This window comes from Mesorhizobium kowhaii, from assembly GCF_003253745.1.
Classification (GTDB): domain Bacteria; phylum Pseudomonadota; class Alphaproteobacteria; order Rhizobiales; family Rhizobiaceae; genus Mesorhizobium; species Mesorhizobium kowhaii.
The window spans coordinates 1-45,428 of the sequence record NZ_MZXV01000011.1 but is presented as its reverse complement, the minus strand read 5'-3'; the positions used below and the strand labels follow the sequence as shown (position 1 = coordinate 45,428).

The window sequence follows — 45,428 nt, the reverse complement described above, 5'->3', positions numbered from 1 at the left end:
AATTGAGCCTGGAAGCCAGCGCTTCGGCGAGGTCGAGCTCGCGGTCGGTTTGGCGCTCGTTGCAAATCAGGCCGCCGAGCCGCACGCCGCCCGAATGGGCATATTTCAGGATGCCCTTGGCGATGTTGTTGGCGGCATAGAGCGCCATCATCTCGCCTGACATGACAATGTAGATTTCCTGGGCCTTGCCCTCGCGGATCGGCATCGCGAAACCGCCGCACACCACGTCCCCGAGCACGTCGTAGGAGACATAGTCGACATCGTCATAGGCGCCGTTCTCCTCGAGGAAGTTGATCGAGGTGATGACGCCGCGGCCGGCGCAGCCGACACCCGGCTCGGGGCCGCCGGATTCCACGCACTTGATCCCTCTGTAACCTACCTTGAGCACGTCCTGGAGTTCGAGGTCTTCCACCGAACCTTCCTGTGCCGCGAGGTGCAGGACCGTATCCTGCGCTTTCGAGTTCAGGATCAGGCGGGTGGAGTCGGCTTTGGGATCACAGCCGACGATGAGGATCCTCTGCCCGAGGTCGACAAGGGCGGCGAGCGTATTTTGGGAGGTGGTGGACTTGCCGATGCCGCCCTTGCCGTAAAAGGCGATCTGACGCAAACCTGACATTATAGATTTCCTTCCTTTTTCCATCGGTCGCGGCTGCCCGCGACGTGAATGTCGATGGGCAGCTGTTGCCGCCTCACACTGAAGGGTCTCAAGACTCGTGCCAACTTTCCCGATGGATAGCCACGGGAATTTTTCCTTTTCTCTTCAGCTAGTTAGCTTTGGCTCTAGAATTGCTCGCTGCCAGATAGATTATTGTTGGAATAAGCCGTGTAGCCGACCTGACAATGCCCGACACAAAGCGTCAGCTTCGAGCCACAAGAAGTTGGGCCTTCGAGTTAGAGCCGATTTTTGGCTGCCTAAGGCTTGCGGGCATAGCGACCGGCTTGCGTCGTTTCCGCCGCGGGACATCAGACGTCCGTGCTCGGAGCTGCTTTGCGCATCGCTGGTTCGAGACGGACCGGCGAAGTCGGCATGGAACGGCCTGATGAGATGCCTCCCGACGACGACATCCTCGTCCGGCACGGAGAACCGGCACCGAAATTGCACGCCCCACTGTCACAACATGTCGGGCAGCGATGGCGCGCTTCTGGCTTTAATTCGGGTCATCGCAGCCAACCCATGTTGCAGCGCACGCAAAGCTGGCGAGGATATTCATGACCGAATCGGCGACGGGCCTTATGGAGACTGTTCTGCACGGCCCAGAAAAGCCGGATCGACTGTCTCCTGCCGCATGGGGTGCGGTCATTTCGCTTGCCTTGGGCACCTTCGGGCTGGTGGCGGCAGAGTATCTGCCAGCCAGCCTGCTGACGCCGCTCGCGCATAGTCTCGGTGTCTCGCCGGGTGAGGCTGGACAGACGATCACAGCGACGGCCATTGCTGCGGCGATTTCGGCGCCGACGATGGCCATTATCACAAAGCGCCTGAACCGCAGGACCGTCCTGTGGGCGATGATGCTGCTTCAGATCCTGTCCAACCTTCTGGTGGCAGTCTGGTCGTCAGCGCCGGTTTTCCTGGCAGCACGCGTTATGCTCGGCATTGCGCTCGGAGGCTTCTGGTCAATTTCGGCATCGCTGGCGATACGGCTCGTTCCAAATCACCTTCTGCCGCGCGCCATGTCAATCATCCACGCCGGCGTTCCGGCCGCTCTCGTATGCGCACCTTCAATCGGCGTCCATGTCGACCACAGCTGGGGATGGCAAGCTGCCTTCAAGCTCACCGCAGTGCTTAATGCTGTTACGCTGCTGGTGCTACTTTTAACGATGCCGACGCTGCCTCCCGTTGAAATGGCTGGATCCCGCAGTCTGCTGGATGTGGCCAAAAATCCGACCATCAAGGTCGCACTTTTGGTCGTACTGCTGGTCGCTTCTGGGCACTTCACCAGCTTCAGCTATATCCGGCCCTTCCTCGAGACGGATCACAAGTTCGATACCAAGGAGATCTCCCAACTGTTGCTCGTTTCTGGCATAAGCGGCTTGTTCGGCAGTTTAGCCGGGGCATTCCTGGCCAAACACAGTCTCAAGGCAGTCGCGGCCCTGCCACCCCTGCTTATGGCGATAGCCGCTATCTCGTTGCTGATGTCTGGAGCATCGACCTTTGCCGCGGCGATTGCGGTTTCCCTATGGGGCTTTGCCTTCGGTGCGGTGCCGCTGGGGTTGCAGACTTGGATAGTGCTGCGTGCCGTTCCCGAGCAGGCCGAAAGCGCCGGTGTGCTAATGACCTCAACGTTCCAGGTAGCCATCGCAGCCGGCGCGATTTTCGGTGGACTACTGGTGGATCATGCCGACGTCACCAGTGTCTTTGTCTACACCGCGATAGCCACATTGCTCGCGGCCCTCACAGTGTTCCTATTCGGCCCGAAACGCGCAACCTAACCCTCCTGACGGGAGAGAAGCTAAGCGCCGGGTGGAGCCGCACCAGCCGCGCGACGCGGTCCTGCCCACGATTACTTGTCGGCTCAGGCCTTCGTCTCGCCTAATATAGGCCGCCTGCATCGCGGTACTGCCTCTTCCGCATCGGCTCTTGAACGGGCTTGGACCAGCTTGCCTGCCGGCCTTGACCATCCGCGACTGCAAGAAGCGATTAGCGGTCGCCCGGACGGAGTTGGTCAGGTTGCGCTGCCGGGCGACCGCGGATCGCGCTTGGCAGCTGACCAGGCGGGCGTATTGAAGCGTCGACTCGTTCTGGTCTCGATTTGAACACCCGCCACAAGAAAAGCCGGGCCGGCCACTAGGTCGACAGTTGCGCCGCCATCACCATCGTGCGCAACACTCGAGAGGGCGGCATTCCCGAGAGCACGCCCGTATGATTAATTCGGATCCGCGATGCGCGCGAGAGCCGGGGCGGGGGAAACGACGTCCCTTAGAGAAAGAGCGGACGCACAATGTGGATCATCCCGCCGGAACTAGCTTGCAGCGCGTCAGCTCGCCGTCAGCTCGTTCGAGTAGCTCTCTCCGAGAGCGACCTAAACAACGCAAAATCACATTGAAAGACTTCCGCCAAAAGAAGGGAACGAATGCCATGTACGGTCGGAACAGTGACCCATCCGCAAACTCCAGCCAAGCTAACGACTCGGTACGGTCAAAGGGCAGCGACGGCTTTGGCAAGCACTTGCGCACATGGCGCCGCCTGATCTCAATGCGAGTTCGTCTCCAGCGCCGGCACCCCCGTACTCGCTAGTTTCGCGGCCTCCTATCGTGGAGATCGACGGGTCGTCGCGTGTTTTGCATTGGCTTCAGACTGGACCGGCGCGGCAGGGTCGATCCGGGCTGGCCATGGGGATTGACGAAAACATGCCGCTGGTTCTCGGAGGTCATGCCACCTGTCATCTGGGCCATGCACTTACCCGCAAAAGCCCTGATGCACTACCGCTGAGTGACATCAGCCCCAATTCATAGGCAGCGCGTTCTCGCCTATATCGGAGATGAAAAAATGACGGGCATTGGCCGATCTGGAAAATCGCGCATTGGAGATGCTGGAGCCGGATCGAGCAGTTCGCGCTCGCAATCAGGTCTTGCCTCTGGGGAAGGCAGCCAAGGGTTCGGTTCCGTCCTGGAGCGGATGCGCTCTGAGCGAGGTAAAGGTTCACCCTCGACTGGCGCTGCGCGAGGTGCCCATGATGACCTTGGCGGCAAATCTTCAGGCCCTTCCGTTCCCCCACATCGAATCCCGGCGGCTGCGCCACGTGCAGCCGCCGGGGCACTTGCAGCCGGTTCGCGGAGGCGCAGTGTTTCCTCAACGTCGGATGGTGAAGCCCTGGCGCCGGTCGCCAGCCAACTGTCCACTTCGGGTGTGGCAGGCCCTATTTCCTCGTCAGGCGAAGAGATCAACGAGACAAAGCGACGAATGCGCTCGCTGATTGACGAAATCCAAGTTCTCGAAGAGAAGAGCCTGCATAGCGGAAAACCGATGGAGGGCTTCCGAGACGAGCTCGATCAGCTCGCTAATGCGGGCGCAGAACTTCTGGAATGCTACGCGAGACTGCCCAAGTATGTGGCGGGCAGCACTCTGTCCGACGATGATGTGCGTCACTACCGTGCCGACGTGATTCATCAGGCAGACAGTGCCAACGAGGTGGCCCAAACGATCTTCAAGAAGGAGGAAGAGAAGCGGAAGGTGGTGGAGGACATTCTCCACAACTTGGTCAAATCCAATGCCACCCTCGACTAGCTGAGCCGATCGGCTTCCAGTAGCGAAGTATCCCGTGGCCCGCCTGGAGTATTGGGACAAGAAAGTACAGCGCCACGAATTGATGCGGTCCGTCTGCGCCGCGACAGCCGACTTACCAAGCTCAACAGCCGAGATGCGGCGGGAAGAAGAGGCCGAGCTGCGGCTGCACTCGGGCTGGGTTGTCAATTCAAAGATAATGCAGCTGCAATCGCGGATCAATCTCGCGTAGGTCAACATGGCCCCGCAGGCGATCATGCTCGAAGCACCCATCAGGGAACTCCTCATCGGTGACAACGGGCAAACGCGTCTGCTGGGTAACTTCATCGGCGAGGTTTTTCCGGCATTCGTCTCGACGGCCGAAGCTGTACTGAGGAAGGAAGGGCGCCCGCTCGACGCGGAACACTGCGCCGTTCTGGAAGGAGTTGTGGAGCGGCACGCGGATTTCGCGTCGGCCTCGCACTCCGTGGTTGACAGGCTAAGGGATCACCAAGCAGGTGCTGGCCTCCCATTGGAACTGTTGACCCGGATCGTGGACGACGCCTGGATCGCTTCGGACGAGGTTAAGCACCTCCTCGCACTGCAGCCGAAGCCGCCAGCCCCTGAACTGCCGGCCGACGCTGCCGCTGCGATACCGACTGGAACTGCCGGCAAAGACTATGGTGGCCGAAAGCACTACAGCGCCCAGAAAAAAAGGAAAAGGCAAGAGCAAGCCGGGCGCTTGCGCCGGGAGTTCGGCCGCGCGGGCGGCCGGAACCGGAGGTCGCTGCGGCCGTCAGCGACCCTGCGCCGGCAGCCAAGGTGCTCGTGCGCACGGAGCTAGGTACAAAGAAGCTCGTGAGTGCACAGGAGGCGCAGAACAGTGCGTCATCGGGACCACCACGCTTGGCGGTCTTGCCAAACCCAACGACGGAAAAGGACACCGAGGCACTAATCGCACGGGCGACCGAACTTTCGAAGTTCGAGCTGCCTGCTCAGCAAAGTTTGATCTCCCGAGCGCTACGAGAAACCCGAGGACGCCGAATACACCGTCGGCCTCGTGGTCCAGCGCCTGCAAACGCAGGCTGCCGAGATGGAGGCCTGCCTCCCAGCGTTGGAGGCGTCTCTTCGCTCCATGGAGTACGCGGCAAAAATGGCCGACGTGCACGAACTAACAGCTCGGTTCAAGCGCATGTTGGGCGAGGTGCGGGGATTCGCTAAAGCTTGTGACAAACAAAAGCCCGCTATGACCATGGATTGCATGAAGAGGTACCGATTTCCCTCGCAAAACTACCTTGAGCAGTTGCGGTCGGCCCGGGAGTTGACGCCAGCGGATCCCCCGTGCGCGTTGAACCCAGAGCCGAGCAATCTGTTCGAGATTAGGCTGCAGCCCAAGGCGCTGAGCAACCGTACACTACCGAGTCCAATGTGGGTGCACATCCACACGACACGAAAGATATATGCGCAGCAGTTGGCAACGCTGGACAGCGCCGAGTTCGCCGCTTGCCACGTCAAGTCCAATGAACAGCACGGCCATAATCGGCAGTGGCAGACCTCCCGGGCTAAGAAGGGTTACGACAACGTCGCAATCCACTGCGGCAAGCTCACCCCGGCGTTCTGTAAGTCCTTGTTGAGCGACCGGGCCGATATGCGAAATGGGCCGGCCTAACATCGGCATTTTGTGGATTCCAACCAGCTTGGTAGACAGAGGCGCGATGTGCGACGAGCCCTGGCTGGGCGCAGTGGCCTGGATCGCAGGTATGGCTGGTTCTCGCGATGGCATCGAGCATGCTCCTCTACGGTTCTGAGCCCTGCCCGACACCCTGCTGACCCGACAGCACGCCTGCATCGCCTGAAAGTTTTTTCCAAATGCGCGATGTGTTGCGCTAGTGCTACTGCGTCATAAATTGCGAGCCTGACGCGGAGTGTCCATGGCCCTTGTGCAGCACGGACATCGTTGCAGGCGATTGGCCAGGGCCACAGTCAGGCGTCGCCTGATGGTCGGGATCGAGGTCGGGACGTGCCGCTCTGGTCGGATCGGAGGATCCGCGGGGTCGATAACCGCCGGGAAGACCAGGTGTTTGGCCGCCCTGGGCGCGAGTTGGAAGTTGAGGGGGGAATCGTCTCCCGCAAAGAGATCAGGAAGCCATAGGCGGCGATACAGAGGCTGGCGTGGTGGTGGAGATCAAAACCGGCGCCTCAGGGATCGCGCCCAGCTTCAGCCCTTTGGTGAGCCGGCATGCCGCTAAGCCGTGCCAGATCACCTTCAAGATGCCATCCCAAAAGCTCGGTTTCAGCGCCTACTAAACCTGCAGAGTCGGCGGGCGCAAGCCGTTCCGCCTCTGTGTGACCAGTGGCAAGCACACCCGCCCGGAATTGAGACCATCGGATCACCGGGGCGGTCCACCTGAGTCGGAGCGGACTGCGCCAAGATGGAAGCGCGTCGCTCGACAAGCGGCGCATCGCTAAGGTGACCTGGCGGGTGGCAGGACGCCCGAAAGGGGCCGCACGTATGCGGCCCCTCGGGGCCGTGCAAGAGCTCAGAATTAAGAATCCAGCGCAAGGCGAACTCTGGCCGCAACATTAGCCTCAGCAGTCACTCTCTTCTTCTTCCGCTCCTTGTCTTTTTAAGGTTTTCTCACTGAGGCCGACAAGGCGCCTATTGAGACGGCTCGACAATGTTCGAGTGTCGCCGAAGACCATCTTCACATCCTCGCGCGAGACGACATCACCGCCATCCCGTGCCAGGCTCCTTTGAGCCAAACGGCGGACCATTTCCTTGACATAGGCCGCGCTGCTGTTCTCCGAGCGCGGCGTCCGTCACCGCTCCGTTTTCGAAGACGAGCGCACGACCATAAAGCGCGATCAGCCGCTCGCGGCAACTGGCGTCGGGAAGCGGGATCTCAATTGCTTCGTCGACGCGGCCCGGGCGCGAGGCGAGCGCGTCCTCAATGTCCTCCGGCCGGTTAGTCGTCAGGAGGAAGAGGATATCTGAATTTGGTTCAAGACCATCTATCTCGTTTCAACAGACGGTTGAGCAGACGTTCGGCTTTCGGGCTATATACGTTTTCTCGCGACCGACCCACCAGGTCGACGTCCTTGAGCACGACGATGCTCGGCTGAAGGGTGCGGGCCAACACGATGTAGAACCCAATCGCCACTGTCTGCTCAGCCGTAACCAGAACGGTAGTGCGTCCGGGCAGGTTGGCAGAAACATGACGGATGACGTGCGTCTTGCCTGTGCCAGGGGGACCATAAAGCAGAATACCCTTTTGCGCGTGTTGGCCGAGGCGTTTCAACCCCTCTCGGTGTCGATCAAGGTCGAAGATGTTGGCATCAAGACGCGCCATATTTGCCTCCGAAAGCACTACGTCGTTCCGAGGTACGGCAGGAAGGCGATGAACCCGCATCGCTCCCGGCATCCCGGAGTTGTGTGCATCGTCTTCAAAAGAGAGAACCTTGTTGCGGTAGTATCGCGAGCTTTCGCCTGCCGCCTGGATTTTGCTAAGAACTTCACGCGAGAAGGCGCAGGCCCGCTCGCCACGCAAATAAGGCGATTTCCACTTGAACCGTTCGGCCGCCCCAGCGGTCAAAAAACTGCGACAGGAGGACCGCAACAGGCTCTTCGCCGATAAGGAATAACCACAGGCCATTGTGCAGTGACGCGTAGGGCACATCTTCGCCGACATCGATGTCCTGACAATGCAAGGGTGTCAGCGCAACGACGGTTCCACCCTCGCTAATGACCATGTCCGACAACTTCATGGCATCGAATTCGTTCCGCTGGTGGACGCCGACGAGCTTGGGAGATAAGGGCGCAATCTGCTCTTCAATGACCGTTTGAACGTCCGGCAGCAAATGGGCAGCAAACTTTCGGCGCGAGCTAGCGAGACCCGTCAGATCATCGGTTTTGAAATGCCGATTGTGCCTGCCAGGCATAGCGATCGATATGGGTCACAGCAAATCCTTCAGTTGAGTTGAGCGGAAGATCAATGCGCTCCGCATCAAGCATCGTTAGGGGCAGCCGAGGCTCTCCTCGAATTTGCAGACGTCCCACTGACAAAGACCATACAAGCAATTTGCGTGCCCGGTTGGCGCTCCGTTGCGTTCTGCCGCTTCCCGCCAACCAGCGGCGCTTCTTGGCGACCTTTCGGTCGGCCTTGCGACAATTCTGGTCCAGTTTCCGACACAGAAGGTTTCATAGACGCGCTCGGCGAGAGGAACGCCAAGCGTGTAAAGATCGTAGCCGAGCCGAATTCGACCTCATCGACTCTGGACAGTGGCGCTTGCCGAAGAGCGGCCGGCGATGATTGCTGCGACCGGCCTGCGTTCACGTTAGGCGCACGTAAAAGCACGCCGGGGCAGACACACTGTGCAATCGCTGTGCCGGCCGATGCGGGGTATTGCATGGGCTTGCGCTGTCTGGTCCGTCCTTTGCCAGCCGGTGCCGGAAGCGTGAATACCCGCTCTACACAGGACTTTTGTCCAGTGTGATGGCGTGACGGCTCTGGCGCGCACCCCCGGGTTGGCGAAGACGTGGTCCCGAAGCGGTAGCGCTGGTGCAGAAGCAGCTTCATTGGAAATGGCATGCCGCTTGCTCCTCATGCTTAGAGCCCCATCAAATCACGAAGAGAGCGACTACCGGACCATGGCTGACGCGCGAAGCTCCAAACGATCGACAAAGGCAACGGTGGCCCTCCTCGCTGAAGACCGGCACATCGTCCGGTTTGGAGATCCGTCCTCGGAAGCCGCTTTGCAGATGGAGTCCGATGCGGACACGCCAGATGATGCTCGCGCATTTGCCAGACATCGGTTTGCATCAGCATGTCGGTGGCCAAGAGGCTCCTCAAAGTTTCGCCAGAGCCCACGTCGGCCGGAAACAGGCAAGTCCAGCCAATACGCTGAACCAGTTCAGCCACGCCGGTCTGTGGCGTGGAGACTCACATTTGCGACTCATACGCTCATCCCGCTACTGGTCGCGTCCGGTTGCCAGAAGATTGACCCCGGTTATGAGGAGTGGGGGATCCATGCCGGCTCCGGCACCGTAGTCGCGGCAAGACGGATCGAGCCGCTCGAAGGTGCCCTCATCCCTCATATCGATGCCCTTCGGGTGAGAAAGATCTGGAGCCGGACCATTCCCATGGATCGGGAGCCGCGTCCCCTCATCCCTCACGTCGATGCCGTTCGGGTGAAGAACATCTGGAGCCGGGCCGTTCCCATACACCCGAATGGGGAAAGCATCGGGAGCGCCGTCGGCATCATGCCCGGCACAAGACCCGCGGCTCGGTATTGCGCCAGCCCCTGCAAGAATCCAGTGCCAGTTTCCTTTAAAGGAGAAAATTGATGACCGGTCAAAAGAAGGTTCCCTTCGTCACGTTTCTCACGCGTGTTCGCGATGATTCAGTCCAGGGCCCCAATCCATACCGCTGGGAAGAAAAAACATCCGACGACTACTTTGCCGGCAAGCGCGTCATCCTGTTCTCGCTGCCTGGCGCTTTCACCCCGACCTGCTCGACCTACCAACTGCCCAATTTCGAAGATCTCTACGAGGAATTTAAGAAGGAAGGAGTTGACGCGATCTACTGCCTCTCGGTCAACGATGCCTTTGTCATGAATGCATGGGGGAAGTCCCTGGGGCTGCAGAAAGTCGAGTTGATCCCGGATGGTTCAGGCGAGTTCACGCGCAAAATGGGCATGCTGGTTGCCAAGGACAATCTCGGCTTCGGTATGCGCTCCTGGCGCTACGCGGCTCTGGTTAATAATGGCGTGGTGGAGCAGTGGTTTGAGGAGGAAGGTTTCTCCGACAACTGCGAGACCGACCCCTATGGCGTCTCATCCCCGCAGAACGTCCTTCAAACATTGAAGGACGCAGCATGACCTGGTGCCGAAGATGTGCAGCTGCGTTTTAGACGACACTTGCACAAGGGCAAAGCTCTAAAGCGGCGCGTCCGGTGAGGTCATTCAAAGGTGACGCGCGAGCGTCGACCTGTGAGAGATCGAACTAGCCGCGGTCAAGAGCTTCTTAGACAGGAATACCATGAAATCGTCATTCAGCCTACTTCAGAAACAGTCTCTTGCATTATCGCCTCAACTCATCGAGTCGATTCGCATGCTGCAAATGAACATTCCCGAACTGCATCAGTTCGTGGAGCAGGAGCTCGAGAAAAATCCCCTTCTGGAGTATCCGAAGGGGTCCCGGGATCGGCCCAGGCAGGGGAAATCGAGCACCGCCTTCGAGGAGTTTGTCGCCTTACCCGAAACGTTGCACGACCATGTCGCTAGTCAGATTTCCTTCACCGCCTTCACACCGCACGAGCGGCTGTTTGCTAAGGTGCTTGCGGGTCATCTGGATGACACTGGTTATCTTCGGGCAAGTGCTTCGGAGCTGGCAGGGAACCTAAACATCCCTCTGGCCGATGTGGAACGGGTTATCGGTATCCTGCAGCACCTCGATCCGCCGGGAATTTTCGCACGATCTCTTGGCGAATGTCTTGAGATACAGCTGCGCCAGCGAGACCGGTTCGACCCGGCCATGGCGGCTTTGATTGCCAACCTTGACGTGCTTGCGCGACGCGATTTTCAGACTTTGAAGCTGCGTTGCGGCGTCGATGAGGAAGATCTTCTCGACATGCTGCAGGAAATCCGTGCGCTCGACCCCAAGCCCGGAAACGCATTCCACTCGGGCGCGCCGGAAGGCATCATACCGGACGTCTGGGTCACGCCCTCGCCCGGAGGTGGATGGCAGATCGAGCTTGATCCGAACACGCAGCCCAAGGTGCTGATCAATCAAACTTATGTCGCGGAGGTTTCATGCCAAGTCGCCAAAAAATCGAAAGACATGGCATTTCTCAACGAATGCTTGCAGAACGCGAACTGGTTAATCCGCAGCCTCGATCAGCGCGCCAACACGATCGTCAAGGTTTCGACCGAAATCGTGCGCCAGCAGCATGCCTTTCTGGAATATGGCGTCGCCCACCTACGGCCCCTCAATCTCAAGGCGGTCGCTGACGCGATTAACATTCACGAGTCGACTGTAAGCCGGGTAACGTCGAACAAGTACATGCATACCCCACGTGGGGTGTTCGAGCTCAAGTACTTTTTCACTGTCGCGATCGCCTCTTCCGAAGGCGGCGACGCGCACTCCGCCGAAGCTGTCCGCCATAGGATCAAAGCAATGGTCGCCGAAGAATCGTTTGATAATGTCCTTTCGGACGATGAAATCGCTGACCGGCTCAAGGAATACGGCATCGATCTCGCTCGCCGCACCGTCACAAAATATCGCGAGGCGATGAATATCCCCTCCTCCGTACAGCGGCGCCGGGAAAAACGCTTGTGGCGCAACGGTAATCAAGGCCTCAAGGCCTCGTGACGAAAAGCGGCGTTTAGACCGATGTGACGCGTTCTTCACATTCACCTTCCTCGGGACCGAAGCAATTTTCGAAATCACTGCATTCCCGACAATTGGGCGCAGTGCACAGCGAAAACCCTTCGGCCTCGCAGAGTTTGCGGTAAAAGTACTGCTTCCATTTCATGTTTTGGGTGTTGCCGGCCGCCAGCGTCGGAAAGTGCGTGGCAAGAAGGCGGTTGAGCTCGGCCCGGTCGAGAAGCCCAAGGTCCTGCCACAGATGGCCATCATGCATAGCGCGCCGGGCGAGGATCTTAGCGAAGCGGGCGCTCGCCGGGTCGTTCGGCCGGGCATGTGCCAGTAGTAGGCCGCGCAGAAGTTCTTCCTCTATCTCAGGATCGCTGACGTCTTCCAAGGCGAATGCTGCCATCGCGGTACCGGGGAAACTGCGGGGCAAGACCTCGCGCAGCTCGGCAAGGGAAAGGCCTGTTGACTCCGCCGCTGTCTTGCCAGCCTCGACCTCCTTGAGCGCACAGGAGAAGACGCAGGCAAGTACATGATCGTCGAACTCCTTGTCCGGCTGGATCGCAGGCCGTTGCCCGGGGCCGGCACACACATCGTTTTGAGCGGACATGGTCCCGTTCTCCTGGATTGTCTCGTCACAGCAGCTCTGCCGCAGCAACATGGGTCAGTCAGTCTTTCGGGCACACGTGTGCGCAGGCTCGACCCCAATGGCGTGGTCGGCGAAATCGACCGCCATGATCATGCGATTGAGCTCGCCTTCAAACGCATCGTGTTGCTCGTCGCAGGCGCGAGGATTTCACCCAGGACACGACGCCGTGAAGTTGCCTGACGGCGCGAGCAGGTCCTGAAGCGGCGGGTTAGCCGTGAAGGCTCACCCGTCGGCAGGCGAGATAGTGGGGAACCCCATCTGGGGCCGTCCAGGTTACGGAAGCGCCACTCATCGAAAGCACGCCAAGGTCCGTTCATGAGCGTGCCATTTGAATGCGTTTATGCCGAGTGGAACGAAAAAGAAGCTGCGGCACGAAGTTCGACCCCTTATGAATTCAAACCCACGCATGACCCAGCGCCTTGTTGATCGCGGGAATGATCTTGTCTCCCCAGAGTTCGATCTGGCGCAGCATTGTCTTTTGGTCGAAATCTCCCAACTGGGTCTGGATTGCGATCTGATCCGGTTTCAGAATGTCGATCTCTTCTAGCAAGCGATCAATCACGCGATTCACACTGCCGATCGGCAGATTGTTGCGCATTGCCTCGAAGGACAAATCCTGCTGGGTGGGCATTTCCCGCAGCAGGTAGCCATCGTGGCTTTGCTGGCGGCGCTGATGCAGCGCCTCGGACAGGCGGCGCTGGAAGCGGGCGTTGTCGAGATAGCTGTTGATCTCCTCCTCGTCGTCGCTCGCGTAGCAGCAACGTAACAGCGATATTCTGGCATCGGTGACATTCCTGTCCTCGGAAGCCGCCGCGTCCTTGATTGCTCCGCGCAACGTGCTCAAGCTCTCCAGGCCGTCGTGGAATGCGGTGACAAAGAAATTGTGACCCTCGCGGTAGGCCCGCTTCATGCGGGCCGGCCCGCCGGCCATCCAGATCGGCGGGGCCGGTCTTTGGACGGTGGGTACCGAAATCGCCGTCGGGGGTATCTTCTCATAATGGCCATCGTGCTCGAAGATGTTCTGGTTGAGACCCTTCAGAAGGACGTCGAGGTGTTCCGAAAAGATGGCCGGCGCCTCATCGATATTGACGGCGAAGCGCTCGAACTCGAACTGTTGGTATCCAGAGCCGACGCCGAGTTCCAGGCGACCGTTCGCAAGGATATCGGCGAAGCCGATCTCGGAGAGCAGGCGCTGCGGTTTGTAGAGCGGCAGCACACAGACGGCAGTGCCGAGGCGAATGGTGCTCGTCACGCCGGCGCAGTGGGCCACCATCATCAACGGCGACGGGATCAGGCTGTAGTTGTTGAAGTGGTGTTCTGCGAACCAGGCTGTGCCGAAGCCAGCCTGTTCTGAAACGACCGCCTGTTCGATGGAGTTTCGGATGACGATGTCGGGGGATTGATGATAGCCACGTTGGGCGGCCAGGATGAAGGTGGCGAATTCCACTGTGTTTCCTTGTTTGCTACTGGTTGGCGGATTTGGAAATGCGCTCGTCCGAGACACCGATTGCCTCGGATCGGGCGCCTGGCAGGGGCACAGTGTTACGATAAGCGGTTTTGCGATCCGCGGTTGCGGGCACGCCCAAGAGCTTGTCCCCATGCCGAGGGACGTTGCCCCGCCGACATCTTCGATTGGGGCCGCGCTGCGGGCGCGTCCCAAGCCAGGGTCTCCGCTTTCATGAACGGCACCCGGTCGCCTGGCGAATGTTCGATGTTCAAACAGCGGCCTCCGCAAAGCATTCGTCGAAGAGTTCGCTGGCGTTTCCTGCGTCACCGAACGCGGTCCAGCCGCCGTCCACATAGAGGATCGAGCCGTTGATGTATGAGGCGTCGGACGAAGCCAGGAAAAAAGCAGCATCTGCAACGTCTTCCGGCCGCCCATCCTACCCAAGGGGATTCGCCGTCCGATCGCTTTCGTGTCGATGCGGCGGGCCTTCGCCAACTCGCTAATGGCAGGCGTGCGGATGTAGCCAGGAACGACGGTGGCAGTGCGAATGCCGACGGGCCCCAGTTCGGCCGCCATGCAGCGGGTCAGCATGTCCATCCCCGGCTTCGAGGCGCCATAGGCAATCGCCTCACGCGCGCAAGTGAAGGCGCCGGTGAGATTGACATGCAGGACATGTTCGATCTCTGCAGGCATTTGTTCGATGCCCGCCACAAAAGTGTCGACAGAAGCACCGTTGACAAGGATATCAAGGCGCCCGAAACGCCCCCGCAGCTCCTCAAACAGCGCCACCACCTCGCTCTCGATTGCCACATCCACGGATTTCGCTATGTTCTTCCCGCCGAGCAATGCAGCCAGGAGTGTCGCTGCGGCGCTATCTTTATCGGCGATCATGACGGTGTCACCGTTCGCGGCAAACGGAGAGCAACAGCGGCGCCTACACCGTTCGCGCCACCCGTGACGAGCACGACTCGCGCGTCGGTGCGTACGGCCGGACCGGAAAGTTCTGTTCTGGGGGATCCTTCCACCTCAGGGCTGGCATCCCCGGGTTGGTTGAATGAGATCCAGCCGCCGTCGACCACCAGCACCGATCCAGTGACATAGCCTGCCTTCGCGCTGGCCAGAAAACGCACAGCCCGGGCGATCTCGTCGGGGCGAGCCATGCGCCCCATTGGCACGCGACGTGCCCACTCGCATGCAAGCGACTTCGTCAACGAGATCAGGCCCGCTTTCGAGGCTGTGTAGGCATTGCGCTTGAGATTGCTGGCCACGCCCGACATCGAAGCAAGGTTGACGATGGCACCTCCCGGCCTCATGCGCCTCGCCGCCTCGCGCGCCATGAGGAACGGCCCCATCAGGTTTACTGCCAGGCCGCGTCGGAAGGCGTCGACATCGGTGTCGACAGTGGCAGCCATAGTGGGTCCCACCCCGGCGTTGTTAATGAGGACGCCGATCTGCCCGAACTGTGCTTCGACCCGGCCATAGAGCGCAACGATAGCTCCCCTTGTGAGACATCGCACTCGAAGGCCAAGGTGCGGCTCGCCGAGATCGCGGGCCAGTTCAACCACGCCGCTCCCCGGAAGGTCGACCGCAACAATAGTGTCTCGATCTCCGGCAAGAACATCGACAAGGGCACGGCCGATCCCGCCCGCGGCGCCTGTTATGATGACGACCCGTCCTGCATGCTTCATGGGAACTTTCTCCGGGAGTCTCGGAAATCTCTGCCCCGACGTCGTGCGGCGGAATGGTGTGCCGCGGTAGAGCACCTGTGCTGGTGCCGGTCGCTTGCGTTCCCGGATAGACGTCGTCCGCTTCGACTGCAGTCCAACTCTCTTAGATAGCGAAGTGAAGAGGAACCTCTGAGGATAGACGCTTACCTCGATGAGCGGTTCTGCCGAGGTCCAGCAAATCGAGGCAGACCGACCTCCTCGGCGTGCTCGTGGCCGTCAGAGCAGATCGCTGTCGCGGTCGCGCTGTCGCGGGCAGGCAAACCCTGCCGGCCGCATCTTCACCGGGCAGGGTTGGTCTGGGGGATCGCTGTGGCGTTGCAAAGTTGTCATAGCCCGTCGTCCCCGCTGATGCGTCTCTCCCGTTCGGAAGCTGAGAAGGCATCGCCGCGAGAAGCAATGCGACGCTTCCCGAGCGCGTAGACCGGATCATCCGGGTGCGGTGCTCCAATCGGCTGTCGCGGGCCGAACCGTTCTGATTCAAGCACCGCCGCCGGGATCTGCTCCTCGAGCCAATCGTAGACGACGGTCCGTTCGGCAATCCTCCACTCCCCTTCCCTTCTTTGAAACAGATCGCAGTAGCGCCCGCTTAGCAGCATCTGGCGCATTTCTCCGTCTTTGTCCGGTCCGCGTTGCAACGCGGTGAAATAGCTCTCGACTGCGGCCTCTGCAGGGTTGATGAATTCGATAAGGATGTTCGTGATCTGATGGATGTTGCGCGGTCCGGTCTTGAAGACACCGAGCGCAAACCGGATGAAGCCCTCTGCCGAGCCGCAATAGGCCCCGTGATTGTCATGTGCATCGGGCCAGTAGGCACTACGCAGCGCTGCCTCATCGGCGCGGTCTATCCCGCGGCAGTACCGATAGAGGCAGTCGCGGATCGCCTCACGGTCGAGTAGTTCGGTAATTTTTGCTTGCTCCATAGGGTCTGTCGCAAATTCCATGGTTGTAAGGTGTTCCGGGACGCCGGTCCTCGGTTTGAGGATGGCGTCCGGAACGATTCGCGCAGCGGGTGGATCCTCGATTTCTAGCGCAAGTTCGGGGCAGGATCGCACCCCATCTGGCGCAAGCAGTTGCTCCCCATTCGCAACATCAATGTCACCGGGTAGAATGTAACCCGCCTCATCCAGCTTGAAGACTGCCGGCGCTCGGGCCGAGCATCGCGCGTGACCTTGGCATCTGGCTTTGTGAACGATAATTCGCAAGGCGACCTCCACGTCTGTGCCCCGCTCAGGCCGGGCTTGATCAAGCCCAGTCCAGGATCAGATTTTCGATCCCGAACACATGGCCGCCATGGGTGATGGGTGCTGTTTCCTCCTTGATCCGAAAGGGCGGTATGCGGGCCAGCCACTGCTCCAGGCCAATGACAATTTCGCGCCGGGCGAGATGTGAGCCAAGGCAACGGTGGGGACCATAGCCAAAGGCGGCGTGGCGGTTGCCCTCTCGCTTCAGATCGACCGTGTTGGGGGATTCGAATTCCGCCGGGTCACGATTTGCAATCATCGTGGCGCAGGAAACATAGTCCCCCTTGCGGATCGGCGCGCCTTCGAAATCGATATTTTGTCGTGCCACGCGGATCATCTGAACGCTCGGATAGGCGCGCAGCAATTCTTCGGCTGCGAGCACGATCCGGTCTGGTTCGTTCCGCAGCAATTCCTGATCTTCGAGGTTGCGCGCGAGATAGGCCAAGTCAAAGGCTATGGCTGTAGCGACCGTGTCGAGCCCCGCCACGAAGATAAGCACGCCAATGCCACGGACCTCCTGGTCTGTCAGCCCGCGACCCTCGACCTGTGCCTGCACGATGAAGCTCATGAAATCGTCGACAGGCTCTTTGCGGCGCAGCGCTGCCATTTCGTCAATGAACGCAACAATCGTCCGAGCGGCCGCCGGCCGTCTGACATCGTCGCCGTGGAGCAGATCTTTCGCCCAGCCGACAAATGTATCCAGACGGTGATCCGGCAGTCCGAGAAAGCGAAGGAAGATGTTGACCGCGAAAGGAAAGGCGAAATCCTTCATCACGTCGCAGCTTGTGCCCGACGAGGCGATGCTGTCGATGAGCGTTATCGCTCGCTCGCGGATAGTCGGTTCAAATTCCGTTACACGCTGCGGCGATAACAGCGGATTGAGCAGTGAGCGAAAGACTCCATGGTCCGGTGGATCGAGTTCGAGCGGGATCATCGGCCAGTCTTCGCCCAGTGCGGATGCGAAGATGCTGCGATGACTGGAAAAGATTTCGGTCTCCTGCAGCACCCGGCGCTGATCTGCGGCGCGAGTGATGACCCAAGTACCCTGCCCGGCCCGCGTGTTCCAAGGCGAATAAAAGATCGGCGGTCCGGCATGCACGCAAGCGACTGTTGCGTGCGGATCGCCATTGGCCGTCGGGGACATGCCTGGCGACGTAAAAAGACTGAAGTCTCCCACCATTTCCGGCGGGACATGATCTGGAACCGGGTTGGTCGCCATTTGGTTCTCCTGCGTTCAGGCGTTTACGCGCTCGACTGAGATCGTAAGGCTGTTCATCAGATGACCGCTGAGCTGCGTAACGTACTGCCGACATCGCCTCGGATAACATCGAGCAAGTTGCGTGCCGAATAGACGCACCGTTGGGGCTGCGCATATATCCGCAGTAGCGACCCGGTGGGGCTACGCTTGGTAGGGCTTTCGACATTCGTCCGTTCCAGACACGACAACGTCGCGCCCAGAAAGCTAACGAGGAGCCTAGTGGAAGCAGGCTAAGGTCGAACGAGGTCACCGGTCAGACGGGGTGTAGTCGGCGGTAGCGAAGCCGCTCGCGAGCGCGCCGCGCCCGGCGGTTCCCGGGCACAATCAGAACGGAGAACTAGAATGAAGATCCGCTCCAAGATGCGGATCACCTCGATCACCCCCTACCCGCCGACGCCGGAAGGAACGCCGACACAGGAAACGCTTAAGTTTCACGCCGTAGCGAAGGATGGCCGGTACCCGTCCGACGGCAGCGATGAAGCGGTCGACAGCAAAATCCGGAGTAGCGGCGCGGACGCCGAGCGAAAATTGAAATCAATATGCCTCGGTATTACCTCAAGCGGCGGTTGAATTGGGGATGCGCGGCAGGTTCTCGGTCAGTAGCCGCCATTCTTCGCGCTCGGGTTCGCCTTCCTTGCGCGTCCCGAAAAACTGGATGATCAACTTGCCGTCGGCGCCATAGGCTTCGAGTGACGTGACGTGGCCGTCCCTGGTCGGCTTGCGCACGGCCCAAACCTCGCGGATGTGGTGGGTCCTGAGATGCAGGTGGAAAGTGGCGTCGAGTACGTTGATCCAAGGCCCGATCTGCCTGAGCAACTTGATCGGTCCGGAATGGATCTGGATGCAGCCACGATTGCCGACAAAGCACATGATCGGCATCTCTGCATCGGCGACACGACGGAACATGCCGCCAATGGCAGCATTGTCAAGCAGCCAGGCGTAGTCCTGGCCGACCATGCGGACCGCGCGGCGGCGGCTGAGGTTCAGCTTCTTCAGCATGCCGAAGAACTGGTGTACGTCGGTCAGCTGGCTCCAGTGCTCCCGTAGGTCGTCGATTGTAGCGGCTTGGTCCGGAACCTTTGCCTCATTTTCGGCTGACCTCGTCTTAAGCGATACGATCGGCTCCTGGTTCGAGGATTGGAGCTCGTCTGTCAGTCTTTGATAGGCATAGAGGTTTGAGGACGGCCTCAGATGCACCTTGTGCACTGCCTCGCCTGCGGCGTCGAAAAATTGCAGGCTGCGGCGGATCTCCCCGCCTTCGCGTGTCTCGACGGCAAAGCCATGCACCCACACCTTCGGGAAGATGCGCAAATCAATGTCATTGCCGAGCACCATGGCGTGATGATTGCCGGTGAGCACGTTGTCGTAGGTACCTATCTTCTCATGCTCGGCACTGTCATTGCTGGTCAGCGCCATCACCTCGCCCACCGCCTCGAGACCGGTTAGCACATCATTGACGCGCGGCTCGATGCGCACCGTGCCAAAACCGCAATGTGCCGCGGAGAGCTCCGCTTCCGAAATGCCCAATTGGCCAGCGAGATCGCGGCCGCGGATTTTGGGGCTGTCTTCGCGTGCTCGCCGGATTATCTCCGGCGAAGGTTTCTCGCGCTGGTGCATGTCTTACCTCTCTTGCCCATACTGTCGGTTAGGAGCCTTGGTCCTCGCCAAAAGGGAGCCTCAAAACTCGTGCCAATTGCTAAAAGCATCTCGGAAACTGGCCTAGGTGCCAGTTCATCGGGAACTCGGGCACGACATCCCTGTGGCGGACCCGACAAATCCGACAATACGTGTCGACTGCCCGACGCCTTCGCGGCAATTCCGAACCGGAATCGCGGCCGTGTTGCGGTGTCGCACTGTTCGAGAACGGTTTTTCTCATTGGCACGGCTCATGCACGTTGATCCGCAAAATCGTCACGCACTGAGGAGAAAGCGAGCCATGATTACGCTCACCGACAAGGCCGTTGCCGCCGTCAAGACCGCCCTTTCCGCCGCTACTGACCCCGCTGAAGGCTTTCGCATCATGGTCGAGGCCGGCGGCTGCTCCGGCTTCAAATACTCAATTGGTCTGGAGAGCGTCCAGCGCGAGGGCGACGCGATCCTCGAGACAGATGGGATCAAGGTGTTCGTAGACGCCGGCTCCCAGCCGCATGTCGCCGGCATGACCGTCGACTTCGTCACCGGTTTCGAATCCTCCGGCTTTGTCTTCGACAATCCTAACGCGCGAGCGAAGTGCTCCTGCGGCAAGTCCTTCGGCTGATCGTCGAAGACGGAGAGAGGGCGCGAGAGGTGAGCTTGTCGCTGGCGACGGCGGCACCCTGTCTAGGTCAACTTGTGGCGAGCTGCACCGGCTCTGGATCGTCTCGGCTATCAACGCCGTGTGCAGGCTCGATGAGTCCTTGCGCTTAACGTCATTCCGCTCGATTGGAGACCACACCCATGTCAGTTGTCTATCTCGACAACAACGCCACGACACGGGTCGATCCCGGGGTCGTTCAAGCGATGTTGCCCTTCCTTACGGATCAATTCGGCAACCCTTCGTCGGCGCACGGTCTTGGCACCCTTGCCGGCGCTGCGTTGAGGAACGCGCGGCGGCAGTTGCAGGCACTGATCGGTGCGGAGTCCGATGACGAGATCACCTTCACCTCGGGTGGGACGGAAAGCGACAACGCGGCCATTCTTTCGGCACTCGAGGTGATCCCTGACCGGACAGAGATCGTGACTTCCGTCGTCGAACATCCGGCCGTGCTGACGCTTTGCGCGCATCTCGAGCGGACGCGCCGGGTCAAGGTGCACAGGATCCCGGTGGATCGCCATGGCCGGCTCGACATTGAGGCTTACCGGGCTACCCTCACCCCAAACGTGGCAATCGTCTCCATCATGTGGGCCAACAACGAGACTGGTACGATCTTCCCCGTCGCCAAGCTCGCCGAATTGGCCAAGGAAGTCGGCGCCCTCTTCCACACCGATGCCGTGCAGGCGGTCGGCAAGCTCCCGATGAACCTGAAATCGACCGCTATCGACATGCTGTCACTCTCCAGCCATAAATTTCATGGACCGAAAGGCGTCGGAGCACTTTTCGTCAAGCGCGGCGTGCCCTTCCACTCGCTGATCAAAGGGGGTCATCAAGAGAGAGACCGGCGTGCGGGCACCGAAAACACGCCCGGCATAGTCGGGCTCGGCAGGGCAGCCGAACTCGCCCTGAAATTCATGGATGCCGAGACCACACGGATAAAGTGGCTCCGGGACCGGCTCGAGAACGGGGTTCTTCAGCGTGTCCCAAACTCCTTTGTCAACGGCGATCCGTTGGAGCGCTTGCCGAACACCCTAAACATCGCCTTCGAACGTATCGAAGGTGATGGAATCCTGCATCTCCTCGACCGCATGGGCATCGCCTGTTCCTCCGGCCCCGCCTGCACCTCCGGCTACCCGGAGCCGAGCCACGTCCTGAGGGCGATGAATATCGCACATGGGGCGGTCCGCTTCTCTTTCTCGCGTGACAACGACCAAGACGACGTGGACCGAGTGCTCGAGGTCTTGCCTGCCATCGTGGATAAGCTGCGCGAGCCCCTCAGTTCTGCGCCGGAAGGGCGGAGTGCCGAAGACCGTCAATGCGGTCCAGGTCTCAGCGCCGGAAGCACCGGCGACCATTCATGAGCAGTCAGGTCTTTCTCAACGATACGACCCTGCGCGACGGCGAGCAGGCACCCGGCGTTGCTTTCACGGTGGCGGAAAAACTTGAGATCGCTGAGTCGCTTGCGGCAGCCGGCGTCCATGAGATCGAGATCGGCACGCCGGCAATGGGCGCCGACGAGATCGACGCAATTCGCGCCGTGGTCGCGCGGAGCCTCCCGGTGCGGCTCACGGCCTGGTGCCGGATGACCTCACCGGATCTCGATGCAGCGATCAAGAGCGGGGTCCGCGCCGTCAATCTGTCGTTGCCTGCATCGGACATCCAACTTGCCGCCAAGCTCGGCCTCGATCAAGCAGGAGCGCTCCAGCTTATCGAGTATATGGTCGGGCGCGCAGCCGCCAGCGGCTTCTCCGTCGCCGTGGGCTGCGAGGATGCTTCGCGAGCCGACCGGGATCATCTCGCCCGCGTTATCAAGACGGCGGCGCGCGCCGGCGCAAGCCGCGTGAGGTTGGCTGACACAGTCGGCGTTCTCGACCCCTTTTCGACCTTCGAGCTTGTCGCCCAGCTCGCCGCGGAGTCTCTCGTCGACCTCGAATTCCATGCGCACAACGATCTCGGCCTCGCTACGGCCAACACCCTGGCGGCGATCCGCGCCGGCGCGCGCCATGCTTCAGTCACCGTCCTTGGACTCGGCGAGCGCGCGGGCAATGCCGCGCTTGAAGAGGTGGCCGCCGCGTTAGCCGTCCTCCAGCACGCAGATACTGGCATCGACCTGACCGCATTGCCCGCCCTGGCAGCCAAGGTGGCGCAGGCGTCACGCCGACCGACAGCCGCCACCAAGCCGATCGTCGGGGCCGATGTTTTTGCCCATGAATCCGGCATTCACGTCGCAGGGCTGCTGAAGGACCCGCGAACCTATCAGGGGCTCGATCCGGCTCTCGTTGGCCGCTGCCGGCGTATCGTCATCGGGAAGCATTCCGGCGTCACCGCGATCGCCCATGTGCTGAGCGAAAGCGGCCGCGATCTCGACCCGGATCTGGCGGCCGCGATGCTTGTCTGCATCCGCCGCAAGGCGGCCAAGCTCAAATCGAGCATCACCGCCATGCAACTGGTCGATATCTATGACCGAATGTGCAGCGAGGCAGCAGGCGCGACTTTGGCATCGAGTGAGGTGGCCTGATGTCGCTTGTCGTCGCCATCATCTCGAATCGTACAGCAGCCACGCGGAGAAGGCGTTCCGCCGTCCCATTGGCTATGACGTCCAAAACCCTCTGGAGATCAAGGCGCATGATCCGGCCGCGTCTGGCCGGTCTCCTCATAGGTGCAAGCAACAAGACCTCGGTCCCACCCAGGTCGGAGCCCAGCCAGATCGAGAGCCAATGCGGCAATAATCGAGCCCATCTCGCATTGCACGGCGCTGCGCATGCGCCCGTTCGCCACGCCCGGGCTGGGCACCGGATGCCCAGCCTTGGCGACGAAGCGATTGTCTCGCTGGCTCAGCCCACCTGGTTCATCAAGCTGCGGGTTTCGCGGCTGCAGATCAGAGTTTTTCGTATCTGACCCCACGGTTTTCCGACAAGGGAGAATGCAATGACCTGTTCCGCTGACGGCCGTCCCATCGACGTCACCGATATCCTCGCGCGACTGAAAGGCCTGTCGGCCGCGGAGGAGTTCTTCTCTGTCCTTGGCGTCTCCTATGATCCGAAGGTACTCAATGTTTCACGGCTCCATATCATGAAGCGTGTGGGACAATACCTTGCTGAGGAAGATTTCTCCGGTCTGCCCGACCAGGTGATCGCCGCGCGCGTGCGCGCCATGCTGGAACGGGCTTACGGGGACTTCGCGGTTTCCTCGCCGCTCACGCACCGGGTCTTCAAGGTGCTCAAAGACCACGATCCGGACAAAGCTTGCACGACAGGCCGCGGCTACGTTCCGTTCGATTCCGTCCTGAAGCGGTTCGGCAGGGAATAAGGACGACATAGCTGCGACGCGACAATGTCAACAACCCGACAAATCCGGTCATCGCGACGGCGTCTTCAGAAATGACCAGCCGAATTTCAAAGGAATAGTGGCCGCAAAGCACTTGGCACGAATGATGCTGCCAAGAACTCGCACCGCCAGCCCGCATCCGGTTAACAGCGTAGAGAAACGCCAATGCACATCGTCGTCAGCATAAAGCAGGTGCCGGACTCGGCACAGATACGGGTCCATCCAGTGACGAACACCATCATGCGCCAGGGTGTGCCGACCATCATAAACCCCTACGACCTATTCGCCCTCGAAGAAGCACTCAGGCTACGCGACGCTTATGGTGGGGAGGTCACCGTGCTCACTATGGGCCCACCCATGGCAGAGGACTCCCTGCGCAAGGCGCTTGGCTACGGCGCCGATCGCGCGGTGCTTTTGACCGACCGCTATTTTGCCGGTTCCGACACACTGGCGACGTCATTTGCTCTCTCTCAGGCAATCGCGAAGATTGGCGAAACCTTCGGCACGCCGGACGTGGTCTTCACGGGCAAGCAGACGATCGACGGCGACACCGCGCAAGTCGGGCCCGGCATCGCCAAGCGTCTCGATCTCCACCAACTCACCTATGTCGCGAAAATCGCTACCATTGATCTTGCTGCGCGCGAGATCACGGTGGAGCGTCGTTGCGAGGGCGGGACGCAGACGCTGAAGAGCAAGCTGCCTTGCCTCATCACCATGCTGGAAGGCACCAACGAGATGCGTCGGGGCTCGATCGAAGACGCATTGAGCGCTGCGCGGAGGCAGATTGTGAAATGGAGTGCGGCCGAGGCGGGCATTGAGGACCTCACCAAGTGCGGCTTGCGTGGCTCGCCGACGGTCGTCAAACGCGTTTTCGCCCCTACCGCGCGGTCGGAAAAGGCGGCGCAAATTGACACGGCCGAAAAGACGCTGCGCGATCTCGCCGACGAACTGATTGTTGCAATTTTCACCCGCCAGCCGGCACTGGAACCGGAACTGGCCTTCGACGGCGCCTGACGGCAAGGAGCAGACCATATGTCGAACGCGACCCCAGACACCCCCCGCCCGCCCGCCGGCCGTGCCGGGATGAAGAAGGAGCTGCCCGAGCGTTTCAGGGCCTATCGGCACGTTTGGGTTTTCATCGAGCTCGAACGCGGCCAGGTCCACTCCGTATCCTTCGAATTGCTTGGTGAGGGCCGCAAGCTAGCAGACAAACTTGGCGTCCAGCTCGCGGGCGTTGTGCTCGGACCGCCGGAAGAAGCCACCCAGAACGCAGTCGCCCAAGCCTTCGCCTATGGCGCCGACCTTGTCTACTTCGTCGAGGCGCCGCTGCTCGCCGACTATCGGAATGAGCCTTTCACCAAGGCGATGACCGATCTGGTTGATACTTACAAACCCGAGATTCTGCTTCTCGGTGCGACCACGCTCGGCAGGGATCTCGCCGGGTCCGTCGCGACGACCTTGCTGACAGGGCTCACGGCCGACTGCACCGAACTCGATGTGGATGCCGACGGTTCGCTTGCCGCGACCCGTCCGACTTTTGGGGGTTCCTTGCTATGCACGATCTACACGCTCAACTACAGGCCGCAGATGGCGACGGTGCGACCGAGGGTCATGCCCATGCCGCAGCGGGCGGACAGAGCGATCGGGCGCGTCATCGTGCACAAGCTGTCGCTGGCCGAGGATGAAATCGTCACCAAAATCCTCGGCTTTCTGCCGGATAGCCAATCAGGCACAGCCAATCTCGCCTATGCCGATGTGGTGGTTGCGGGAGGGCTCGGCCTAGGCGGGGCGGAGAACCTGCAGCTTGTGAAGAGTCTCGCGCGAGCGATTGGCGCTGAATTTGGCTGTTCGCGGCCGCTGGTCCAAAAGGGCTGGATGCCGGCGGATCGGCAGATCGGCCAAACTGGCAAGACAATCCGGCCGAAGCTTTACATAGCGGCTGGTATTTCCGGCGCGATCCAGCACCGCGTTGGAGTTGAGGCAGCAGATCTCATCGTGGCCATCAACACCGACCCGAACGCTCCGATTTTCGATTTCGCTCACCTCGGGATCGTCACCGATGCGGTGCGCTTCCTCCCCGCGCTGACCGAGGCCTTCACCCGGCGGCTGTCACCGCACAGCCGCGACAAGCTTGCGAGCTAAGGGAGATGGAGATGATCAACGAAGAGTTCGACGCCATTGTCATCGGGGCCGGCATGTCCGGGAACGCAGCTGCTTACACCATGGCAAGCGACGGCTTGAAGGTACTCCAGTTGGAGCGAGGTGAATATCCGGGCTCCAAGAATGTCCAGGGCGCCATCATGTACGCGAACATGCTGGAGAAGATCATCCCGGATTTCCGCGATGATGCACCTCTGGAGCGGCATCTGGTCGAACAGCGGCTATGGGTGATGGACGAGTCCTCCCACACCGGGATTCACTATCGGTCGGAGGACTTCAACGAGGTGAAGCCCAATCGCTATACCATCATCCGCGCCCAGTTCGATAAGTGGTTTTCGCGCAGGGTGCGCGAGGCCGGCGCGACGGTTCTGTGCGAGACGACCGTGACGGAACTCGTGCGTGACGACAAGGGCAAGGTGATCGGGGTCGGGACGGATCGGGCTGGCGGAGCGATCTACGCGGACGTCGTTGTTCTTGCAGAAGGTGTCTGCGGGCTGCTTGGCACGCGAGGCGGCCTGCGCAAGATGCTGACGCCGGAAGCCGTGGCGCTGGCCGTCAAGGAAATGCATTTCTTGCCCGAAGAGGTCATTGAGCAGCGGTTCGGCGTCAAAGGGAGTGAAGGCTGCGTGATCGAGGCAGTCGGCACGATATCCCACGGAATGGCCGGGCTCGGGTTCCTCTACACCAACAAGGAATCGATCTCCCTGGGCATCGGCTGCCTGGTCTCGGATTTCACCGCGAAGATGGAGAGCCCTTACGCCCTCCTGGACGCGCTAAAAAACCATCCTTCGATCCGGCCGCTGATCGCCGGTTCGGAGGTGAAAGAATACGCGGCGCATCTCATTCCTGAAGGTGGCTACAAGGCAATTCCGCAGCTCTTTGGCGACGGTTGGGTCGTTGTTGGCGATGCTGCGCAATTGAACAACGCCATTCACCGCGAGGGTTCGAACCTCGCCATGACCTCCGGTCGCATTGCGGCTGAGGCTATCATCCAGGTCAAGAAACGCCACGATCCCATGACCAAACGGAACCTCGCCCTTTACAAGACCATGCTGGATGAATCCTTCGTGGTGAAGGACCTGCGGAAATACAAAGACATGCCAGCCTTACTCCATAATAACGCCGGTAATTTCTTCACGACCTACCCACGGTTAATGTCGGAAGCCGCGCAGAACTTCATGCGGGTCGACGGCACGCCAAAGATCGAGAAGGAAAAGGCGACCACGGCAGCCTTCATCAAAGCGCGATCGCGGTTGGGTCTGGTCAGCGACGCGATCCGCCTGGCATTGGCGTGGCGGTGAGGCACTGACGACATGACGAACCCAGTGACGAATTTGCGTGTCGAGGACAAGCTCTACCAGAACCGCTATCTGGTGGACTCCGGCCGTCCGCATATAAGGGTGCGACCGCACGAGCAACCAAGCGCGAATCTGCTGGCGCTGACCCGCGTCTGTCCAGCGAAATGCTATGAGTTGAACGACAAGGGTCAGGTTGAAATCACCGCTGATGGCTGCATGGAGTGCGGCACCTGCCGCATCTTGTGCGAGACCAGCGGCGAGATCGAATGGAACTATCCGCGCGGTGGCTTCGGTGTCCTCTTCAAGTTCGGATGATCGGCGTTTGCACCGTTTTATAGGGCACTTGTGTACTCTTGGCGTTACCGCAAGCGCCAACCGCTGCTGGCACCGTCCTCGCAAAGGGGGTGGGTGAACAGTGTGCTTCCAGAATTGCAGGAAAGGCGCTTGGGAGGAGCATTCTGGACCACAACTCCTGAGGTGTTTCCGTGGCTCACATACCGCTAGATCGGGTTAACGAAGTAGGACTTCGAGACACCCGCCGCGAACCGGGCAGCGATGCTGCTCTCCCACGCAGATGTCCGGCTCAGGGGAATCTACGAGATATCGAAGGCCTTGCGAATGCCTTACTGGGTCCAGGCCAAGGCCGCTCGCATCCTCGGCGCCACGCCGCGGCAGGTCGGATACGCTTTGCGCCGACATAGTATCGAGGTGAAGAAATTCCCGCGTTCTCACGACGTGAAGAACAAGACCACACCCCTGCGCCAGGTGCGCGGGACGCTGTCAGAGCCTGGGCCAAGCTGCTCGGGCCTCTGACGATCATCACCCTCTTGATCGCGGTCATGACGGAGCCCATTCGGGCGTCTTGACGAGAGTAAAGGGGAGGCACCGCCTCTCCTAACCGGAACCATGCCGACACAGTATGCGGCGACAACTTCACCACCGATGAGTTCGCCGCCGCCGAGATCGACATCTTCGTCGGAGACCGGTCGAGAACGTTGTGCCGAAGCGATCAGGGGTGAATTGATCGACAGGGGATTTCTGTCTCTCAATGATGTCCGGCCGCAGTCGCTTCCTCACGTTCTGCGGGTAGCCACTGTCGCAAGTCAGACAAACTATGTCGGAGCAACCCCATGATATCTGACGCGAAAGCCGATTGCCGGTCATAATGCCGCCTTTTGAGTTGGCATTGCGCTTGCGCTTAGAACTGCGACGTCAACCCGCAACGGAGCCGTTCAATGTCCGCACCCGTGATTTCGGTCGAGAGCCTGACCGACACGAGGCTCTCCGACCAGTCGCTGGCGAGCGCGAATTCGGGTGGCTGCGCATCTACCTCCTGCGGATCGTCGAGAAGACCGGACGATCTGGATCCGGCTGTCTGGGACAAGATCAAGGATCACCCGTGCTTTTCAGAAGAGGCGCATCACTATTTCGCGCGCATGCACGTCGCTGTCGCGCCTGCGTGCAACGTCCAGTGCAACTACTGCAATCGCAAATATGACTGCGCCAACGAAAGCCGGCCCGGGGTTGTCTCGGAAAAGCTGACGCCCGACCAGGCGGTACGCAAAGTGATCGCGGTCGCCAACGAAGTGCCGCAGCTTTCCGTGCTCGGCATCGCCGGACCGGGTGATGCCTGCTACGACTGGGAGAAGACGAAGGCGACGTTCGAACGCGTCGTGAGGGAAATCCCCGACGTCAAGCTTTGCGTCTCTACCAATGGGCTCGCGCTGCCGGACCATGTCGCCGAGCTTGCCGGCATGAATGTCGATCACGTGACGATCACCATCAACATGGTCGATCCGGAAGTCGGCACAAAGATCTATCCCTGGATCTTTTACAACCGTCGCCGCTACGTCGGCATCGAAGCCGCCAGGATTCTGCACGAGCGGCAGATGCTTGGCTTGGAGATGCTGAGCGCGCGCGGCATCCTCACCAAAATCAATTCGGTGATGATCCCTGGAGTAAACGACCAGCACCTCATAGAGGTGAACAAGTGGGTCAAGCAGCGCGGCGCGTTCCTGCACAACGTCATGCCCCTGATTTCGGACCCAGCTCACGGCACGTACTACGGACTGACCGGGCAGCGCGGCCCAAATGCAATAGAGATGAAGGCTCTTCAGGATCGTCTTCAAGGCGGCGCCAAGCTGATGCGCCACTGCCGGCAGTGCCGGGCAGATGCCGTCGGTCTGCTCGGCGAGGATCGTGGGCAGGAATTCACGCTCGACCAGATTCCCGGCGAGCTCACCTACGATGCCAGCAAGCGCGAAGCCTATCGGGCGCTGGTCGCGGAAGATCGCCGTGATCACCTGGCGGCCAGGAGCGAAGCCATCGGGATGGTCAAGACAGCGAGTTCCGGCAAGTCCCTCCTCGTCGCGGTGGCGACTAAGGGCGGCGGCCGCGTCAACGAACACTTCGGCCATGCCAAGGAGTTCCAGGTGTATGAAGCCTCGCCGATGGGGATCAGCTTCGTCGGGCACCGCAAGGTAGAGCAGTATTGCCTCGGCGGTTGGGGCGAGAACGCCACTCTCGAGGGCGTCATCGCTGCGCTGGAAGGCATAGACATCGTGCTTTGCGCCAAGATTGGAAACTGCCCCAAGGATCAGCTGGCGGACGCCGGTATCCGAGCAACCGACGCTTATGGCTATGACTATATCGAAACGGCAATCGGCGCGATTTACGCCGCCGAGTCCGGCGTCCCGGCACTCGCGGCGATCGCCTGAGCCGTCTCATTCCACTCAAACAGGAGTCAAAATGGCTTTCAAGATCATCGCATCCCAATGCACGCAATGTGGCGCCTGCGAATTCGAATGCCCATCCGGTGCGATCAAGTTCAAAGGCGAGAGCTACGTGGTCGAGCCGCAGAAGTGCACCGAATGCGAGGGAGCATTCGACACGCAGCAATGTGCCTCGGTATGCCCGGTGCCGAAGACCTGCGTTCCTGCCTGATCCCAATTAAGCAACCGGCATCGCGGCTGCCTTTGGGAGTGCCTGCGCGCCTCATCAACAACTGTAGCCTCAAGAAACAAGGAACCGCCATGCGGCTCGCACGCGAACAGGAGGTCGAAATCCGCAGGCCTCCCCAATTCAGGCCGGGAGAGCGGGTCCGTGCCACTCGTCACATAAAGAATGACGGCACCTATCCTGGCAGGGAGATCGGCGAAAATCTCGTGCGCAAGGGTGAAGAGGGTTATGTGCGCGACATCGGCACCTTTCTACAGCAGTTCTTTATCTACGCGGTCGAATGGATCGACCGTGGCACCGTCGTTGGCATGCGAGCGCGTGAATTGATGAGCCTCGACAAAGCCGACCTTCCCTGCAGGGCCGAAGAAAACGCGAAGCAAGGAACGGCCCGATGAAAGTAATGATCCGTAGGACCGATGCCGGATTGTCCGCGTATGTTCCCAAAAAAGATCTCGAAGAGGCGATTATCAAGTTCGAGAACCAAGACTTGTGGGGCGGGGTCGTAACGCTCAGGAACGGCTGGCGCCTCCTCCTACCCGATCTTCCCCCGAATACGCGTCTGCCGATCACCGTCGAGGCAAGGAAGCTTCCGGACGAGAACTGATGCTGCGCCTTAATCAGAGGCGTCGAGAGGAAACGAGCATGAACACGATCCCGACCTCGGGCCACCTCGTGGTCGTCCGCGACAGTTTTGCCCGAAAGCTGCTTGAGCTGGCCAGACGAGCGCTCGTCTGCGATCAGGTGATCCCGTATCTCGGTCCGGGTCTCCTCCGGCTCGGCTCCGCGGAGCCGCCCGTACCGTCGACCCCCGAAGCCGTTGCCGCGGCACTCAACACGCGGGCGCCAGCCCCCTCGAAGATCCGCACCAATATGTGGTCGGTCGCGCAGTTCATCGAACAGCGCCGGCATCGCCGCACACTTCAAGCTTGGATGACCGAGATATTCGCGGCGCCGGCGACGCCGACCACCCTCCACGCCTGGCTCGCAAAACTCCCGCTCTCCCTCATCGTCGACAGCTGGTACGAAGGCGCGATGCGCGCAGCGCTAGCAGAGGCCGGCCGAACCGACGTCGTCGAGATACAAGGCATCACGCGGGCGAACGAGTTTGCTAACGTTTGGACCCGCACTTACGACTTGGCCGGAAGGGAACTTGACGCCGGAGCAGCGACAAAGACGGTTCTCTATACGCCTCATGGCAGTGTAAGACCGGCCGCAAATTTCCTCATCGCCGATTCCGACTATGTCGAAGCCCTGACCGAAATCGACATCCAGACGCCAATCCCTGACGTGGTCAAGGAACGGCGCACCGACCGGGGCTTTTTCTTCGTCGGCTGCCGTTTCAACGATCAGATGCTGCGCACTTACGCCAGGCAGATCATGAAGCGCTCAGAAGGCCCACGCTACGCGATTATGGACGCGCAAACGCTGACGAGAAACGAAGCCCGTTTCCTTGGGGCAAGCGGGATCACGGTGATTGACATGCCAGAGAGCGAAGCCATGGCGCAACTCGCGGGGTCAGCGTCTTGAGACCATGGCCTGGATCAACTTGAGGACGCCTTTGATGTGAGTCGACCGGCTTGCTTCCGAAGGCGCAAAATTCAGTCGGGAACACACCGTGAGCAGAGATGCTGTTGGCACGACCTCTCTCAAATCGTCCGGGCATGTGAAAGCGGCGGGGTGGGGCCGAGGCTTGAGCACTCTGCTGCGCATTACGCGCATGAATTTGAGGCACCCTTGGCAGGTCGCGCTAGCTATCGGTTCGACGATCATAGCCGTGATCCTGCAGTTGCTAATTCCCCGGCTTCTCGGCTGGGCTGTCGACCAGACCCAGGTGGCAATCGGGAGTGGTGTCACGGCGACGGCTGCAGAACAAGCGCTATGGACTCCGGCTCTCCTGCTTCTCGCCGCGAGTACGCTACGCGGCCTCTTCACGATGGCGCAAAACTATTTTGCCGAAGCCGTCGGGCATCACGTCGCGTATGAACTGCGGCTGGCTTGTTACGACAAAGTCCAGCGCCTCAGCTTTTCCTTTCACGACCGGGTGCATTCAGGCGACCTGATCACTCTCGGCATCCTCGATCTCGACGGCGTGCGGATGTATTTTTCCACCGCCCTGGTTCGCTTGCTTCTGCTCACCATGTTGATCGGGATCGGCGCCTACATGATGATCTCAACCGACCCGGTGCTCGGTCTCATCGCGCTAAGCTTCGTGCCTTTCGTAGCCTGGCGATCGTCGGTCACGCAGCTTAAGCTACGCGTCATCTGGCTCGACCTCCAGGAGCGGCTTTCCCTCCTAGGCCGTGTGATGGAGGAAAATCTCGCGGGCATCCGCGTGGTCCGGGCCTTTTCGGCACAGGCTTACGAGATGGTAAAGTTCGACCGCGCCTCGAAAAACGCGCTCGAACTCGCCCACGAGCAGGTTGATGTCTACGTGCCCAATACGTCGGCAATGACCCTGGCCTTCTTTTTCGCCATGGGGTTGGTCCTCTGGATCGGTTGCAACAAGGTCATCGCCGGCCAGATCAGCGTTGGGACGCTCACGATGTTCCTGGCCTTCATGACGATCCTGCAAATGCCCGTCCGCCAGATCGGTCTGATGGTCAACGGCTTCGCCCGCGCCTACACTTGCGGTTCGCGCCTCTTCGGTCTGCTCGACCAGGACATTACGATCAGGGATGCTTCCACCGCCAGACCGCTTGAGATCGGTGAAGGCACTCTGCGCTTCGACAATGTCTCGTTTGCATATCCCGGCACCGGAAACCGCGCCATTCTGAAGAATATCACCTTTAGTGCCCGTAGGGGCGAGACGATCGCGATCGTGGGTCCGCCGGGTTCGGGAAAATCGACAATGGCTCACCTGATCCCCCGCTTTTACGATGTCACTGGGGGCACCATCATGCTTGACGGGCAGGACATCCGCGGGGTTACCCTCGCCACGCTTCGCCAGGCGGTCGCCGTCGTACAGCAGGATGCATTCCTGTTCACTACCACGATCGAGAACAACATCGCCTATGGCGACCCCTGGGCGAAGGAACAGCGGATCGAGCACGCTAGCGAATCCGCCCAGTTGCACAATTACATTCTCGGCCTCCCCGCGGGCTACAAGACGGTCGTCGGCGAACGTGGCGCCTCTCTGTCTGGGGGCCAGCGCCAGCGTCTCGCCATAGCTCGCACGATGATGTTGCGCCCATCAATCGTCATTTTCGACGACTCAACGGCCGCGATCGACGCCGCCACCGAGCAGCGGATCCGCGCGGCGATGCGGCGTTTCGCCAAGGATAGGGTGACGATCATCATCGCCCACCGGCTCAGTTCGCTCAAGCACGCCGACCGGATCCTGTTTGTCGACAATGGCGAGATCGTGGAACGCGGCACTCATCAGGAGCTTTTGGCCAAGGGGGGGCGCTATAAGGCCCTTCATGATCTTCAGTTGCGCCCGGAAGATGACATTGCGACCACGTACAGAGGCGCGCCCTGATGGCCAAGGTGCACGCCAGCGAAATCGAGCCTGAACCCAATGACAGCGGCAGGCGCCCCCCGCGCGCGGTCGTCGGCTCCCACCGCGTCGAGGAGGAGATGTTCGGCCGGGCTTTCGACAAGAACATCATCCGGCGCATCTGGGCCTTCGTTCGTCCCTACCGAGCCATGGCAGTTGTCTCGGTTGCGGCATTGCTGGTTTTCACTGGAACGCAGCTTCTTATCCCGCTGATTATCCGCTACGCGATCGACCAGGCTACAACTCCGGCAGGCGTTGATCGCTCCGCCCTACTTGAGGCCGCCGGCGCGTTTGCACTAGCCATTCTGGTTAATTTCGGCGCCGCCTACGCGCAGGAAATCGTGGTGGGGAAAATGGCCGAGAACGTCCTCTTCGACATCCGACGCGCCATGTTTGCCCATCTGCAGAAGGTATCGCTCTCCTTCATGGACAAGACCGAGGTCGGACGACTCATGTCCCGCCTCCAAGGCGACGTCAACTCTATCCACGAATTCCTCGAAAGCTCGATCTACTCCGTAGGCGATATCGCGCTTCTCTTCGGCATCGTTTTCGTAATGCTGTACGTCAACTTCAGCCTCGGCCTTCTGACGCTCTCTGTCTTGCCGGTCCTGTTGATTATCCGCATCGTCTGGCTGCCGCGTGCACGCCAGGCCTTCATGGCTGCACAAGACACCAATTCAGTTGTCAACGGCGCGTTGGCCGAAGCCATTCACGGCGTGCGCACCGTCCAGTCCATGGACCGCCAGCAGGTAAACTTCCTGCTGTATGACGACAAGGCACATGCCGACCTCAGGACACACCTGGTTGTCGCCAGGTATGCACAAGCCATGGTGCCGATCGTCGATGGCCTCACCGGTCTCGCCATGGCCGTCGTCATTGTGGTCGGCGGCTCCACGATCGTGAATGGCCGCATCGATGTGGGGGTATTGGTTGTGTACATATTCTATATCCAACGCTTCTTTGACCCAATTCGCTCACTTACTCTGCAATATTCCGTGATGCAGCGCGCAATGGCCTCCGGCAAGCGCCTGACCGATGTGCTCGACGTCAGGATCGAGATCCAGGACAAACCGGACACCAGGATCCTTGCGCCCGAAATGGACGGCTCGGTCGAGTTCAGGAAAGTCACGTTCGGCTACGATCCCAAACAGCCGGTGCTGAAAAACGTCTCCTTCCGGGTCAATCCAGGCGAGACGGTCGCCTTGGTCGGGCCGACCGGCTCTGGTAAATCGAGCGCGATGGTGCTCGTCCACCGCTTCTATGATGTTCAGCAAGGTCAAGTGCTGGTCGGCGGACATGATGTGCGCGATCTCGCCCAGGAATCGCTCGGGCTCCAGATCGCCATGGTGCTGCAGGAGCCATTTCTGTTCACCGGGACGGTCTTCGAGAACATCCGCTACCACAAGACGGAAGCCACGCGGGACAAAGTGATCGAGGCCGCCAAGGTGGTCGGGGCCCACGACTTCATCATGAGCCTTGCCGACGGGTATGATACCCAACTCGGCGAACGCGGCGGCAACCTTTCTCTCGGCCAGCGTCAGCTTGTCAGTTTCGCCCGCGCTCTCGTTGCCGACGCCAAAGTCCTAGTTCTTGACGAGGCCACCGCCAACATCGACAGCTACACGGAAATGCTGATCCAGAAGGCTCTGAGAAAACTCCTGGAAGGCCGCACTGGCCTTGTCATCGCTCACCGGCTCCCCACAATCCGCGGTGCCGATCGGATCATCGTACTTCAGAATGGCCACGTTATCGAGACCGGCAACCACGACAAACTGATGGCCATGGGTGGGCTTTATTCCAAACTCTGCAATCTCTACTACTCATCCTTCGACGACATTCCCAAAGAGGAAGCCGATCCGACCGTAAAAGCCGCCTCTCGTACCTGACGCACGCATCGCCGGCCGTATCCGCTTTAGGCGCGTCGGCGAACGCCGCGGATGAAGCGGGCAGAGACAAGCCACTCGCACTCAAGGAAGCCACCTGCGTGACGGCCGTATGATGAGCCATTCCAATCAGACGAACGCTGCCTCGCCTGCAGCAAGCCCTGTAGGACAAGAAGCCGTGCCGAACGAGACTGATCAGAAAACGGCGGCAACCATCTGCGACGATCAATTACTTTCGTAAATTCGGCACAGTTTGCCGGGCGACATTGAGCCGGGTTTAACAACCTTGAACCGCCTGCTTATATCCTCAGCGGGTCATCTTACCCGAGCTGGACTTCCCACGACCTTCGCCCCTGCGGGAACGTCTCGCGTGACCACGCTGCCAGCGCCCACGACCGCATCATTGCCAATTGTAATGCCCGGCAGAATGATTGCTCCACCGCCGATCCAGGCACGACTGCCAATTCTGACAGGACGCCCGAACTGCAGACCGGACTGTCGCTGCTCGGGATCATGTGGATGTTCGGCGGTATAGATCTGTACGGCGGGGCCAATTGTCGTTCCTTTGCCAATCCTCACCTCTGCCACGTCAAGGATGACGCAGTTGAAGTTGACGTAGGCGTAGGCCTCGATGTGGATGTTGAAACCGTAGTCGCAAAAAAAGGGCGGACGGATGACCGCTCCGGGTCCAACTTCTCCGAGCCGCTCCGACAAGAGCGTATGCCAATGCTCGGCAGTTTGGCCCAGCATATCATTGTACCGCTTTAGCCAAGCCCCCGTAGCTAGCAGGTCAGCTTGGATCTCCGGATCCGAAGCATTGTACAACTCGCCTGCGAGCATCTTCTCTTTTTGACTGCGCATCATCGTTCCTCGTCAGACCGTGCCCTCAGGGGTGGTGTAGGAGTGTACAGCAGATTGCTCGATCGCGCGCGCCCTGGTTCGAGACCGAGAGGTAGTCCCCTCCAGGACCGTTCGCTGCACAGCTTCCAAGCGTTGAAGAAACGCTGATAGACCTGACGCAGGGGCCATAACCGACGGGTGGGCAACTGTCCAGCGGATGATGTTTGATCTGCGGTCACTTCAGGTTTTTTCGTCGGTAGCATACTGTCGTCCCACAACAGCGTCTGGCTGTGGTCGAGGCAAACCGGCTGCTGGGCGCCGAGCGTGTGGCGCGTGGCATCGACGATCCACGCTTCCGGACAAGATCGCACTTGCCCCACACCAAGGCTCGTAAAAAACGTATCAACTCACCGGTCGACCCGAACATTCGTTTCCAACGGTTAGCCTAAGCCTTAGGCAAGAAAGTGCCTAAGCTAAGCGGCGTGTGTCGCGGACCCGACAATCCGACACTCCGTGTCGGATGGCGATCACAGAGCACGATGGTACTCAGAGACCGGAAAAAATCGGGCTGCGAGTCGGAGGCAATTGAGCATGAGACCGCTGGAGGCATTCGGCCTCTACTCGGTTCGGCCTGGTATTGATCCCGCGGTTCGGACACCCAGCGCCCCAGCCGTCCACTGGTGCAATGCACCTGCCCTGTTTGCGGACGCATCAATCGACGAACCCGCCGCCAGTCTACTGAACATGGGCGGTTGATGCCGGTCGCGCCAGTGGCGTTCGAGTACCATCATAGCCGAAGCCGGCGGTCTTCGCCGTTTTCGGTGTTCATCGAGTTTCTAAGTTCTGCCTGGTGGACTCTCGACACAGCCGTCAGGCCAATATCGAGGCCAGCCCGCCTTTCCAAGTTCGGCGACGCACCCGGACGAGCCCGGCAAGTTGCCAAGCGTCAGCGTGAGAACGGATTCTTCGGGCATAGTTCGAGCACTACATCGCAAGAGGATCGCGACAATCAGATCTGCGCCTCAAGGCGGTGATTGCCGCTACAGTGAAGATGGCACGTGTTGTGCAGCATCGGCGAATGCGGTCCGACTACCGGCCTTTCGTTAAGGGCGGGACGGTCCCGACCAAGCCAGGAGCACCAATTGCGCAATCCCCTCGCCTTTCTCCACTTGAGTGCCCTAGATGCAGTCGCTCCGTCTCGCCGGCGTCTTCATCTAAATGCTGGGCGCGAGCTGATGATCACGCGCAAGCAGGCGCTCGCCTTTCTGGCCGATCCCGACGCCTACCTCAATGGAAAGCCGCTATGAGCTCGAATGATACATCAGCGCTACGCATACGAGACCTTCGGGGCAGGGCATCATCCCCTCGCGGAACGTGGCCACGCCGCTCTGGCCTACGCCAGCAAGGGCCAACTCAGATAGCAGGCCAGAGACGGCAACCACGTGAACCTGCACACGCGCCAGCCGGCGACGACTGCGCGATCGACAAATGACCTACACGCCCGGCATTTTGCTGTTGTCGGCGCTCTCTTGGCCCGAGGATTGCGTGACCCTCACCGAACTACCCCGGATTTCGAAACCATCAACAGGAGTAAAGATGGACACCCCACAATTCGAGCGGGAGATCCACAAGATCGCCAACCGATGTGTGAGCGAGGCCAGGGCAGTCGCCAAGAAACGACGGCGCTGGACTCAGGAACTAACTGCGACAGACGTCGCTGCCGGCATCGACACGGCCGAGATCGCACGCCCGGCCGACGCGGCCAGGACCAACGTTGACGAGGGGACGTGGCTGTGACGACGATTGCCTATAGGCACGGCGTGATGGCCGCCGACACCCGTGCCTACGGCGGCCGCGAGGGATCAATCGGCTCCAAGGTCAAAATCCGCCGTCTTCCGGATGGACGCCTGATTGGCGCCACCAGTGCCCAGGTTGGCGCCGGTGAGGCCATTTTGGACTGGTATGCCGCTGGCGCCGACGTTCACAAGACGCCAGAGGGTGTAGAAAGCGATGAGGTCGGTCTGCTGGTCGTTCATCCCGACGGGCGCGCTCAAGTGGCGTCCGGCGCCTGGACGCTGACCGGCATGCTCGAAAACGCCTATTTCGCTGTTGGGAGCGGCTCCAATTACGCGGTGGCCATTCTCGAATTCGGCGGGACCCCACAGCAGGCTGTAGAGATCGCCTGCAAGTTCGATTCGTGCTCCGGGCTCCCGGTCGTGTCCCTGATGCACGGAGCGCCCTGCCCTTCCCCGCGCCACTCCAGGCGGGCCAAGTGGCTGTCGTGGGTCGGCAGGAGGTTCAAGATTTCGGGTTAGCTATCGTCGCGGTTACCGTGACAATAAATGGTTCACCATCGATGAAGGGAGTTTGATGGGATACAAACTGGCGGGCGGCACAAGCCGCGCTCGCGATAGCCGTTGCGCTGGGCCGTGCGCAACGGGTTCTTCTCGCCAGAGGCGGCGCCGGTGGCGGCCCCAACCTCCAGCGCCATCAGCCACTCGGCCAAGAGCGTTTGCCAATGCTCGGCAGTTTGGCCCAGCGTATCATTGTACCGCTTTAGCCAAGCCTCCGTGGGGGCTTGGATCTCCGGATCCGCGGCATTGTACAACTCGCACGCCCCCGGATTTGAGAACCGGGCGGCAGTCTTGTTGACGACCAAGTTCTTCTGCACAATTATCAGGCGGTGAAACATTGCTGAGAATGGGACGCGGTGCCAATTAAGCATCAGTCAGCAACTGTCCAGCCGTGTCGATGTCTGCCACTTTTCAGATTTGGCCGTCTGCCGATACAGCGGTAAGCGATCGGCGTGTGTGTCAGACCGGCATTGGGCGCGGTGACTGCGCGCCCTCCACCACACACGATCAGGCAACCCAAGAGACTATAAATCTCCGGCATCATGCGCGGGATCCTCCCAACAACGGAGCGTTCTCGCTCGCATTCAGCCTGACGCAACTCACATCCCGCGCCGTTTGTCGGACAGCAGAACATCTAGCCTGCACGCCATTCATGGAACGCGGTGAGGGCACCCGGTTAAGCGAACTCCGGTTAGCAGACATTCTGCGCGTTCAGACGCGGCAACGTGACACGCTGCCCGCATCCCGACTCGCCGCCTCAGTCACCGTATCGTGACATAGTCTCCATGATCCACTCGCGATAATATGACACGCGCGTATACACACCGCATGTCTTTCCGCATTCCTCCCCATTCGATACAATTCCAACCAAGATGGCGCTGCCTTCGCTATCGTATTTGATCAGAGGACCTCCACTGTCCCCTTGGCAAGCATCGGTCCCGCCGCTTTCGGTTCCGGCGCACATCATCCCAGGAGAGATCCCATCATATTTGCCGCTGCACATTTTGTTGCTGACGTACGGGACCTTGCCCTCTCGGAGCTGGTCTGATTCTTCTCCATCTTCTGTTTTTCCGGTACCAATCACGATAAGGGGCTCGCCACTACGAAGGTGCGTCCTAGGGCTAGGAAGGGAAATGACCGCTGCGGGTCGCGTACTGTGCACCCGCACGAGCGCCACATCATGTTCAAATGTGTCGTCGTCCTTATTATATCTTGGGTGAACAATAAGCTCCTTTACATCCAACGAAACGCTATCGACTACAACGGCCTTGACCTGGTCGACTGTTAAATCCGCTACACAGTGCGCCGCTGTGAGGATCCATCGCTCTCCGATCACCGATCCTCCACAGAGCGGGATATAGCCATCCCCTTCGACAATATTGAGTTTGACGTGCCAAGGATACTCTTTGGACGTGGTCGGCTTGCCGAGAATGACGGCATGGGCGTGTTTTGCACCAAAAAGGGCAGCAGCGATCCCGAAGAGGGCATGACGACGGGTTATCAGGAGCATCGGTTTCTCGTACTATTTTGCTTTACATAACGGCCGCCTGTCGTTGGGGCCAACTGGGTCGAAATAGCTAAATTGGCCCTCCTGCCCGCCAATCTCATGGCTAGGTAGCAACGCCTCATCTCGGGTGAGACCCCAATGTTCTTGCCTGGGATCAAGGCGGGCTGGGTCGATCGAATCGGAATTGGCATTGCCGCGGGGGCCCCACATCACTCGTCTCAAGGGGCCAAAGCACCAAGGCTTGATGTGGTTCGGTCGATTGTTTCACAGACGCTTGATCTCGATACCGTATTTCCTCAGCATGTAGCCAATCTGGCGCGGCGTCAGTCCAAGCAGGCGTGCCGCCTTTGCCTGGACCCAGCCACATCTTTCCATGGCCGCGATGACACCTTCAGCATCGATCATTCTCGCACCGTTTAAGTGGGCTGTCCCGGTAGGGCCCAGCGGCGGCTGTCCTGTGCTCTCAGACGGGAAGGCGACGGCGGCAGAACTGGCGGCAGCCTGCGGTATTGCCGGAACAGGTGGCATCGGCACGAACGGCTGGGTTTGCGGCGCGAGGTTGTCAGACCTGATCTTATGCAGCGCCGCAGCGAAGCATTGGCCCCGGCAGCATGCAAAGTCGCCTCTCCCGATTGATGCTCCCGCAGCCAGAACCGCTGTCCGATACACGCAGTTTTCGAGCTCGCGAATGTTGCCGGGAAAATCACAGTTTCTCAGTATTTCAATCGCACTGGGATCGAAGGTCAGCATACCGCCGTTCTCATCGTTGAACTTCTTGAGAAACTCGGCTGCGAGGAGCGGAATATCAGTGCGCCTTTCGCGTAGCGCCGGCACCAGCAAAGGAACCACATTGATGCGGTAATAGAGGTCGGCACGGAACTCATTCCTGGCAACTGCCTCTTCCAGGTTCTTGTTCGTGGCGGCAATGATGCGAACATCGACTTTAATGGTCTGGTTGCCGCCGACGCGCTCGAACTCCTGCTCCTGCAGCACGCGCAAGAGCTTTACCTGGAACGATGGCGAGATCTCGCCGATCTCATCCAGGAACAACGTCCCCTTGTGGGCGAGCTCAAAGTGCCCTTTGCGTGAGTTGAACGCGCCTGTGAATGCACCCTTCTCATGACCGAATAATTCGGATTCCAGGAGTGTCTCGGACAGCGCCGCGCAATTGACCTTGATCAAGGGCTGCTTGGCGCGCGGCGAAAACTCGTGGATAGCCTTGGCGACCATCTCCTTCCCGGTACCGGATTCGCCTCGCAACAGAACCGCAATCTTGGCCTTGGCTACGGCCGCGACGTCCTCAAGCAGTTTGCGAAACGGCAAACTGTCGCCAATCATCCCCTCGATGTGAACCTTGTTGCGCTGCCGCGCCGGGTGGTTCTGCTTTGGCTGCAAGTCCTGCTGTGCTAACGGTTGCTCGCGGTCGCCTACGCGATGCAACTTCACTGTCTGTCCTACCAGGTTGGCGATTAGGTTGAGCAGATGGCGGGTGTAATCGAGCCAAACTCTTGAGCCGTTGGCCAGTACGTGGTCGATGGTCAGCGTGCCCACGACATTCGCATCGACGCGAATGGGAACGCCGATGAAGGACACTGGTATGTTGTCGGAGACCCCGAGCACATCCATGTCGGCGGCGGTGAAAGCCGAATGAACCGCGATGTTCTCGATGACCAGAGGCGTTTCCGTCGTCCTAATCTGGTCGATTGCCTTGCGCGGCAGATACAGCCGGTGGCCCTCACTGCAGCTCTCGCTCCAGCCGGCGCCGACGGCGATATCCACTTCGCCATCACTGTCGACGAGAGAGATGATGCCGTGCCGCATCGGCAGAAACGATCGCAGAATATCCACGACCTTCGCCAACGTGACTCCGAGCCCGGAGGGGGCGGCGAGTGCTGTCGATATTTTCGATATGCCGGCGAGCTCGCTCTCGCGCGGCGGCAGAATAGCGGATTCTACGTCATCCCTTTTCGCGTCGTGAAGCGCTGTGCCGCATGAGGGCGCCTCCTCAGCACTTTCTTCAGATGGGCGATTCTTGTCCTGATCTAACATGTCATCCTCGATTTCGGGCCGCGATATCAACGTCGCGCCATGTGGGCCTGCGACGTCGCTGGGCGTAGACGCCCTCGTCAAACGGTAATCTGGGCCCCAGCCACCGTTGGCCGGAGCCAGCATGAGTTTCTTCGCCGCGCAGGCCGCCGCGGATTGGCGCGCTTGCTGGCGCGTGGAAGCCACTCATCGAAGTGCTTAGACGTTGCTAGAGACAATCGGACGCAGCGTTGGCGGCAGCACGCCGGACTTCCGCAGCCGGCATAAGATGAAAAATGGGTCTCACGGTTTTGGGCGTCGGTCAGGCCCCCATGAGTGGCAAGCACGACAAATGCCGGTGGCGATGGTTGATCCACGGCTTGGCTATCCTTCCTGAAGCGGGCGCCGATCAGGCTCCTCACGAGCGCAACACACGTAGCCCTACAGAGCGGCTAGCTCAATTGGGCCGTCCTTTCATTTCTGATAGGGAAGAAACAGGCTTTGATAGAATCCCATCAGGGGAGATTTTTACCAGCAGGTCGATTCGGAACGGCACAGATGTTTGCCCCGACGTTTCCTGCGGGGCTCTGGCGCGCTGAGCGTACCGAGCACATTGCGCGCTTCTATCGCCCCTAGGTGGTGCGGAAGCGGCAATCGCTGCCGACGCTCTCCTGGTCGGCTCGCTGAGTGGATCGCGACAATCGTTCTTTCCCTCGCTATTGATGCCATGGCAAGAGAACAGGCTACGGCGCGTGCCATGGCGCGAAGTTGTCGTGGTGCGGGGCTTCAGTCTTGCTCCGAAGTATCTCCTCAATCACACCATTGCGCCATGACCGGCGGGATCAATCGGTCTGTCGACGGCGGCGCCTTTGAGACGCTCAGCTTCGGCGGGAGCGCGGCCAGAGCACGCTCGTGTAGGGAATCCTCCACTCCGGTGCTCGGTCCGTCGCAAATACGACAAGGAAGCGAGGGGCGTCGGGGCGCCAGAGACACGAACGGCGACCGCTCTACCAGGCAAAGCAATTAGTGCACGGCGCCCTGTCAATCCTCCCTCTTCTACCGGACAGCATTGCTTCAGACATGGAACAATGCCGAGCCTTAAGTGCGGGATTTCGCCCAGAATGGAGGCAGCCAGTGCGGAAACCCGCACAAGCCTCGCGGACACCGGGTGGCCGAGCGTATGAACACGCATGATTGGGCGCGGGATTTCCACTTGGCACGACGCTTGCGGCGGAGACGACAGCAGCGCTCGACCGGAGCGCCGCGACGGGAGAAGCGCGGGAAGGGGGGAGGCCCACCCGGTCCGGTCAGGGAGAGAAAAGCTGTTGGCTCCACCAATTCGAAGCGCGGGTCCCCCAGCCCGCAAGGTCTTCTACGCCCAACTGTACGTGCAGGTGCTTGCCGCCATAGCCCTCGGGGTCGCAGTCGGCTATTTCTATCCGGGCACCGGAGAGGCTCTGAAGCCGCTGGGAGATGCCTTCATCAAGCTCGTGAAGATGATTATCGCACCTGTGATCTTTCTAACCGTAACGACCGGCATTGCGGGCATGAACGATCTCAAGAAGGTCGGCCGGGTCGCCGGCAAGGCGATGATCTATTTCCTCACCTTCTCGAGCCTCGCATTGATCGTCGGTCTCGTTGTCGCAAATGTGGTTCAGCCAGGTGACGGCCTCAATATCGATCCGGCCTCGCTCGATGTCCAGGCGGTGCAGGGTTATGCCGCCAAGGTCCACGAGCAGTCCGTGACCGGCTTCCTGATGAACATCATCCCGTCAACGATCGTTGGTGCCTTCGCCGAAGGCAACATCCTGCAGGTCCTGTTCTTCTCGATTCTGTTCGGCAGCGCTCTGGCGATGGTCGGAGACACGGGCAAGCCTGTGCTTTCCTTGCTTCAAGCGCTCCTCGCGCCGGTGTTCAAGCTGGTCGGCATTCTGATGCTGGCCGCGCCTGTCGGCGCTTTCGGCGCCAGGGCCTTCACCATCGGCAAATATGGCATCGGTTCAGTGGCCAACCTCGCCATGCTGGTCGCGACGTTCTATTTCATCGCCTTCCTTTTCGTGTTCGGCGTTCTCGGCGCGGTCTGCCGGTACAACGGCTTCTCGATCTTTTCACTCGTCCGGTACATCAAGGAAGAACTGCTTCTGGTCCTGGCCACGTCCTCCTCCGAGGCTGCGCTGCCCTCGCTCATGGAGAAGATGGAGAAGGCCGGCGCCAAGCGTTCCGTCGTGGGTCTCGTTATTCCGACTGGGTATTCCTTCAATCTGGACGGCACCAATATCTACATGACGCTCGCCGCCCTCTTCATCGCCCAGGCGACGAACACAGATCTGTCAATTGGCGATCAGGTCCTCCTGTTGCTCGTTGCGATGCTTTCCTCGAAGGGTGCAGCAGGTGTAACAGGTGCGGGGTTCATCACGCTGGCCGCTACGCTCGCCGTAGTACCCAGTGTTCCCGTTGCTGGCATGGCGCTGATCCTTGGCGTCGACCGCTTCATGTCCGAATGCCGGGCGCTGACGAATGTCGTCGGCAACGCAGTGGCCTCGCTCGTTGTCGCCCGCTGGGAAGGGGAATTGGACGAAGGGCGCATGAAAGCCGCCTTCTACGGGAGCCTGCCGAGGGATTGAACGGGCTAACCCCGGCCCAGCAAGATGCAGCAGCACGACCTATCGAGGCGCCGGCTGTCACCAGCACGAAACAATCGGCTCGCTGGCTCCAACAGCGCTTCGCGGGCCAATGAATCAGAAGCGCCAAAATGCGGTGAGTACAAGAAACATGGACGCCTTATGCAAACGAACCGTAGATCGACACGCGCCCGGTTGCGCCTGGAGCGCGGTTCATCGGATAGGCTGTCGCTCGTCGAGAATGCCGAAATCTCCACTTTGCCGCCCCGAATCGTCGCGGGGATGCCCCCGATGACCGAGAGACCGCCGATCGGAACTGGAGCGACGGCCAAGCGCCCCACAATTGCCGATCTCGCCCGCGAAGCCGGGGTGAGCGTGGCAACGGTCGATCGGGTGTTGAACGCTCGCCTTCCAGTGAGGGAGGAGACCGCGCGGCGGGTCCACGAAGCCGCTCACGCGATCGGCTATCATAACGCGGGTCTCATCAAACAGCGCTGGCGACCGGACCTGCCGCGGTACCGGCTAGGCTTCATCCTGAGAAAGCCGGCCCAGCATTTCTACCAAGAATTCGTGCGCGAGGTCGAAGCAGCGGTTAGTTCGGCCCAGTCCTTCCACGGTATTCCGCTCATCGAATTCGCGCCGTCGCATTTGCCCGAGGACCTGGCGGCTACCCTCAAGGATCTTGGTAGGCGCTGTCACGCGATAGGCATGGTGGCTCCGGACCATCCTAAGATCACGGCAGCAGTCGAGGAGCTCAAGGCTAAAGGCATCCCGGTT

General features: G+C 60.1%; 39 protein-coding genes and 4 pseudogenes. 27 read left to right on the top strand and 16 right to left on the bottom strand.

The features are described from left to right. Window positions 1-616 (bottom strand): AAA family ATPase (locus B5V02_RS02225; RefSeq protein ID WP_111542621.1); only part of this gene is annotated, 616 nt, incomplete at its 3' end. Window positions 617-1,209: 593 nt separating this feature from the next. Between B5V02_RS02225 and B5V02_RS02220 the strand changes: the two genes are divergently transcribed. Together B5V02_RS02220 and B5V02_RS41390 are read left to right on the top strand one after the other, a co-directional pair. Beyond that, complete coding sequence (locus tag B5V02_RS02220) at window positions 1,210-2,427, top strand: MFS transporter (protein WP_111542620.1); 1,218 nt, start codon at window positions 1,210-1,212, stop codon at window positions 2,425-2,427. A gap of 1,057 nt (window positions 2,428-3,484) precedes the next feature. Next, the gene (locus B5V02_RS41390; protein WP_245445611.1) at window positions 3,485-4,222 is read left to right on the top strand and encodes a hypothetical protein; all 738 of its coding nucleotides are present in this window, start codon (window positions 3,485-3,487) and stop codon (window positions 4,220-4,222) included. Between the two features lie 187 nt (window positions 4,223-4,409). Here B5V02_RS41390 and B5V02_RS41385 read toward each other — a convergent pair whose 3' ends face one another. After that, the gene (locus B5V02_RS41385; RefSeq protein WP_245445609.1) at window positions 4,410-4,658 is read right to left on the bottom strand and encodes a hypothetical protein; all 249 of its coding nucleotides are present in this window, start codon (window positions 4,656-4,658) and stop codon (window positions 4,410-4,412) included. 693 nt (window positions 4,659-5,351) lie between these two features. Between B5V02_RS41385 and B5V02_RS41380 the strand changes: the two genes are divergently transcribed. Then, entirely contained in the window at window positions 5,352-5,867 is a 516-nt protein-coding gene (locus B5V02_RS41380; RefSeq protein WP_245445607.1) for a hypothetical protein, read from the top strand. Between the two features lie 223 nt (window positions 5,868-6,090). Here the strand turns inward: B5V02_RS41380 and B5V02_RS42595 are convergent. The 4 genes and pseudogenes from B5V02_RS42595 to B5V02_RS40385 form a co-directional block, all read right to left on the bottom strand. Continuing rightward, window positions 6,091-6,379: pseudogene (locus B5V02_RS42595) on the bottom strand (hypothetical protein); the annotation flags it as partial. Window positions 6,380-6,926: 547 nt separating this feature from the next. After that, entirely contained in the window at window positions 6,927-7,175 is a 249-nt protein-coding gene (locus tag B5V02_RS42590; protein ID WP_425374346.1) for a hypothetical protein, read from the bottom strand. Window positions 7,176-7,200: 25 nt separating this feature from the next. Next, the gene (locus B5V02_RS41040) at window positions 7,201-7,746 is read right to left on the bottom strand and encodes an ATP-binding protein (RefSeq protein WP_208647031.1); all 546 of its coding nucleotides are present in this window, start codon (window positions 7,744-7,746) and stop codon (window positions 7,201-7,203) included. Further along, window positions 7,712-8,137, bottom strand: a complete 426-nt coding sequence (locus B5V02_RS40385) for a hypothetical protein (RefSeq protein ID WP_208647030.1) — start codon at window positions 8,135-8,137, stop codon at window positions 7,712-7,714. Before B5V02_RS40385 ends, B5V02_RS41040 begins: the two co-directional genes overlap by 35 nt. A 1,404-nt stretch (window positions 8,138-9,541) precedes the next feature. Here B5V02_RS40385 and B5V02_RS02195 point away from each other — a divergent pair. Together B5V02_RS02195 and rpoN are read left to right on the top strand one after the other, a co-directional pair. Continuing rightward, the gene (locus B5V02_RS02195) at window positions 9,542-10,075 is read left to right on the top strand and encodes a peroxiredoxin (protein WP_111542618.1); all 534 of its coding nucleotides are present in this window, start codon (window positions 9,542-9,544) and stop codon (window positions 10,073-10,075) included. 160 nt (window positions 10,076-10,235) lie between these two features. Beyond that, window positions 10,236-11,567, top strand: coding sequence for an RNA polymerase factor sigma-54 (gene rpoN / locus B5V02_RS02190; protein WP_111542617.1), 1,332 nt, complete (start codon window positions 10,236-10,238; stop codon window positions 11,565-11,567). 13 nt (window positions 11,568-11,580) lie between these two features. Here rpoN and B5V02_RS02185 read toward each other — a convergent pair whose 3' ends face one another. From B5V02_RS02185 to B5V02_RS02165, 6 genes and pseudogenes are all read right to left on the bottom strand, one after another. After that, window positions 11,581-12,177 carry a nitrogen fixation protein NifQ gene (locus B5V02_RS02185; protein WP_111542628.1) on the bottom strand — a complete coding sequence of 199 codons (597 nt, stop codon included), beginning with the start codon at window positions 12,175-12,177 and terminating at the stop codon, window positions 11,581-11,583. Between the two features lie 433 nt (window positions 12,178-12,610). Continuing rightward, window positions 12,611-13,663 carry an LLM class flavin-dependent oxidoreductase gene (locus tag B5V02_RS02180; RefSeq protein WP_111542616.1) on the bottom strand — a complete coding sequence of 351 codons (1,053 nt, stop codon included), beginning with the start codon at window positions 13,661-13,663 and terminating at the stop codon, window positions 12,611-12,613. Window positions 13,664-13,931: 268 nt separating this feature from the next. Beyond that, a pseudogene (locus B5V02_RS42390) lies at window positions 13,932-15,351 on the bottom strand (SDR family oxidoreductase). Between the two features lie 365 nt (window positions 15,352-15,716). Further along, window positions 15,717-16,310, bottom strand: a complete 594-nt coding sequence (locus B5V02_RS02170) for a nuclear transport factor 2 family protein (RefSeq protein WP_245445615.1) — start codon at window positions 16,308-16,310, stop codon at window positions 15,717-15,719. Between the two features lie 159 nt (window positions 16,311-16,469). Next, window positions 16,470-16,604: pseudogene (locus B5V02_RS41365) on the bottom strand (ferredoxin); the annotation flags it as partial. 28 nt (window positions 16,605-16,632) lie between these two features. Further along, a complete protein-coding gene (locus tag B5V02_RS02165; RefSeq protein WP_111542615.1) occupies window positions 16,633-17,850 on the bottom strand; it encodes a cytochrome P450 in 1,218 nt (405 codons plus the stop codon). Window positions 17,851-18,231: 381 nt separating this feature from the next. Here B5V02_RS02165 and B5V02_RS02160 point away from each other — a divergent pair, with 381 nt between their 5' ends. Then, the gene (locus B5V02_RS02160; protein WP_111542614.1) at window positions 18,232-18,459 is read left to right on the top strand and encodes a hypothetical protein; all 228 of its coding nucleotides are present in this window, start codon (window positions 18,232-18,234) and stop codon (window positions 18,457-18,459) included. Here B5V02_RS02160 and B5V02_RS02155 read toward each other — a convergent pair. Further along, entirely contained in the window at window positions 18,445-19,506 is a 1,062-nt protein-coding gene (locus B5V02_RS02155) for a hemin-degrading factor (RefSeq protein ID WP_111542613.1), read from the bottom strand. The two genes, B5V02_RS02160 and B5V02_RS02155, sit on opposite strands and share 15 nt — an antisense overlap. A 319-nt stretch (window positions 19,507-19,825) precedes the next feature. On the opposite strand from B5V02_RS02155, the gene B5V02_RS02150 reads away from it, so the two are divergent. The 16 genes and pseudogenes from B5V02_RS02150 (at window position 19,826) to B5V02_RS02070 (ending at window position 35,307) form a co-directional block, all read left to right on the top strand. Next, window positions 19,826-20,146: a HesB/IscA family protein gene (locus B5V02_RS02150; RefSeq protein ID WP_111542612.1), complete on the top strand. Its 321-nt coding sequence runs from the start codon at window positions 19,826-19,828 to the stop codon at window positions 20,144-20,146. Between the two features lie 179 nt (window positions 20,147-20,325). Then, entirely contained in the window at window positions 20,326-21,543 is a 1,218-nt protein-coding gene (gene nifS, locus B5V02_RS02145; protein ID WP_111542611.1) for a cysteine desulfurase NifS, read from the top strand. Next, the gene (gene nifV / locus B5V02_RS02140; protein ID WP_111542610.1) at window positions 21,540-22,700 is read left to right on the top strand and encodes a homocitrate synthase; all 1,161 of its coding nucleotides are present in this window, start codon (window positions 21,540-21,542) and stop codon (window positions 22,698-22,700) included. Before nifS ends, nifV begins: the two co-directional genes overlap by 4 nt. Before the next feature lie 410 nt (window positions 22,701-23,110). After that, window positions 23,111-23,491: a nitrogenase stabilizing/protective protein NifW gene (gene nifW / locus B5V02_RS02130; protein ID WP_111542609.1), complete on the top strand. Its 381-nt coding sequence runs from the start codon at window positions 23,111-23,113 to the stop codon at window positions 23,489-23,491. 183 nt (window positions 23,492-23,674) lie between these two features. Continuing rightward, complete coding sequence (locus tag B5V02_RS02125; RefSeq protein WP_111542608.1) at window positions 23,675-24,523, top strand: electron transfer flavoprotein subunit beta/FixA family protein; 849 nt, start codon at window positions 23,675-23,677, stop codon at window positions 24,521-24,523. Window positions 24,524-24,541: 18 nt separating this feature from the next. Beyond that, window positions 24,542-25,651, top strand: a complete 1,110-nt coding sequence (locus B5V02_RS02120; RefSeq protein WP_111542607.1) for an electron transfer flavoprotein subunit alpha/FixB family protein — start codon at window positions 24,542-24,544, stop codon at window positions 25,649-25,651. An 11-nt stretch (window positions 25,652-25,662) separates the two neighbouring features. Next, on the top strand, window positions 25,663-26,970 hold the full coding sequence (locus tag B5V02_RS02115) for an FAD-dependent oxidoreductase (RefSeq protein WP_111542626.1): 1,308 nt from the start codon (window positions 25,663-25,665) through the stop codon (window positions 26,968-26,970). Window positions 26,971-26,982: 12 nt separating this feature from the next. Beyond that, window positions 26,983-27,282 (top strand): ferredoxin family protein, encoded by a 300-nt coding sequence (locus B5V02_RS02110; RefSeq protein ID WP_111542606.1) that lies wholly within the window; start codon window positions 26,983-26,985, stop codon window positions 27,280-27,282. 309 nt (window positions 27,283-27,591) lie between these two features. Beyond that, a pseudogene (locus tag B5V02_RS02105) lies at window positions 27,592-27,687 on the top strand (helix-turn-helix domain-containing protein); the annotation flags it as partial. A 515-nt stretch (window positions 27,688-28,202) separates the two neighbouring features. Beyond that, complete coding sequence (gene nifB, locus B5V02_RS02100; protein ID WP_111542605.1) at window positions 28,203-29,684, top strand: nitrogenase cofactor biosynthesis protein NifB; 1,482 nt, start codon at window positions 28,203-28,205, stop codon at window positions 29,682-29,684. 31 nt (window positions 29,685-29,715) lie between these two features. Then, entirely contained in the window at window positions 29,716-29,910 is a 195-nt protein-coding gene (locus B5V02_RS02095; protein ID WP_038655036.1) for a 4Fe-4S dicluster domain-containing protein, read from the top strand. A gap of 89 nt (window positions 29,911-29,999) precedes the next feature. After that, window positions 30,000-30,320: a nitrogen fixation protein NifZ gene (locus B5V02_RS02090; protein WP_111542625.1), complete on the top strand. Its 321-nt coding sequence runs from the start codon at window positions 30,000-30,002 to the stop codon at window positions 30,318-30,320. Continuing rightward, the gene (gene nifT, locus B5V02_RS02085; RefSeq protein WP_111542604.1) at window positions 30,317-30,529 is read left to right on the top strand and encodes a putative nitrogen fixation protein NifT; all 213 of its coding nucleotides are present in this window, start codon (window positions 30,317-30,319) and stop codon (window positions 30,527-30,529) included. Before B5V02_RS02090 ends, nifT begins: the two co-directional genes overlap by 4 nt. Window positions 30,530-30,567: 38 nt before the next feature. Next, window positions 30,568-31,452 carry an SIR2 family NAD-dependent protein deacylase gene (locus tag B5V02_RS02080; protein ID WP_111542624.1) on the top strand — a complete coding sequence of 295 codons (885 nt, stop codon included), beginning with the start codon at window positions 30,568-30,570 and terminating at the stop codon, window positions 31,450-31,452. Between the two features lie 88 nt (window positions 31,453-31,540). Further along, a complete protein-coding gene (locus tag B5V02_RS02075; RefSeq protein ID WP_111542603.1) occupies window positions 31,541-33,403 on the top strand; it encodes an ABC transporter ATP-binding protein in 1,863 nt (620 codons plus the stop codon). Further along, the gene (locus B5V02_RS02070; RefSeq protein ID WP_111542602.1) at window positions 33,403-35,307 is read left to right on the top strand and encodes an ABC transporter ATP-binding protein; all 1,905 of its coding nucleotides are present in this window, start codon (window positions 33,403-33,405) and stop codon (window positions 35,305-35,307) included. The genes B5V02_RS02075 and B5V02_RS02070 overlap by 1 nt, the downstream gene beginning before the upstream one ends. Before the next feature lie 312 nt (window positions 35,308-35,619). Here B5V02_RS02070 and B5V02_RS02065 read toward each other — a convergent pair whose 3' ends face one another. Continuing rightward, window positions 35,620-36,168, bottom strand: coding sequence for a sugar O-acetyltransferase (locus tag B5V02_RS02065; protein WP_111542601.1), 549 nt, complete (start codon window positions 36,166-36,168; stop codon window positions 35,620-35,622). Between the two features lie 1,118 nt (window positions 36,169-37,286). Between B5V02_RS02065 and B5V02_RS41035 the strand changes: the two genes are divergently transcribed. The 3 genes from B5V02_RS41035 to B5V02_RS02050 all read left to right on the top strand — a co-directional run bounded on the left by B5V02_RS41035 (window position 37,287) and on the right by B5V02_RS02050 (window position 38,459). Next, complete coding sequence (locus B5V02_RS41035) at window positions 37,287-37,451, top strand: hypothetical protein (protein WP_208647029.1); 165 nt, start codon at window positions 37,287-37,289, stop codon at window positions 37,449-37,451. Between the two features lie 181 nt (window positions 37,452-37,632). Further along, a complete protein-coding gene (locus B5V02_RS02055; protein WP_245445603.1) occupies window positions 37,633-37,941 on the top strand; it encodes a hypothetical protein in 309 nt (102 codons plus the stop codon). Further along, window positions 37,932-38,459, top strand: a complete 528-nt coding sequence (locus B5V02_RS02050; RefSeq protein WP_245445601.1) for a hypothetical protein — start codon at window positions 37,932-37,934, stop codon at window positions 38,457-38,459. The genes B5V02_RS02055 and B5V02_RS02050 overlap by 10 nt, the downstream gene beginning before the upstream one ends. A 796-nt stretch (window positions 38,460-39,255) precedes the next feature. On the opposite strand, the gene B5V02_RS02040 is transcribed toward B5V02_RS02050, so the two are convergent. Further along, on the bottom strand, window positions 39,256-40,008 hold the full coding sequence (locus B5V02_RS02040; protein WP_111542598.1) for a serine protease: 753 nt from the start codon (window positions 40,006-40,008) through the stop codon (window positions 39,256-39,258). Window positions 40,009-40,269: 261 nt separating this feature from the next. Then, the gene (gene nifA, locus B5V02_RS02035) at window positions 40,270-42,054 is read right to left on the bottom strand and encodes a nif-specific transcriptional activator NifA (protein WP_111542623.1); all 1,785 of its coding nucleotides are present in this window, start codon (window positions 42,052-42,054) and stop codon (window positions 40,270-40,272) included. A 1,301-nt stretch (window positions 42,055-43,355) separates the two neighbouring features. Between nifA and B5V02_RS02030 the strand changes: the two genes are divergently transcribed. Beyond that, window positions 43,356-44,654: a dicarboxylate/amino acid:cation symporter gene (locus B5V02_RS02030; RefSeq protein ID WP_425374343.1), complete on the top strand. Its 1,299-nt coding sequence runs from the start codon at window positions 43,356-43,358 to the stop codon at window positions 44,652-44,654. 288 nt (window positions 44,655-44,942) lie between these two features. Beyond that, window positions 44,943-45,428: LacI family DNA-binding transcriptional regulator (locus B5V02_RS02025; protein WP_167458333.1), on the top strand; the 486-nt coding region annotated here is incomplete at its 3' end.

Excerpts from the sequence above, each read along its gene's own strand:
- B5V02_RS02115 (WP_111542626.1), top strand. The coding sequence starts at position 25,663 with ATGATCAACGAAGAGTTCGACGCCATTGTCATCGGGGCCGGCATGTCC.
- nifS (WP_111542611.1), top strand. The coding sequence starts at position 20,326 with ATGTCAGTTGTCTATCTCGACAACAACGCCACGACACGGGTCGATCCC.
- B5V02_RS02090 (WP_111542625.1), top strand. The coding sequence starts at position 30,000 with ATGCGGCTCGCACGCGAACAGGAGGTCGAAATCCGCAGGCCTCCCCAA.
- B5V02_RS02095 (WP_038655036.1), top strand. The coding sequence starts at position 29,716 with ATGGCTTTCAAGATCATCGCATCCCAATGCACGCAATGTGGCGCCTGC.
- B5V02_RS02220 (WP_111542620.1), top strand. The coding sequence starts at position 1,210 with ATGACCGAATCGGCGACGGGCCTTATGGAGACTGTTCTGCACGGCCCA.
- nifW (WP_111542609.1), top strand. The coding sequence starts at position 23,111 with ATGACCTGTTCCGCTGACGGCCGTCCCATCGACGTCACCGATATCCTC.
- B5V02_RS02065 (WP_111542601.1), bottom strand. The coding sequence starts at position 36,168 with ATGATGCGCAGTCAAAAAGAGAAGATGCTCGCAGGCGAGTTGTACAAT.
- B5V02_RS41390 (WP_245445611.1), top strand. The coding sequence starts at position 3,485 with ATGACGGGCATTGGCCGATCTGGAAAATCGCGCATTGGAGATGCTGGA.
- B5V02_RS02080 (WP_111542624.1), top strand. The coding sequence starts at position 30,568 with ATGAACACGATCCCGACCTCGGGCCACCTCGTGGTCGTCCGCGACAGT.
- B5V02_RS02160 (WP_111542614.1), top strand. The coding sequence starts at position 18,232 with ATGAAGATCCGCTCCAAGATGCGGATCACCTCGATCACCCCCTACCCG.
- B5V02_RS40385 (WP_208647030.1), bottom strand. The coding sequence starts at position 8,137 with ATGCCTGGCAGGCACAATCGGCATTTCAAAACCGATGATCTGACGGGT.
- nifB (WP_111542605.1), top strand. The coding sequence starts at position 28,203 with ATGTCCGCACCCGTGATTTCGGTCGAGAGCCTGACCGACACGAGGCTC.
- B5V02_RS41380 (WP_245445607.1), top strand. The coding sequence starts at position 5,352 with ATGGCCGACGTGCACGAACTAACAGCTCGGTTCAAGCGCATGTTGGGC.
- nifV (WP_111542610.1), top strand. The coding sequence starts at position 21,540 with ATGAGCAGTCAGGTCTTTCTCAACGATACGACCCTGCGCGACGGCGAG.
- B5V02_RS02040 (WP_111542598.1), bottom strand. The coding sequence starts at position 40,008 with ATGCTCCTGATAACCCGTCGTCATGCCCTCTTCGGGATCGCTGCTGCC.
- B5V02_RS02170 (WP_245445615.1), bottom strand. The coding sequence starts at position 16,310 with ATGGAGCAAGCAAAAATTACCGAACTACTCGACCGTGAGGCGATCCGC.
- B5V02_RS02150 (WP_111542612.1), top strand. The coding sequence starts at position 19,826 with ATGATTACGCTCACCGACAAGGCCGTTGCCGCCGTCAAGACCGCCCTT.
- B5V02_RS02070 (WP_111542602.1), top strand. The coding sequence starts at position 33,403 with ATGGCCAAGGTGCACGCCAGCGAAATCGAGCCTGAACCCAATGACAGC.
- B5V02_RS02120 (WP_111542607.1), top strand. The coding sequence starts at position 24,542 with ATGTCGAACGCGACCCCAGACACCCCCCGCCCGCCCGCCGGCCGTGCC.
- B5V02_RS02110 (WP_111542606.1), top strand. The coding sequence starts at position 26,983 with ATGACGAACCCAGTGACGAATTTGCGTGTCGAGGACAAGCTCTACCAG.
- B5V02_RS02125 (WP_111542608.1), top strand. The coding sequence starts at position 23,675 with ATGCACATCGTCGTCAGCATAAAGCAGGTGCCGGACTCGGCACAGATA.
- B5V02_RS02055 (WP_245445603.1), top strand. The coding sequence starts at position 37,633 with ATGACCTACACGCCCGGCATTTTGCTGTTGTCGGCGCTCTCTTGGCCC.
- rpoN (WP_111542617.1), top strand. The coding sequence starts at position 10,236 with ATGAAATCGTCATTCAGCCTACTTCAGAAACAGTCTCTTGCATTATCG.
- nifT (WP_111542604.1), top strand. The coding sequence starts at position 30,317 with ATGAAAGTAATGATCCGTAGGACCGATGCCGGATTGTCCGCGTATGTT.
- B5V02_RS02155 (WP_111542613.1), bottom strand. The coding sequence starts at position 19,506 with ATGCACCAGCGCGAGAAACCTTCGCCGGAGATAATCCGGCGAGCACGC.
- nifA (WP_111542623.1), bottom strand. The coding sequence starts at position 42,054 with ATGTTAGATCAGGACAAGAATCGCCCATCTGAAGAAAGTGCTGAGGAG.
- B5V02_RS02195 (WP_111542618.1), top strand. The coding sequence starts at position 9,542 with ATGACCGGTCAAAAGAAGGTTCCCTTCGTCACGTTTCTCACGCGTGTT.
- B5V02_RS02185 (WP_111542628.1), bottom strand. The coding sequence starts at position 12,177 with ATGTCCGCTCAAAACGATGTGTGTGCCGGCCCCGGGCAACGGCCTGCG.
- B5V02_RS02165 (WP_111542615.1), bottom strand. The coding sequence starts at position 17,850 with ATGGCGACCAACCCGGTTCCAGATCATGTCCCGCCGGAAATGGTGGGA.